Raw genomic sequence first — 45,113 nt, 5'->3', positions numbered from 1 at the left:
TCGAACGAATCGCCAACCGATGGCCCAACAAGAACATCGAGGCGCTCATGCCCTGGAATTTCAAGCCCACCGAGTGAACGGCGCCGGGTGTGCGCTTACGATACGCGCTCCTATTGGCTCGGCGGCGGCAGCGGCTCGCTGACGCTGCGGGGCGGCGCGGGCATCGGCGACGATGTGTTCAACGCCGCGGGCATGACGATGAACGCTTTCCTCGACGGCGCCGGCGGCAACGACACTTTGATCGGCGGGATCGCGGCGGGCGCGAGACGCCGCGGCGTAACGCGGATGCGAGTGGATTGGCAGTCCGTGTGCGGATGAGCTATTGAATGGAATTGCGTCTCGGGGCCCGTCAGGCGGAATTTTTTTTTGGAATCTTTTGCGGGTTATGCCGTTCTCGATCGTCCTTATAAATATAAGGAGCGATCGGCGCTGGCTCAACGTGGATCAAGATTCGAACGCGCTCATCTGAGGGAGGGTCATTTCATTTTGTTCGCTCATGACGTTGCAGGGGAGCTGGAGGGCGTTTTACGGCACATCCTGTTGCCACTCGCCATCCTATCGATCGCTATCAGGGCGTTCTTACATTGGGCTCAAAAGACAAAGGACTGGAGGCCGTGGATTTCGCCTGGACCATTGGCATTGTTGCTCGCCATGCTGGCAACCCCCGTGTATCTACTCCTCGTTATGAGGTTTCAATCTTTCTATTCTGGTGACTTCAGCATAGAGCATATTGTGGCAGGTGTTGTGATGGCGCTGTTTCTTTCGGCGCCGCTTCTATGTCTTCTTGGCCCGGCATTTTGGCTGTTGCGCTGGAGAGCTGCTCGTGGTCGGTGGGCGCCGAGCGATGGGACGCTCTACACCTTTGGTGTGTTCTGTATTGTTGCCGAATATTTATGGCTCTCATACGTATTGAGTCATTAGCCTAAACAAGCCTGAAGGGGAGCCGTTATGGCATCTACTCTGAGAGTTACTCCCATTACGCCGTTCATCCGCGATTACCTCGCCAAACACGGGGCCGCCATAAAGTCGTACGCCCAATTGCTCGGCGTTCCGTCGACTGCTCTTGCGGGCGCAGTCAGCGAAGAAATGCGGAACGTATATGTTGAAGGCCTCGATATCGGGGCCGCGGCCCAAACGCTTTTGGATTGGAACGCATCAACTTTCAGCCATCTTCAGATTTTGAACGACTTTTCTGCGCGCCGGCCAGACATTGTTTCGGGTGTAAAGCCCAGCAATCCTCAAAAGATAATAAGCCCTACTGCTAACGATCTTGGCCCGGGAAACATCAACCTCGGGCAGGCCATTCTCCAACTACAGCGCTATTTGGCTGACCCGACCTATGCCAACGACCCTCTCAACCTGAGACAATATGAGAATGACTACCAACTGTTGGCCAGGGATCTCACCAGCCTCTCCAGCAACGCGACGTTCGCGTTCGCAGTCTTGGTCCTGAAGGACGGCGTCGCCGATTACACCCGAATCTTCGGCTCTGAGTTTACAGCTGCCCCCCTCGACGTTCGATCGGCGTTGCTGACGACCTATTTCAAACAAGGCGCCGGGGAATTCGCCAAGAAGCATCCGGAGTCTTCCGCCGGACAGCAGCCTTTGCCCAATCCCAGCGGAGGGGACGGTGGTCCTTTCGTGCTCGATCCATCCAATTTTCAAATATTGCAGGACGTCATAAACAACCCGACGATCGGTCCTCTCCCATCCAATCCTTTGGACGGCGTTCAATATGGCTCGACCGATGGCACGGGCCTCACTCTGGCCGGCGCTTCGGATGCGTCGGGGAATAATTGGTTCGTGCATTTCGATGTCGTGTCCGACATCACCACTGTGGGAACTAGCGCATTTGGCGTGCTGGGAACGATTAGCGCTGAAGCCGAATTTGGAATCAGTACAGCCGCAGCGGGAAGGCTGGCTGTTATCCTTAGTGGTCGCAGCATTTTAGGTCTGAACCCGGCCGGTGAATACGATTTGAATGTTGGCGGGACATCGGTGTTCAGTGCCGCAGCGGGCAGCAGCGCGGAACTGGATTCATCTGGACTCAATATCAGCGGTTCGTGGCTCCAGAATTCGAGGGCTCTGGCGGAGTTCACAACGGATGAGGCCCTGTCGCTCATCTTCGAGCAGCGCTCGGGCGACGGTACAATCGTCACCAAGCCGAATACATTGTCGCTCGGCTCACTTTCCGGGCTCGGTCAAGGCGCATTGCGTCTCAACGCAGGCGGCAGCTACAGTTTTGCTGTCGGAACGAGTGATGTGTTGCGAATCAACCCCGACAGCTCAGCCACGCTGACGAATGCGTCGAATCAGGTGCTACGGACATGGAGCGCTGGCGTGCTCGGCTCGGTGCGGCAAGCGCCGACCGGATCAATAATCATCGGTGAGGTCGTGACAGCAACGAGCGCTGGCAGTGTGCTCGCGCAATATGTTCTCGATCCGATGACTGGCGCGCTAACTTCGCTCGGACGGAGCACTTTTGTCCCATCGCCAATAGCCTCGCATGGGACGACGGCAACGCCAGCCGATGTGGCAGCGGCAGCGACGGCTCTACAAACCTCCGTCAACACACAAGTGGGCGTTTCCATCCCTTCCGGCGCGGCCGACAACTCCCATCTCGACGTCGGCGGCGGCAATTGGTCCACCGGCGCGCCGGCGCAGCAGAACCCGGCGGTCGTCGAACCGCGGCCCGATGCGCCCGGCGGGCTCGGCTTCGCCTCCGGCGCCTTCCATGCGGCGACGCCCAATATCAACGCCAATGGCTATCTTCCCGTCGCGCAGAACTATCTCGTGACCGGCAATGTCAATTGGGCCCGCCAGACCGTGCAAGCGGCTTTCGATGATTTCGCGCAGCGAATCGACAACAACGGCGACGCCTATGTCAGCACGCCGGAAATCGTCGGCACGCCGAATTACTATCTCACAGCATTCCGCTACAGCGCGCTCGAGGCGCAAGCCACAACGCTGCAAAACATCGATCCTCTCGTGCTCGATCTCGACGGCGACGGAATCGAGCTGACCAGCTGGATCGAGACCAACATCTTCTTCGACACGCTCGGCGACGGCAAGCTGCATCAGACCGGATGGGTCGCCGATCACGACGGAATTCTCGCGCTCGATCTCGACGGCAACGGCAAGATCGACAGCATCAAGGAAACCATCTCCGTCCATTACAACGGCGGAAGTTTCGCCGATGGCATAGCCGCCCTCGCCAGCCTCGCGCAGCCGGGCGCGACCAGCTTCTCACGCGCGACGTCGCTCACCAATGCGGCGACCGGCCGTCTCTATTTCGACGATCTGCGCGTGTGGGTCGACGCGAATCACGACGCTAAAACCGACGCCGGCGAGTTGAAGACGCTCGGCGAGCTCGGCGTCGCCTCGATCAGCCTCGCCGGGGCCGGAAACAAGGGCGAGAACATCGCCGGCAACGACATATTGAACCGCACCACATTCGCCAAGACCGACGGGACGACCGGACAGGTGGCGAGCGTCGATTTTCAGGTCGAAGGCGCGGCGATCACCACCAGCAATCTCGGCGGCGCGACTGTGATCAAATCCGAAGGCTCGGCGAGCGTCACCTCCTATGTGGTGACGGACGGCGCCGGCCATTCGCTCGACGCCTCGAGCTTCACGCTCGCCGACGGAACCCATCCCAACGCCTTTTATTCGACGACGGGCAATGACAGCTTCCTGGTCGACGCGACGGATACGCGCTCCTATTGGCTGGGCGGCGGCAGCGGCTCGCTGACGCTGAGGGGCGGCGCGGGCAATGACGTGCTGATCATCAACGCCGCCACGGCGCAGGCCAATATAGACGGCGGCGGCGGCTTCGACATCGTCAAGGTGAACGACACGCGCGGCGTGACGCTCGATCTCGCCGCGGCGCATGTGGAGGAGGCGATCGGCGATATCGGCGACGATGTGCTCAACGCCTCGGGCATGACCGCCAACGCCTTTCTCGACGGCGCCGGAGGAAATGACATTCTCATCGGCGGGATCGCCAATGACGCGATCGGCGGCGGGGCTGGTGACGACTATATCGACGGCGGACGCGGCAATGACATTCTGCGCGGCGGCGACGGCCGCGATCTGATCTTCGGCGGGGATGGCGACGATCTCGTGTTCGGCGAAGGCGGCGACGACACGCTGGTCGGCGGCGCCGTCTCGGGGACGAGCGGCGCCAATATGCTCGAGGGCGACGAGGGCAATGACCTCTTGATCGGAACCGGCGGCTATACGGTGGCGCGCTATCGCGGCTCTTTCTCCGAATACAGCTTCACGCGCAACGCCGACGGGACCTTCACCATCGCGGACAGCCAGGCGGGGCGCGACGGAACCGACACTCTGAAGGATATTTCGGCGCTCGAATTCGCCGACATCAGCCAGATTCCGGTGAACGCCAGCCTGCCCAATTACGGCTATGGCATGCCGGTGAACGATCGGGTCGAGGTGTCCGGCCCCGGCCCTTATGTGATCGCCGCCGCGAACCTTCTCGGCAATGACAAGAATTACGCCGGCCTGTCGCTGTCGATTCGCGAGCTTCTCGATGTGAACGGCAATGCGATCGCGCGGGGCGCGAGCGGCGCTGTGGTGGGCGGCGTGGCGGCGCTCAGCGCCGACGGCGGCGCGATCACCTTCACGCCCACGGCCGGCTTCACCGGCGTGATGAAATTCAAGTATCATATTTCGGACAGCGCCGGAAAGACCGGCGCGCTCGTGCAGCAGGTCGGCACGACCAATACGGCCGAAGTGACCGGCACGGTCTATCTCAACACGCCCGACCAGCCGACCGAGGAGCTGTTCGATCAGCAATGGTATTTGCCCGAGACGAATATCCTGCCTGTGTGGAAGGACTACACGGGCGCGGGCGTCCGCGTTGCGGTCTTCGATCCATCCGGCAATGCCGACCTGACGCATCAAGACCTTGCCGCCAACGCCGGGGATTCGACCAAGGTCAACGGCAATACTGGCGTCGAAAAATATGGCTCCCATGCGACTCTGGTCGCCGGCGTCATCGGCGCCGCGCGCGACGGCAGGGGGGTCGTGGGCGTGGCCTATAATGCGAACATCAGTTCTATCGCCATTCCCACCGACAGCAGCGCCAATCTGAACAATCTGCGTCTGTGGAAGAACTACGATGTCGTTAATAACAGTTGGAATATCGCTCCCGCCTTCGCGGACAGCTTCCTCAAATATCCAGATTATGAAGGCGCCTATCTCGACGCGGTCAACCTGGGACGCGGCGGCAAGGGGACGATATTGGTCTTCGCCGCCGGCAATGACCGGACGACCCGCAACACAAACGATCTGAACGAGACCAATTCGCTTTATGGAATCACGGTCGCCGGGATCAACGCCAAAACCGATCTTGCATCTCTGACGATCGGTCCCAACCCATTCAGCACGCGAGGAGAGACAATTCTCGTATCGGCGCCAGGCTCGAACATCACTTCGACCGGCGAACTCGTGACGAGCTCGACAGGCACGGTGTTCGGCAGCGATTACGCCACTGCCGAAGGCACGTCCTTCGCGACGCCGATCGTCTCGGGTATCGCGGCCCTGATGCTGGAGGCGAATCCAAACCTCGGCTATCGCGACGTGCAGGACATCCTCGCCTATTCCGCCCGCAAGGTGAATGATCCGACGACATCTTGGCAGACCAATCTCGCCAAGAACTGGAACGGCGGCGGGCTCCACTACAGCCGCGACTACGGATTTGGCGAGGTCGACGCACGCGCCGCCGTGCGCTTGGCCGAGACCTGGCAGGGCCAGAAGACCATCAGCAATTTGATGACGACTAGTTGGGCCGGCAGCCAAACGGCGACCGTAGGGAACGGCGCGCATGTCGTCATTAATTCCAGCGGCGCGTCTTTCACCTACACCAATATTTTCCCTATTTCATACGCTCCCTCAGTGTCCGGCATGCATGTCGAACATGTCGAGGCCTACGTCGATCTTGACGTCGACGCCTATCCGCTGAACGATATCAAGGTCATCCTCGAACCCATCCATCCGACTGTTTCGACGCTGAACTGGTATGGAACGGTCTACAGCCTCACCAATTACAATTACGTCGATAGCCAAGCGTCAGTCTTGCTGGACGGCGAGCAATCAGTCCCGACGAATGCGGCCTATGTCACCAGCGCAGACGGGCACCGACATCTCCAGTTCGTGTACGGCTCGGTGAAGTATCGCGGCGAGGACCCGGGCAGCGATCCTTGGGTGCTTCGGATCGTTCGCAATTCGACAGGTCAGGAGGTGGCGCCTGCGGCCAATTGGAGCATCCGCTTCGTCGGATCGAGCGCTTCTGATCCACAGCAGTGGATTTTCACTGACGAATATGGGGGCGGCGCCAGCATTACGCCGGTGACCGGCACAGACAGCTTCAATGCCGCTGCGGCGACCGGCGACAACGTCATCGATCTGCGCGCCGGCACGTCTGACTCGTTGATTGACGGCAAGACGGTGACGGTAAACGGAAACCTCGGCAAGGGCTTTGGCGGCGACGGCAATGACGTTCTGATCGCCAATGCGTTTGGAGACGAGCTCGATGGAGGCCGGGGGAACGATCAGTTCTTCGGCGGCGCAGGCAATGACGCACTGGACGGCGGCCAAGGCAATGACATCCTGACTGGCGGCGGCGGCTACGACACTTATGAATTCGACGCGAAGGGCGGCCAGGACGTCATCGTCAACGGCGTCGCCACGAATGCCGGGCCGAGCGGCGAGCTCGCTATGGGCGGTGGCGTTTCTCTATTCGACCTCCGGTTCATGCGGTCCGGCAATGATCTCGTCATCACCGTGATCGGCGCCGAGAGTCGAGTCGCTGTCCGCGACTGGTTCGCCGGTGCATATGCGCAGCTTACGAAACTCACCTTCTCCGACGGGTCGCAAATTGGAGCATCCGCGATCGCCGCCCTCGCCACGCTCGCCGATGCGCCGAGCGGCGTGATCGAGAACGCCGGCAACATCGCTCTCGTGGCGGCAGGCAATAATTACGGGCTCTACGGCAAGGACGGCTCGGGAAATCCGACGACGGGGCCGCTTCTGCGATATCAGGGCGGCGCCGTGACTGCGGGCCAGTTCTCGGGGTGGTCGCCGGTAGCCGCGGCGCAAACGGCGAGCGGTTATGTGGCGGCGCTCCGGAGTGCGGACGCCGCGTCGTATTCGATCTGGAGCGTCGACGCCGGCGGCAATTACGTCACCAGTGTGGACATCGAGAAGAACGACCCTCGTCTGTGGTCGTATGAGACGCAGTTCAATTTCGATCTCGGCGGCGACGGCAAGATCGGCGCGCCGCTTTCGCCGAGCGGCGTGATCGAGAACGCCGGCAATGTCGCTCTCGTGGCGGCAGGCGGTTATTACGGGCTCTACGGCATGGACGGCGGGGGGAATCCGACGCGGGGGCCGCTCCTGCGATATCAGGGCGCCGCCGTGACTGCGGGCCAGTTCTCCGGGTGGTCTCCGGCAGCCGCGGAAAAAACGGCGAGCGGTTATGTGGCGGCGTTCCGAAGTGCGGACCACACGTCGTTTTCGATCTGGAGCGTCGACGCCGACGGCAATTATATTTCCAATGTGGGCGTCGAGGATAACGACCCGGGTCTGTGGTCGTACGAGACGCAGTTCGATTTCGACCTCGACGGCGACGGCAGGATCGGCGCGCCGATTTCGCCGAGCGGGGTGATCGAAAATACCGGCAATGTCGCCCTCGTGACGGTGAGCGGTTATTACTGGCTCTACGGCAGGGACGGCGCCGGGAATCCGACGACAGGGCCGGTCCTGCGATATCAGGGCGCCGGCGTGACGCCGGGCCAGTTCCCCGGATGGTCGCTGGTCGCCGCGGAGCAAACCGCGAGCGGCTATGTGACAGCGTTCTGGAGCGCGGATCTCACGTCGTTTTCGATCTGGAGCGTCGCCGCCGACGGCAATTATCTTTCCCATGTGGGCGTCGCGGAGAACGACCCCGGCCTGTGGTCGTATGAGACGCAGCTCAGTTTCGACCTCGACGGCGACGGCAAGATCGGCGCGCCGATTTCGCCGAGCGGGGTGATCGAAAACACCGGCAATGTCGCTCTCGTAATGGTGAGCGGCTATTACTGGCTCTACGGCAGGGATGGCGCCGGAAATCCGACGACGGGGCCGGTCCTGCGATATCAGGGCGCGGGCGTGACGCCGGGTCAGTTCTCCGGGTGGTCGCTAGTCGCCGCGGAACAAACCGCGAGCGGCTATTTGGCGGCGTTCCGGAATGCGGCTCTCACGTCGTTTTCGATCTGGAGCGTCGACGCCGACGGCAATTATGTTTCCAATGTGGGCGTCGAGGCGAACGACCCAGGTCTGTGGTCGTATGAGACGCAGTTCAGTTTCGACCTCGACGGCGACGGCAATATCGGCGCGCCGATTTCGCCGAGCGATGTGATCGAAAACGCCGGCAATGTCGCCCTCGTGACGGTCGGCGGCTATTACTGGCTCTACGGCAGGGACGGCGCCGGGAATCCGACGACGGGGCCGGTCCTGCGGCATCAGGGCGCGGGCGTGACGCCGGGCCAGTTCTCCGGGTGGTCGCTGGTCGGCGCGGAGGCGACGGCGAACGGCTATGAAGTCGCCCTGCAGTCGACTGAAAAACAGTTCCTGATATGGAACGTCGACAAGCGCGGCAATTACCAATCCAGCGTGGAATTGGGCGGCGCGCGCGATAATGCGGACGGGAGCGGCGGCCTGTTCCTGCAAGGCGATGACCTGACCATAACGCTTTCTCAGACACGATCGACCGTGACTACGGCGGCCGGAAACGCATTTACAGTCGGCGGGCATGGGTCCGAATCGATCACGGCCTTCGGTCTGACCGACGAGACATTCATTTTTACGCCCGGAGCGGGCCAGGACATTCTCTACGGCTTTGTGGCCGGCGGCGGGACAGGACACGACACCTTGCAGTTCGACGCCTCGGCTTTCGGCGCGGGCCTGACCGCGGCCGATCAAAACGCCGATTGGCAGGCATTGTTGGCGCATACGGCGGACAACGCCGCCGGCTCCGCGGTGATCACAGATGTGTTCGGCGACAGCATCATCCTCAGCGGCCTTTCAAAGGCGTCGCTGACCGCGAGCGATGTACGATTCGTTTGAATACGGCTTCGACGATTTCCGGCGCGGATCGGGGCGAGACATCCATGGGAATTTGACTGAACCGCTCGGCGGCGCGCAACGCGCTCGCGTCGTTCCATCCTATGCTTTCCTCGCAGCGCTCGGCCGCCTCTCCGCCGCACGCCGGCTTCCATGCGCCGAGCTCTACGAGCCCGCCGCGCATCTGGAGGCGGCGAGAGACGAACGGTTCGGCTGGACTGACCGATCCAGGAGGAGCGGCGCGATAGGCACCGGATACTCGGGGCCTGGGTCGAGCGAGCTCAGCCTACAGTTTTATAGCTTGATTTCAATCGTATAAGCGTTCGCATCTCTGTCCCGACCGGCGCGCCAATGAAAATCGAGCATTACAGCCGCCATCGGATTTTGCCGTCCGACTCGGCCGGAGTAGGCAGGTGAATCTCGGCGTGGCGGCCGGCGTCCCAAATCGGGGTTTGCGCCGGGTCGGTTTTTAGAAATGCCAGAGCTGATCGCCGAGCTTTATCAGCTCCGGTAGGCTCAGCAGGCGTCCGAAAGTCAGGCAAAATTCGGCTATAGGGCGCGTCCAGGGCCGGGGAGCGCGTCTTTTCGAAGCGATCTGGCCTTTGCGGGCGCGTCTTATGCGTCTCGACAATTCCTCGAATCCATCCGCGCCGAGACATAGGCGCATCGCCTCCGCGCGCGCCGCCAATCGCGTCTCTATATAGCGCGCGAGGCTCTCATATTGCTGAAAGTCGGGGTGTACCGCATAGGATTTCTGCAGGCAGAGCAGGGCGCTGACATAGCGATCCGAGCCGAGGCGCGCGGCCAGCGCGTCGCCTTCGTCGATCAGCCGATCCACGACGGCGCGCCACGCCGCATATTCGGCCTTGAACGCCTTCATGGGGTCGGCGCTGTGGACGCCGCAAAGCTCGGCATGGCCCGCATATCCATTGCCGCCGTGAATTCGATAAATGGTGAGGGGGGCGTCGATGAGCGCGACGCCGCTCACGAGCCTCACGCCCTTATTCAGATAAGTGTCGCCGTGGAACCGCATATCCATGGACGTGCGGCCGCCGAGGAACAATGTCAGCGCGTCGCGCCGGAAACAATTGCCCGAGGTCGGCGCGGAGACCCAGTTTTCCCAATCATGCGCGTCGATGAAGTGAATGCGCGACTCGATATCGTTCAGCGGCGCTTCTTCGAACGGCCAGAGGCCGGAGGATAGGCCGAAGGGGCGCAGCCGCTCCTTTCGCAAGCCGCGTCCTGAAGCGATGAAGTCGCCAAAGGCGATCCACGACGTTCTGACCACGCCGCCCTTGGTGGATTGCAACATATCGGAAGAGGTGAAGCCGACCGCCGTCCGTAGTGAGAAATGCACGAAGATATGCGTTTCCACGAAGGTCGGGAGGAGGATGTCGTCGGCGTCGAGAAAGACGACATATTCGCCGGAGCTGGCGGCGAAGCCGGTGCCGAAAGCGGCCGTCTGCCCCTGATTGGCTCTATGCGAAATGATCTCGACTTGCGGATTTCGCCGTCGAATCGTCGCGAGAATGACCTCGCTTTCATCGGTCGACGCGTCGTCGACGATGATGCATTCGATGCGAGGATAGGTCTGAGCGAGCGCCGAATCGACCGCTTCGATCAAGAAGCGTCCATAATTATAGTTCGTGATGATTATGCTCACGAGCGGCAAGTCGAAGCCGAGCTTCCTGCCGGATGCGCGCCCTTCGCTCCGCCGATCGTCCTCGTCGACGAGTTTTATCTTATGGTCGGCGTCGTGAAATTGTGTAAAATCTTCAAGCATGGCCGACTCGACGCTTTATACTATTTGCGGCGATTTCGACGCCAATTCGGCGACGTCCCGTCGCGGCGGAAAATCGATTGTCGAGGATAATATACGTAATATACCGAATTGTAAAACGCGCGGCTCTGGACGTGGCGGATGCTCTCTTTGGAAGCGAGCGAGCCGAGTCCGCGCGACCGAAAAGCGCCCTAAACTCGCTCGAACAGCCAATAGGCGCCGAGACAGGCGATGACGCCCGAGCCGAGGCGCACGAGGCGCGGATCGCGCACTCCATGGGTGAACAGCCTGTCGAAGGCCGAGAGCAGGGGCAGCGCGATGAGCACGACGCCGATCTGGCCGGCCTCGACGCCGAGATTGAAGCTCGCCAGCGCCGGCGCGATGGCGCGCTGCGGCACGCCGATTTCGATGAGCCCGCTCGCAAAACCGAAGCCGTGGATGAGGCCGAAGACGAAAGTGTCGCGCCAGCGGCCTTCCACCTTGCAGGTGAAGAAATTCTCGATCGCGACATAGACGATCGACGCCGCGATCGCGATCTCCACCCAGCGGCTCGGCAGATCGACGAGGCCGAGCGCCGCCAGCGACAGCGTGATCGAATGCGAGACGGTGAAGGCGGTCACCAGCTTCACCACCGGCCAGACGCGCGTCGCCCACAGCATCACGGCGATGAGGAAGCACAAATGATCGTAGCCGGTCATAATGTGCTCGATCCCGGCGGCGAAGAATTTCGGCGCGAGCTCCCAGGGCGTCAGCAGCGGCTTGGAGAGATCGACCAGAGCGTCGCCGGGGAAGATCATGACCTCGCCCGGCGCCGGCTCCGCGCCGAGGCTCTGCGCCTCGGTGAGGCGCTCGTCGGCGTTGCGCTCGCCGACGCCGACGAGATGTTTCGCGCGCGATCCCTGCGCCTCGAGCAGTTTGTAGGGGTTGTAGAGGATTTGGCCCGGAACCGCGCTGCAATCCATGCGCAGCACGACTTTCGAGTCGCGCGGATTGGCGGGGTCCGCGCCCACCGAGACGATCTCGCTCGGGCAGGCGGCGCCGGCCTCGTTCTGCAGCGCGACGCGGCTTTGAATGAATTTGCCGATCATCGCCTCGATGACGCCCGGCTCGGTGAGATCGACATCGGCCCGGCTCGGCCCGCTCTCGGCGAACATGCGCTCTATGTCGGCGCCGAGAAAGCCGACATCGACGCGATAGCGGCCGTCTCCCTCGGGAACGATGCGGCTGCTGGAGATATCGGCCGTATGCGCCTTCGCCGTTCCCGCGCCGCCGACGACCGACAGGGCGACGATGAGCAGCAGAGCGATGCGCGAAAGCGCCATTCCTTCGACTCCCTTGACGCCTCGCGACATGGCGGCGTATGCACGAAATATCGATAGTGCATATCACGCCGATCTTGACAAGGCCGGCGTCCGGGCCGGCGTCCAGGCTCGTGTCGAGGAGCCGATCGGGCGCCGCGGCGCACAATCACAAGTCGAGCGTGCGCCTTGCTCGCATTCGACGACCGGCTTAGCATCGATGGATGTACGACAGACGGAAACCATGATCCTTCCCGCCGCCGCTCCCCGATGCGAGCGACGCCGAGCCGGCGCCGGCCCCTGGTCGGCGGCCCGCAGCGTTCTTCTGGCGATCGGTTTTTCGATCGGCGTCGCGCCGAGCGCATTGGCGCGCGCGAGCGGCGCAGAGACGCTCCCCAACGACCGCCTGCCGCATTTCGAGAGGCTTCCCGGCCCTGCGCAGGAGCCGTCGCAGAAAGCGGAGCGGCCCATTCTGCTCGCCCATGCGATCGTCGTGCGCACCTCTCCGGCGCAGGACGGCGTCGCCGCCGGAAGCATCGGCAAAGTCGACGTCTGGTATGACGCCGGCATAAGGGACGCCTTCGCCGCGCTGGCGGTGATCAGCGCCTCCGGCGAGCGCGTCGACAAGCGCGATGCTGCGATCGACCGAGCCGACCCCGCTCATGTCTCGGTGAGCGTCAATCCGCTCGGTCCCGGCAAATATACGGTTCGCTATCGCGCTCTGTCCGCCGACGGCCATCTCGTCAGCGGCGCCTGGGATTTCGAGGTGCGCCCCTGAAAGGCGCGAAGGCCGGCGGCGAGCGGCCGTCTTCGCGCGACCATAAGCCGCTCCGCAAAGGGAAGGAAGCCGTCGCGATGAGCCCGAACGGCCGGATGAATCTGATTTTGTTCCTCGCCGTCGTGGTGATCGCCGCCGGCAATGTCGCCGCCTTCTCCTATTCTCTCTGGGGCCCTTCTTTCAGCCTGTATTGGAATGATTTTCTCGACGCGCATCTCTATCGGCCAGCGGTCAAGGCCGGCGACCGGACCATGGCGAACTGCCTCAAGGTGAGTGATTTCTATTCGGCGCGGCTGACCACCTATTTCCTCGCCGACTCGGACAAGAGCGCCGGCGGGCGGACCGACGATCTCAGCAAATACGACGAATATTGCGATCGGGTGCCGGGGACCGGAAAGGTGATCTTCTCCGTCACTCTGATGGAGAAAGACGTGCGGAGCCAGGCGGTCGCGCTGTCCTTCTACAAGACGGACGCCAAAGGCGGGCTCGAGCTCTTGACCGCCTTGCCCTCCAAGACGCATCCGGCTGGTTTCGTGACCTTGGAATCCTCTGTCGATCACAAGGGGAAATATATGCTGAAGCTCGCTTTCGGCGACGGCAAGAGCGATGAGGACATGATCGAAATGCCGATTTCGGTCGGCCAGTGACGTCTTCGCGTCATATCGTCCGGCGGCGCGCGCGGCGCTTGTGGCGCCATCGCAGGACGCCGGTCACGTAGAGGAGCAGGGGCGCGAGCCCCGTCAGCAGAACCATCGTGCGGCCGAGCGCGCCGAAGGCCTCGCCGCAATGCAGCGGGAACAGCCATTCGAGCAGCGTCTCGCCGGCGGTGAACTCGCCGCGGTCCTGCGTCTGCAGCACGCGTCCGCTGTAGCGGTCGACGCCGACATTGCGGAATGTCTTGGTCCGATTGGGCTCGTCCGCCGATTGCTCGCCGACGACATAGACGCCGTCTTCGCCGCTCGGCAGCAAAATCCAATGCAGCCGACCCGTCGGAAAAATCTGCTCCGCGCTGGCGACCGCCGCGTCGATGCCGATCGGCGCTCGGCCGGGGATAGGCGTCGATTTTCCAAAATCGGGTTCGGGGCGTACGGGGGAGATGAGAGTCGCCAGCGAATGCGTCGCCGGCTTGAAAATCATCGCGACTCCGGTGGCGAGCGTCGCGAGCAGAAGAATGGCGAAATAGGCCCCGACGCATCTGTGCGCGTCATAGGCGACCCGCTCGAAGCTCGCGCCCCATTTGATCGTCAAGCCCTGCCGCCATCGGCCATTGCGCGGGCGCCAGAGATAAAGTCCGAAGAGAACGGAGAAGAACAAAAGAATTCCGACGGCGCCGACGAGATAGGCGTTGTTCGCGCCGAGCAGCAGCGTCCAGTGAAAGGCCATGACGATCTGGACGAAAGGCTGCGAGAACACATCGTCGCCATGCGAATATAAGCGGCTGCCGATGACTTTGGCCGTATAGGGATCGACGAACAGCTGGTGGAAGTAGCTGTCGAGATCGTCGCTTTCGACCATGTAGCTCACGATCGCGGCCGCGCGCGAATGACGCGGGAGCGTGATGCGTTCAGGCCGTCCGTCCGCCGGAATGGCGGCGGTCGCCGCCGCGAAAATCTCGTCGAGCGGACGCATGGCGGGTCGCGTCGGCGATTCGACGCGCATGAGCGGGGCGTTCAGCCACTCGTCAATGTCCTCGCGAAAGGCGAGCAGCGCGCCGCTGAGCCCGATGAGCACGAAGATCGCGCCGGCGAAGAGGCCGATGATGCGATGCGTCGCCAGAAAAATCTCGCGGCCCGAGCCGGTTCGACTCATGACAGACGCCTCCGCCGTCTCGACTGCGGGCGCGGCGGGATCGAGACAGTTTTCGTTTCGGCTTCGCCCGCGCTCCGCGGCCGCGAGGGGAGCGTCTTCCGCGGCCTGTGTCAATGGCGCCGAAGCGCCGGGTTTTCGCGGCGCGACCGCGCCGGTCGTGGCGCCGCATTCCGACAAATTTCGATCGCGCGCCTCGGGATGTTTTGGTTGCGGGCCGCAAATGTGTAATATCGAATGATCGAGGCGCCGGCTGCGATGTCGCGCGCCCGAAGGGCGATGCTCACTGCGCTGTTCCGTCGCATTTCGGCATATTGTATCTCTCTTGAACAGGCCTAGGCTCGCCAAAATTGAAAAAAGCACGGCGGAGGACCGTATGGGGAGCGCCCAGGAAAGCAAAGAGACAGTGAGGCTGGTGGCGGTCATCGCGATCGTCGCGGTCGTTTCCCTCGTCGTCGCTGTCGGCCTCAGAATGTGGAAATAGCGTGTCGCTTTCGCCCGTCTCAGGCGATGATGTCGGGCGTCAGCTGATCTTCCAGAAAAGCGATGCGGTCGCGCAGCAGCAATTTTCGCTTTTTCAGCCGCTGAATTTGCAGCTGGTCCACGGCGCCGACGGTGAGAAGGGCGTCGATCGCATCCTCGAGATCCCGGTGCTCGAGCCTCAAACGCTCTACTTCGACCCGGATCGAGCTGCGTTCTGTTTCGTTGAGTTCATCGATCATTAGGAGAGCCTGCCCGAGCGGCGCGGCGAGTCGTGACATGTGATTATCGCCTCGCATCGCCTTCATCTTCAAGTCCCGATACGGCGGCGGCTCCGCATAAATTCCAAAGGATCAGTCGACCGCGACCGCTTTGTCCAGCTCCACGCAAGCCGAAGCGTCGACGCGCTCCAGCTCGAAGACCCGATTGTGGCGCGTGAGCTCCAGACGGATCGCTTTCTTGTTCTGATCCGGGCCGCGCCAGCCGCTCACGCTTTCGTCCAGATAGAGCGTGAGCGAAGCGCCGTCCTCCGCGAGATCGATGGGGAAGTCGCCGCCTTCCGCAGCCGCGCCGCCGAGGCCGTCGCGCGCCATGCAGCGGGCGGCGGCGTCCTCGCGGAACGATCGCGCGAGGCGGGGGCCGCCGACGTCGCGATTGGCCTCCTCGCTCCAGGCGCAGCCACCGACGACATAGAAGGGCTTGCCATGGCCTTTGTGACGGAATTCGACGCGCAGCTCGCGCTCATTCTCGGCGGCGGGGAACTCGCGCCGAAGCGAGAGCCGCACCGAGACGACCGTCTGGCCGGGATGCGCGCGCAGATAGGCTTCGTCGAAGCGGTTGAAGAAGCAGGCCCCGCTCGGCGGGATTTTCTCGATCAGCAGATTTTTGGCCGCGGCGGCGCTCGAGAGAGCGCAGAGCAGACAGATGCAGATCGAGCGGTTCATCTTCCGAACGTCATCCCCCGGCGGGCGCCGGCGCATAGGCTTCGCGCATCGACGCGATCTGGGCGATCTTGTCGTCGAGCGCGCTCCAATCGTCGCGCTCGGCGATCTGCGCCCAAATCGATTCGACCTCTTCTATCAGCATAGTGCAGGGCGTGGCGCGACGGAAATAGGGGTGGTCGAGATTGGCGCCCGGCGCCGTCTCATGCGCGGCGAGCGCCTCGCGCATGCCTGCGAATTCCGGCGCGTCATAGGCCGCCGCCTGCGGGCTCGCGGCGGCGCGCTCGCGGCTCGCCATGCCGCCGCGCCAATCGAAGAAGGTCTGTTCGAAAGACGTCTGCGTCTTGCCGAGAAATTCCAGCAGAGTTTTCGCGAGGGCGGCGTCCTGCTCGGGATCTCGCGCCGGCAGCAGGCCGAAGCGATCGAGCAGGGCGAGTCGGAACTCGCGCTGAAGATGGTTCTGATAGCCGCCGAGTATCTGTTCCGTCCGCTGCAGCCCGACCTGCTGCAGAATGGTTTCGGCGAGCCGCGTCAGGTTCCAGCCGAGGGCGCCGGGCTGGCGGCCGAAAGAATAGAGCCCGCTGTCGTCGAAATAGGCCGCCGTGAATTGCGGATCATAGCGCGGCGCGAAACGCCACGGTCCATAATCGAAGCTCTCGCCCGTTATGTTGATATTGTCCGAATTGAGCACGCCATGGACGAAGCCCGCCGCCATATAGCGGGCGGCGAGCCGCGCCACGCGCGCCGCCACGCGCTCCAGAAAGGCGCCGGCGCGGCTTTCCGCCGGCTCGCCCGCGAGCTCGGGGAAATAATGGGCGACGCAATGCGTGACGAGCCGGCCGAGCGCCTCTTCGTCGCCGATATGGGCGAGGCGCTGGAATGTGCCGATGCGGATATGGGAATGAGACAGCCGCACCAGCACGCTGGAGCGGGTCGGCGAGGGCTCGTCGCCGCGATAGAGCGGCTCGCCGGTCTCGATCAGGCTGAAGCTCTTGGAGGTGTCGACGCCGAGCGCCTCCAGCATTTCCGTGGCGAGAATCTCGCGCACGCCGCCCTTGAGCGTGAGCTTGCCGTCGCCCTGGCGCGACCAGGGCGTGCGGCCGGACCCCTTCGTGCCGAGATCGAGCAGGCGCCCGTCCTCAATGTCGCGCAATTGCGCGAACAAAAAGCCGCGGCCGTCGCCGATGTCGGGATTGTAGGCGCGGAATTGATGGCCGTGGTAGCGCAGCGCCAGCGGCTTGGGGAAACCGCCGGGCAGCGGCTCGAAACGGCCGAGATGGGCGATCCATTCCTCCTCGGTCAGCGTATCGAGGCCGACGCGCGCCGCCCAGCGCTGATTGCGATAGCGCAAAATATGCTGCGGGAAGCGGGCGGCGTCGACGGGATCGAAAAAACCGTCGCCGAGCGCGGCGTGGAGCGTTTCGGCGCGATAGCGCGGGGCAGGGGGCATGGGTCTCGGCTCTCGCTTTGGCAGGAGATTCTGCGGCTCTGAGCCCCGCGAAGCAAGCCGGGCGCCCGCGCGGCGCGGGCGGAGCGAGAGAGGACCGCCAAAAAAAAAAGGCGGAGAAAGCTCTCCGCCTCGACGCTGGACCTCGGGTTCCGGCTGTCAGTGGAGGCTGGCGCCTTGCCGCAGCTTGTTGATCTCGTCCTTGAGCTGAAGCTTTTTTCGCTTCAATTCGTGGAGCTTCGAATCGTCGTATCGGGGATGATGCTGCACCTGCGCGATCTCTTTCTTGAGCGCCTGATGGCGGCGTTCGAGCTCGACGAGATGGGTCTGTAGCGACATACGGCGCCTCCTTTGGTTGATGACAGAAGGACGACGCCAGTGTGACAGGAATTATATGGCCCGCAAGGGGCGGCGACGTCGCGGGGGCGCGAATTATTTCGTTCAAAAGCCCTGGCCGCGGAACGAATTCTTAAAGTTTTCAGGCGTCGGGTCGATGTTCGGCCGCGCGCGGGGAAACCGTTCCAGGGCGCTTGCGCCTCGGCCCGACTGCCGCTATACGGGCGTCACTCGCGTCGAACGAACCCGGTCGGCGCAGGGGGCGCGTAGCTCAGCGGGAGAGCACTACGTTGACATCGTAGGGGTCACAGGTTCAATCCCTGTCGCGCCCACCATCTATGTCACATCGAGTTTCATGTCGCTTCGAGCGGGCTTCGACCTCTCGCTTCGCGCATTATCGTGCGTCCGATTCGTCCAAATGGCCATCACGCAGCGAAAGCGTCCGCCGAAGAAACGCTCGGGTCGCCGGGGATGCTCCGATTGCCGAGAGGCGGCTTTGGCGCCGTGCGACGGTTGCGATCGCTCTGCAATATTTCGGCGTGATGAGCCGCTGCAAAAAAGCGAGTTTCTTGTTCGATGCGCGTGTCTTTGCGAGTAAGTCGATGATTGCAATCGACAGCGATATCGGCTCCAATATAAAAGATTTGAACGCCGAGGAAAGCACCATGTCCGAAGCCGAAGACAAAGCGCTCGTCGCACAGATACTCTCTTCCTATCTTTCGAATAATACTGTTGCTCCTGTCGATCTCCCTTCTGTCATTGCGGCGGTGAAAAAAGCTTTCGGCAACGGCGATGCGGCGATAGCGGCCGCTGCGGAGGGAGAAGCCAAGCAATGGCGGCCGTCCGTTCCCGTGAAGAAATCGGTTAGCCCCGAAGCGATTACTTGTCTTTGCTGCGGAGAGCCGTTCAAATCCTTGAAGCGTCATCTTCAGGCCGAACATAAGCTGACCCCGGACGAATATCGCGCCGCTTTCGATCTGAAGAGCGACTATCCGATCGTCGCGCCCGATTACGCCGCCCGGCGCTCGGCGCTGGCGAAATCGCTCGGCCTCGGCCGCAAGCCCGCCGCGAAGCTCGTCCCGCCGCCGAAAAAGCGCGGCGCGCCGGCGCGCAAGGCGGTCGCCGAGGCGTGACGCGCATCGGTCGCGCCGCTTTCGCCGGCGGCGCGAGAGCGGCGCGTCGGTTTCACGAGCTTGTCAGACATGGCCCGCGAACAGCATTCGGCGACTGTCCGTCTCGAGAACGAGAGCGGTGAGGATAGAGGTCGCGAATGCGCCCGTATCGACATTGATGCGGTTGGGCAGGATGTCGGGCTCGGAGACGGGCGTGTGACCATGCACGATCATCTTTTCCCAGGCGCCTCGGAAGCTCAAAAACTCCTCCCGAATCCACAACAGATCCTCGGCTCTCTGAGCGTCGAGCGGCACGCCGGGCTTTGCGCCCGCATGACAGAAGAAATAATCGCCATAGCTCGCGGTCAGCGGCGTCTCCTGAATGAATCGCCTGTGCGCGTCCGGGAGCCGCGCCGACAAAGCGCGGCGCGCCTCCTCATAGCCCTTGCCGCGCATGATGGAAGAGACCTCCACCCCATAGGAATGAAGGGTCTCGATGCCGCCGAACCTGCGCCAGCTCTCGAGGACGGACGCGTCCTCGAGGAAGCGCATGAATATTTCCTCGTGATTGCCGCGGAGCGCGAGAAAGGGCGTCGGAAAATCGCCACGGCTCAGCCAATCGACGACGGTGGAGGACTGCAGGCCGCGGTCGATGTAGTCGCCGAGAAAAATCGTCAGCATAGCCGACGGCGCCGATGCGCGCTCCTCCTCGATGCGCCGCGCGAGCTTGTCGAGGAGGTCGGCGCGTCCATGGATGTCGCCGACGGCGTAAATTCGCAGATCGGGTGGGAGGCGCGTCGGAAGCCCGGTCTGCAATGTCTGAAATTGCGTCAATCGAGAATTGGTCATTTCATCGGTCCGAGACCAGTCGCGCCCGGAGGCCCGCCGCGACATTCTGTCCAGACACTAGAGCAGATCGTCGGCCGATGAAATCGCGCGGGACCGCGATCGTCGCCTTTATCCTGTTCGCGCCCCGCGAATAGCTCGGCTCTGGTAACGGTTTTTTTGCCGGCTTCGCTCATGCTGGGGGCGGAGAGAAAATATGCGCAGGGACGACGAAAAAGCCGGCGATCGAGCGGCGCGCGAGGCCGATGTCGACGTAAGGGCGTTTCGCGCGGGCGCGGCGCTTTTGGCGTGCCGCCGCGGCGCGGCGATCGTCGAATTCGCCTTCGTCGCGGCGCCGCTCTTTGCGATTTTGATCGCGATCTGCCAAGTCGGCGTCGTGTTTCTCGCGCAGCAGGAGCTCGAATCCGCCGTCGAGAAATCGGCGCGCACTCTGCTGACCGGCGAGGTCCAGAAGAATGGTCTCGACCGGTCGCAATTCACGACCAAGGTCTGCGGCGGCCTCACCGCGCTCTTTTCCTGCTCGCAGCTGATGGTCGATGTGCAGACGGCGAGCGCCTTTTCGTCCGTCGATACATCGGCGCCGGTCCTCACCTATGATTCCAGCGGCAAGGTCACCAATAGCTGGAAATTCCAGACCGGCGGCGTCGGCAGCATCCTCGTGCTGCGCGTGATCTATCAATTTCCCGTCGTCGGCGGGCCGCTCGGCTTCAATCTGGCCAATCTCGCCAATGGCAGACGCTTGCTGATGGCGACCGCCGTATTCCAGGTCGAGCCTTATTCTTGAAATAGCATCGGAGCAGGTCCTTTGCGAATGCATTGTCTCAGCCGCTTCTTCTCGCGCGCCGGCCGGCGCGCGCGAGATGGCGCTCGCACGCTGCGGCGCGACGAAGGCGGCATGATCGCGGTGGAATTCGCATTGTTGATTCCGATCGCCGTGCTGATCCTCGTTGCCGAATTCACGCTCGGAGAGGCGATCGGCATCAGCCGCAAGGTGGCGATCACGGGACGCACGCTGACCGATCTCGTCGCGCGGCGCGCAGTCGTGTCTTCCGCCGATCTCACCACTATTTTGAACGCTTCGACGCAAATCATCGCGCCCTTCCCGAGCGCCAATCTGAAGATCGTTCTCGCCCAGCTGTCCACGGATGACAAAGGCAAGACGACGACGGTCGAATGGAACGAGCCCTTCAATACGACGGGTCTCGTCAACAAATCGACCTTCGTGCTGCCGGCCGGCATGGCGCAGGCCGGAACCTGGCTGATCTATGCCGAAGTTCGTTATGACTATACCCCGCCCTTCGGCGCGAAGCTGATCCCCGCCGTGCCGATCCGTTACACATTCTATATCAATCCACGCATCACCTCGTCGGTGCAGCGGGTGAACTGAACGAAAAGGCGGCGCGACGCATGACGATCTTCCCGGCACTCGCGAGATTCTTCGCCCATCGCAAGGGCAATGTCGCAATCATATTCGCGCTCACCGCGATCCCTCTGATGATCGCCGCCGGCGGCGCCGTCGATTATGCGAGCGCGGGGCGCGTCAAGACGCAGCTCTACGCGGCCGCCGACGCCGCAGCGCTCGCCGCGACGACTCCGCCGATGATGCTGAAATCGGAGGCCGTCGCCAAAGCCGCTGCAACGACCATGTTCGCCGCGCAGGCGGCGCAGATCACGCGTCAGACCTACAACGCCGTCAATCTCGCCATAGACGTCCACGACAAAGTCGAACCGGGCTCCATGACGCGCAGCGTGTCGGTCACCTATACGACGCAGGTGCCGAATTCTTTCGGCGCTTTCTACGGCCTGCGCACGTCGAACATAATGGTGAACGCCGTGGCGAGCGCGACGACGGCGCGCAATATCGATTTCTATCTGCTGCTCGACAACTCCCCCTCGATGGAGCTGCCGGCGACGCAAGCGGGCGTCGATGCGATGAACGCGACCGGATGCGCTTTCGCGTGTCACGAGAAAAACCTCAGCGACGGCGAATACACGAACAAATATGCGGGCTGGGGAACCATCGACAGCTACGCCTACGCCAAGAACAATGGCATAAAGCTGCGCATCGACAATGTGCGCGAGGCCGCCAAGAGCCTCGCCTCGACGGCGCAATCGCTGATGTCCTCCAATGGCGCGACCTATCGTCTGGCGGCCTATAATTTCAATTATGCGGTCTCGATGATGCAGAGCCTCGTTCCGACGACGAGCGCCAATGTGAGCCTCATCCAGGCCAATATCGAAACCATGACTCCGCCCTTGATGGATTCGAACAATTATCTCGCGTCCAATTCGTCCTACACCTATCCGACCGGCGTCTCGACCTACAATACGGTCACGACCGGCGGCGCGCTGCGCAACAATGATGCGATGACCGATCTCAATCAGGCGTTCACCAAGCTGAACGCAACCATGCCGGCGCCGGGTAGTGGCACGACCGCCGCCGGCGACACGCCGCAAGAGGTCTTGATGCTGGTGACCGACGGCGTGATCGACGCGAGCAATTATTCCAGCACGAGCTGCACGACCTCGATCAATTCGAGCTATTCGAATTCCTATGGTTCTTTCTATCGCTGTCTTCAGCCGGTCGATGTCTCGTATTGCACGGCGATCAAAAATCGCGGCATTCGCATCGCTGTGCTCTACACGACCTATTATCCCGTGCCGAGCAACGGCTTCTACAACGCCACCGTCGCGACTTTCGCTTCGCAGATTTCCGACAATCTGAAGAGCTGCGCCTCGTCCTCGGATCTCTACTTCGAGGTCAACACGGGCGGCGACATCACCACCGCTCTGGCGACCTTGTTCCAAAAGGCCGTCTCCACCGCCTCGCATCTCACGCAATGATCGGGCGCGAGCCTGCGCCATTCGCCGATCGCCCGCGCAGGCTCGATCGCTCGCGTCCGCGTCAGACCGAGACCTTGCGGCATTCGTCCGCGCAGGCTTTGCATTCGGAATATTGCGGGAAGCGGTCGCATTCTTTCTTGCACGCCATGCAGACGTCGCCGACCGCCTTGGCCAGGGTCGGCGTGAAGGGCGAATTGACCGCCGCCAGCGATTCGAGCGCGGCGCAGGCGGAGACGAGATCATAGGCGGCCTTGGTGCAGCCGGCCATGCTCGTATCGTTCATCGACAGCATTCCGAAGCAGTGACGCAGGCATTCATTGCCGGTCGAGACACATTCGGCGCTGGTCTTCATCAGCGGCTGAAACTTCGGACCGTGCATCATGTGCTCGGAGTGCGGATTGGCGAATTGCTCCTCGGCCAGAGCGCGCGTGGCGGAGAGGGCGGCGGCCGCGCCGACGGCGGCGGCGACGAATTCGCGACGTTCCATGGAGAGCCTTCCTTTCTCGATCGAGGAAAGTTTTGCTCCAAATGGCGCAGGCCGCAGAAAATTCAATCTTTTTTCTCGGTCTAGCAGCGCGTCATTTTTATTGCGCACGCGAGCGGAAAGGCCATTTAGGAAGAAAAAGGGGAGGAAGACGCAAGGAGGAGGAGATGGAGCCGAAAATCGCGCTCACGCTCGCGCGCGGAGATGCGGAAGCGCTCATGGGTTGCCTGCGACGTCGCTTCGAGCGGCTGTGCGACATTCGCAAAGAACTCTGTGAGCCGGACGAATTCGACGAGCTGGAGCGCGAGGAGCGCGCCTATTTCGACGCCGAGAATGCGCTTGTCGAGCGCGTCATCGGCGAATTGGCGCGCGCCCTCGAAGAGGAGCCGCGCCACTGAGGCGCGAGCGTCTGCGCGTCACGCATCGCAGGGCGAAGGGGCTGTAGCGTCCCAGGCCAGCGGCCGCGGCGCGCGGCGGCGCGTCTCCGGCCATCTCGCCAGCAGCATTCGCAAGACGACCATGAGATCGGCGGCGGCGCGCGCCTGGCCGAGATCGACGAAGCCGCGAATATCGGCGACGAGAATGTCGCGCACGGCGGCGGCGCCGCGGTGGCTGTTGAGGAGATAGCTGGCGAGCGTTCGCTCATGCGCCTTCGAGGGGGCGGCGTCTCCGAACGGCAGGAGATCGAGGCCGCTCGGCGCCAGTATTTCGGCGATCTGCATCATCGGTCGGCTCCACGACTCGTTTCTGACGCAGAGCGCTAAACCGACGAAAATGACGTTTTGTGACAGCGGCTATCGGGGGAACTACCTATCGAGCGCAGGCGCGGCGGAGGCTTTCTCGCGCAGCAGCCGCTCCGCGCATTCGGCGACGCGCAGCCACACGACGCAGCCCTCGCTGTCGCCCGTTTTTTGGAAATCAGTGGCCCTTTCCCGCGCATTGGACGGCGCTTCACCCAGCAGCCGGTGGGTCAGCGCGCGTGCATGAATCTCGACGGCCTGTTCCAGGGAAATCTCCATAGGATCCGCTCCTCGTCGCAGCCGTTGCAGCCGCGTTCGTTCACGCGACATATCTGTGGCACATGACGTAGAGCGCCGGCCGTGCGGCGCAGTGTCGCGTTTTCCGGCCGAGCTGCAGGCCGCGCGTTCCGGCCGAAGCTCTCGAAAGATCGGGGACAAGTCGATATATGCCCGCTCTTTCAAGCTGATCGGCAGAAGCTACGGGATGCGGCGCATCGGCTCAGGAGGCGATGCGCGTCGTCCCTGAGGTGGATCGCCGCAGCTCGACAGCGGTCGCGACACGACGCAGCGCGGCGAGCGAGGTCGCCCAGTCGATGCAGCCGTCGGTGACGCTCTGGCCATGGACGAGCCGCTTGCCGGGAACGATATCCTGTCGCCCTGCAACGAGATTGCTCTCGATCATCAGACCGATGATGCGCTGCTCGCCGCCCTCGATCCGCCGGGCCACATCCTCGACGACGAGAGGCTGGTTCTCGGGCTTCTTGCTGCTGTTGGCGTGCGAGGCGTCGATCATCAGATATGGCGAGACGCGCGATTTCTCCGCTTCTTTGGCTGCGGCGTCGACGCTGGCGGCGTCGTAATTGGGCGTCTTTCCGCCGCGCAGAATAATGTGGCAGTCCTCATTGCCGCTGGTCGAGGCGATGGCCGAGCGGCCGTCCTTGGTGACGGCGAGGAAATGATGCGGCTGCGAGGCGGACAGCACGGCGTCGAGCGCGATGCGCACATTGCCGTCGGTGCCGTTCTTGAAGCCGACCGGGCAGGAGAGGCCGGAGGCGAGCTCGCGATGCACCTGGCTCTCCGTGGTGCGCGCGCCGATCGCGCCCCAGCCGACGAGATCGGCGATATATTGCGGCGTCGTCATATCGAGGAATTCGCAGCCTGCCGGCAGGCCGAGCTCATTGACCTCGAGCAGCAGCCGCCGCGCGAGTCGCAGCCCCGCCTCTATGTCGAAGCTGCCGTCGAGGCGCGGGTCGTTGATGAGGCCTTTCCAGCCCACAGTGGTGCGCGGCTTCTCGAAATAGACGCGCATGATGATCAGGAGCCGGTCGCCGAGCTCACGCTCGGCCTCGGCCAGCAGGCGGGCATATTCCATCGCGGCGTCCGGATCATGGACCGAGCAGGGGCCAATGACGACAGCGAGGCGATCGTCGCGCCCGCGCAAAATTTCGCGCAGGGCGGCGCGCGCGCCGAGCACGGTGGCGCTCGCCGTCTCGCTACGCGGAAGCTCGCGCATGATCTCGGCGGGCGGGCTCAATTCGGTGATTTTGACGATGCGAAGGTCGTCGGTTTCGGTCGGCACGGCGGGCTCCTTGTTTTCGAGCGTCACGCCGGCGGCATAAAAAAGCCGCCAGCGGGACTGGCGGCTCTCGGGGTTTTCAGGCTTCGCGTTACTTCAAGTCACACGCGTTCGCCTCCCGTCGCCGCCGGCGCAGGATAGCTAAAGTACCAGTAGTAGCGCGTAGAGCGGGCGAGGGTCATGACGGCAGAGTTAAAGCGGAGAGGGGGAGAGAGTCAAGGCGCCGGCACGCAGAGCCCCGAATATCCGGTCATGCGCGTATTCAACGGCGAGCCGTTCTCCCTGCCTTCGGCCGCTATTCCGAAGGAGGCGCGCGGCTGCAGCTTGCGCGCGGCCTCGACGCATTTTTCTTCCGTCGCATAGCCGGGAATGGCGTTGGTCGCCACGGCGCCGGCGGCCTGGGAGGTGGTGACGACGAAGGTCGCGACGATGAGAGTGTAGGACATTGAAAATCTCCTCGCGAGCAATGAAAGCGAATGAAAAATGGCGAAGACGCCGTTACGCTTCGAGACCCTATCGCGAAACGATTGCGAGAACGTCGCCGCTCAGCGATAGATTTCGGCGATTTCCAGAAATTCCTTCGCGGTCAGAGAGGCGCCGCCGACGAGCGCGCCATCGACATTTTTCACGCGCAGCAGCTCGGCGGCGTTGGCGGCCTTCACCGAGCCGCCATAGAGAATGCGCGTCGCCGCGGCGCCGGTGCCGAAGTGTATGACGAGCCGGGCGCGGATGGCGGCGTGCATTTCGGCAACGTCGAGAGGCGTCGGCGTGAGGCCGCTGCCGATCGCCCATACGGGCTCATAGGCGACAACCAATTTGTCTGGCGCGGCGCGGCGCGGCAGCGAGCCGTCGAGCTGCGCCTCGACGATCGCGGATGCGCGGCCGGCGTCGCGCTCGGCGCGAGTCTCGCCGACGCAGACGATGGGCGAGAGCCCGGCGCGCAGGCCCGCCAGCGCCTTGGCGCGGATCAGCGCGTCGCTCTCGCCATGATCCGCGCGACGCTCGCTATGGCCGACGATCACATAGGAAGCGCCGGCGTCGGCCAGCATTTCAGCCGATATATCCCCCGTATGGGCGCCGCTCGGCCTTTCGTGGCAATCCTGGCCGCCGAGCGCGATTTCGGCCCCGGCGAGGAGTCGCGACGCGCGCTCCAGCAGAGTGGCCGGCGGACAGATCGCCAGCTCCACTTTTTCGCGCAGAGCCGCGTCATAGCCGCCCGCTACCGCCTCGATCTCGCCGAGCGACGCCGAAAGCCCGTGCATTTTCCAATTTCCGGCGACGAGCGGGCGCGGCGTGGAAGACATGTCCGGGCGTTCCTCTCAAGTCGAAGCGTGAAGCGAGCAATCTGGCCATATCAGCGCTCGCCGCCACGAGCAATTCGCCGCGACGCCGCGCGGTTGCGGTCAAAAGGAAAATTGTCGCCGCTCCGGCCGGGTTGCCGGGCGTTCGGCCGACAGCTATAAGCGCCGCGATCTTTCCCATCCTCGAACTCGACGAGAAGACGCGCCCATGGCGACCGAACGCACATTCTCCATCATCAAGCCGGACGCCACCAAGCGTAATCTGACCGGCAAGATCAACGCCCTCATCGAGGACGCCGGGCTCCGCATCGTGGCGCAGAAGCGCATTCAGATGACGCGCGAGCAAGCCGAGACCTTCTACGGCGTCCACAAGGAGCGCCCCTTCTTCGGCGAGCTGATCGACTCGATCATCTCCGGCCCGGTCGTCGTCCAGGTTCTGGAAGGCGAGGGCGCCATCGCCAAATATCGCGCCGTGATGGGCGCGACCAATCCGGCCAGCGCCGATCCGGGCACGATCCGCAAGGAATTCGCCGTCTCCATCGGCGAGAATTCCGTGCATGGCTCCGATGCGCCGGAGACGGCGGCGATCGAGATCCCGCAGTTCTTCTCGGGCAATGAGATCGTCGGCTGATTTTTCAGGCCGCGACATAATTCGGAAAATAGGCGGCGAGCAGCCTGTCTCGGTAAGCCACGAGATTGGGCTTGCTCGCCACCGCGTCGCGGAGCGGCGATTCGAGTTCGGGAACGAGCGATTCCGCCACCATGGCGAAGGCCGTGGCGTCGGCTGCACTCGGCGCCGCGCCGAAGAGATAGGGCTTGTCGCCGAGCAGAATTGAGAGCGCGTCCACGTCGCGACGCGCCAATTCGGCGAGCTCCTCATTCGAATGCCGCCCGAGGCCCTGCGCCGTGAGGCAGCGGGCGATCTTCTTTCGGATCAGCGCCTTTATGAGCGGGCGAACGAGCGCCGGAACGCGCGCGAAAAATTTCGCCGGACCACGCTCGAAATTGCCATCGTCGATCCAGCGGGCCTGCACCATCAGCCAATAATAATGTTCTTCCAGCATTTTCTCGACGGCCCAGCCGGCGGCGCGCTGCTCCGGCGTGAGGCCTGCGTCGAAATCCATGCCATAGGTCTTTTCGAGATAGAGGCGGATAAAGGTGGAATCGGCGACGATTTTTCCCTCGTCATCGATATAAGGCAGCTTGCCCTTGGGTGCGCGGCCGTAGCCGGAGTGATCTTCGCTGTATCGAAGACCGGCGAATTTCAGCAGCGCCATGGTCTTGAGCACAAAGGGGCTTGCATCCGGAAGGCCGAAATAAGGGCCGAACGAGTATAATTTTATCATTGTCGAAACCTCTTTGCGGAAGCCACTTCGAGAATATGATCGAGAAGCTGCAAAGACCCTATTCTCGACGGGCAAAGGCAAGTAAGTCTCGTATCTTTGCGTTAACATTGGGGCTGATCCGCGCGCGATGGCGGCGAGGGCGATATGATGACGAAACGCTGGGTCGACTGGGGGGCTAGGGCGACAGGCTTGCTGGCGCTCGCGATTCTGCTCGTAGCGACGCCCTTCGATGGCGCGCTCGGCCTCGCCAAGCTTTTGGCTTTCGGCGTCTATCTCTGCTGGTTCGCGCTTCCGAGCCCCTGCAAGGGCGGCGCGTCCTATCCCTTCGGCCATGGTTTTGGCCCGGGCGCCGCGTGCCCGCGCAGGGATCAGCCGGAGAAGGGGACAGTGAGCGCCGGCTGCGGCGACGCGCTCGCGCCGAGCACGCGATTGCCCTCCGCCCTGACGGCGCCGGAGGCGACGAGCCGCAACGCCCGCGAATAGAGCAGATGCTCCTGCTCGAGCACGCGCGTCCCGAGACTCTCCGGCGTATCGGAATCGAGCACGGCGACTGCCGCCTGGGCAACGATCGGCCCCTCATCCATTTCCGGGACGACGAAATGGACCGTGCAGCCGTGAATTTTCACGCCAGCGGCGAGCGCCCGCTCATGTGTGTGCAGGCCGCGAAAGGCCGGAAGCAGGGCCGGGTGGATATTGAGCATACGCCCGCGCCATTGGCCGATGAACCAGGGCGTCAGCAGACGCATGAAGCCGGCGAGACAGAGAAACTCGATTCGATGCGTCTCCAGCACGATCTGTAGCGAGCGCTCGAACTCCTCCCGGCCGGCGTAGATCTTATGATCGACGGCGGCGACGGCGACGCCCGCCGCTTTGGCTTTGGCGAGTCCGACGGCTTCCGGGCGATTGGAGACGACGAGCGCGATCTCGGCCGGAAAATCCGGCGCGCGGGCCGCCTCGATCAGAGCGTCCATATTGGAGCCGCGCCCGGAAATGAGGATCGCAGTGCGCAGCCGCCGGCTCACAGCGGTAGATTCCCGCGCGTGACGACGCGCGGCCCGTCGCCGGTCGCCGCAATTTCGCCTATGGCGATCGGCGTCTCGCCCGCTTCGCGCAGCGCCGCGACGGCTTCGTCCGCGCCGTCTTTGGCGACGACCACGACCATGCCGATTCCGCAGTTGAATGTGCGTAGCATTTCGGCTTCCGCGACGCCGCCCGTCAGCGCGAGCCAGGAGAAGACCGGCGGCGGGCGAAATGCGCCGAGATCGAGGGAGGCGCCCAGCCCCTTCGGCAGTACGCGCGGCAGATTGTCGGGAAAGCCGCCGCCGGTAATATGGGCGAGGGCGAGAATTTTCTCGCTGCGCTTCAACGCCGCGAGCAGCGGCTTCACATAGATGCGCGTCGGCGTGAGCAGCGCCTCGGCCAGCGTCCTCCCGGCGGCGAAGGGCGCGGGCGCGTCCCAGGCGAGGCCCGACTCGGCGACGATGCGGCGAATGAGCGAGAAGCCGTTGGAATGGGCGCCGGAGGAGGGCAGGCCGAACAGAAGATCGCCTTCCCTCACCTCGGCGCGCGGCAGCAGGCGGGAGCGCTCGGCCGCGCCGACGGCGAAGCCCGCGAGATCATAATCGCCCTTGGAATAGAGGCCCGGCATTTCCGCCGTCTCGCCGCCGAGCAGCGCGCAGCCGGCCTCGACGCAGCCGGCGGCGATCCCCGAGACGACGGCCGCCGCGGCGCCCGGCTCGAGCTTGCCACTCGCGTAATAGTCGAGGAAAAACAGAGGCTCGGCGCCCTGCACGACGAGATCGTTGACGCACATTGCGACGAGATCGACGCCGATCGTGTCATGAAGGCCGGACTCGATCGCGATCTTGATCTTGGTGCCGACGCCGTCGTTGGCGGCGACCAGAACGGGATCGGAAAAACCCGCCGCCTTGAGGTCGAAGAGGCCGCCGAAGCCGCCGATCTCGCCATCCGCGCCTGGCCGGCGCGTCGAGCGCACGGCGGGGCGGATGAGGTCCACCAGCCGATTTCCGGCGTCTATGTCGACGCCGGCCTGGGCGTAAGTGAGACCTTTTTGTCCTGCCGCCATTGCGATATCCCGCGCTCGATTTCGAGCCTGCGGCCTAGCGCCTTACGCGGCTGGGCGCAATCCGTTTTGCGGGTGTCGCGGGGCAGAGCGAAGGACGATTTTTCCGACCGCCTCGTCGCCTCCGCTCCGCGCGAGACGGACTCAGCCGCTCACATGCTTCTCGACCGCGCTCGGATCGACCGGGTTGAGCTCCACGCTCTCGCCGCAGCCGCAGGCCGAGGTCTGGTTCGGGTTCTGGAACACGAAGCTCGACGAGAATTGCTGCACATCGAGATCCATGCGCGTGCCGAGCAGATAGATGACCGCCTGGCCGGCGACGATGACGCGCGCGCCTTTTTCCTCGATCACCTCGTCGCCCGGCGAGGGCTCGGCCAACTCCATCTTATAGGCCATGCCGGCGCAACCGCTCTTCTCCACGGAGATGCGCAGGCCGATATTGGCGTTCTCGGCGCCGGCGAGCAGGCCGCGCACGCGCTCCGCCGCGGAATCGCTGAGGCTCATGACGTTCATCTGTTCGCTCCCTACATCCCTTCGTCTGCCGCGTGAATGCGCGGCCCGACGTCGCGATCAATAATTCTTCCATATGCCCGGCGTCGCCAGCTCGACGAGATTGTCGTCGGGATCGCGGAAATAGAGGCTCCGCCCGCCGCGCGGCCACTCCATCCGCGCTTCGATCGGCACATTCCTCTCTGCGAGCCGCCGCTCCCACAGGCCGAGATCGTCGGGCCGGATCGCGAGCGCGAAATGCAGGCGCCCGCGACCTTCGTGCGGCGGTATCTCGCCCCCCGGCAGAACCACCGCCTCGCTCATTGTTTCCCGCGCGAACAACAAAAGCACGCTGCGCGGGCCGCAATCATAGGCTATGAGCCGCTGATCGGCGAACATTGGCTCGAGGCCGAGCGCGTCCTCATAGAAATGCGAGGCGCGCGCCAAATCCTCGACATAGAGAGCCGTCTCGAGACACCCGTCGATCTTCGGCGCGGGCGCGTCCATCGGCTCTCCTCACTCTCACCACATATCGAGCGTCATGCGCGCTTCGTCCGACATGCGGCTCTGGTCCCATGGCGGCTCGAAGACGAGCTTGACGATGACGGCCATCACGCCCGGCACGAGGCTCACCGAGCTCTGCACCTGCTCGACGATCTGGCCGGCGACGGGACAGCCCGGCGCAGTCAAGGTCATGTCGATATAGACGACGTCCTCGGGCGTGATGTCGATATTGTAAATCAGGCCGAGCTCGAAAATATCGGCGGGGATCTCGGGATCCTGCACGGTCTTCAGCGCGGCGACAATGCCTTGCGTCAGCCGTTCGACCTCTTCCTTCGATCGGCCCGCGGGCAGGGACTGCTGCTCATCCCGTGTCAGCTCCCGACCGGTCACGACTTCCTGCGGCTCCACCGCGTCATCGGTCTTGGTCACGATTCTGTCTCCTCATCAAGAAAACAGCGCCTTTGCTTTCAGCAGCGCTTCCGCCAGGCGGTCGACCTCGTCGCGCGTATTATACATTGCGAAAGAAGCGCGGCAGGTGGAGGTGACGTTGAAGCGCTGCAACAGCGGCATGGCGCAATGGGTTCCGGCGCGAACGGCGACGCCGGAGCGGTCGATGACGGTCGCTATGTCGTGAGCATGGGCCTCAGGCATGTCGAAAGCGACGATCGGTCCCTTGTCCTTGGCGTGACCGAAGATTCGAAGCCCCGGTATATCGGAGAGGCGCTCATGCGCATAGGCGGTGAGGTCGGCCTCATGGGCGCGGATCGCCGGGCGGCCGATCTTCTGCATATATTCGAGCGCCGCGCCGAGCCCCGCCGCCTGCACGATGGGCGGCGTGCCGGCCTCGAAGCGATGCGGCGGCGTGTTGTAGGTCACATAGTCGCGCGTGACCGTCTCGATCATCTCGCCGCCACCGGCGAAGGGCGGCAGCTTCTCGAGCCATTCGCGCTTGCCATAGAGAGCGCCGATGCCAGTCGGTCCGTAGAGCTTATGGCCGGTGACGATGTAGAAATCGACGTCCAGCGCGCGCACGTCGACATCGAGATGCACCGCGCCCTGCGAGCCGTCGACGAGCACCGGCACGCCATGAGAATGGGCGATGCGCACGATATCGGCGATCGGCGTCGGCGCCGCCAGCACATTGGACATATGCGTCAGCGCGACAATCTTGGTCTTCGGCGTGATGAGCTTCTCGAAATCCTCGAGCGAGAAGACGCCGTCATCGTCGGTCTCGATCCATTTCAGCACCGCGCCCTTGCGCTCGCGCAGGAAATGCCAGGGCACGATATTGGAGTGGTGTTCCATGATCGAGAGGATGATCTCATCGCCCTCGCCGATATGGGCGAGGCCATAAGAGGAGGCGACGAGATTGATCGCCTCCGTCGCGCCGCGCGTGAAGATGATCTCCTCGCGATTCTCCGCGTTGAGGAAGCGGCGCAAAGTCTCGCGCGCGCCCTCATAGGCGTCGGTCGCCGCATTGGCGAGATAATGCAGGCCGCGATGCACATTGGCGTATTCGTGCTCGTAGACCTGGGAGATGCGCTCGATCACTTGCCGCGGCTTCTGCGCCGAGGCGGCGTTGTCGAGATAGACGAGATCCTTGCCATAGGGCTTCTCGGCGAGGATCGGAAAGTCGCGGCGGATCGCCTCGACATCATAGGCGGGCGTGGCCTCGGCCAAGAGCGGCTGGTTCACTTCGCTCCCCCTCGCTTGCCGAGCCAGCTGCGGATGCGCTCGAAATAGATGTCGCGCACCGCTTCCTCGCCGAGCGCCTCGACGATCTCGCCGGCGAAGCCTTCGATCAGCAGCGCCTCGGCCTCATGCTTGGGCAGGCCGCGCGCTACCAGATAGAAGAGCTGGTCGGCGTCGAGGCGTCCGCAAGTGGCGCCATGGCCGCAAACGACGTCGTCGGCGAAAATCTCCAGCTCCGGCTTATTGTTCATCGTGGCGTTCTCGCTGAGCAGCAGAGCCCGCGACTGCATGGAGCCGTCGGTCTTCTGCGCGCCCGGGCGCACCACCACCTTGCCTTGGAACACGCCGGTCGACTGACCGTCGAGCACGCTGCGGAAACGCTCGCGGCTCTGGCAATGAGCCGCGGCATGTTCGACGACGAGCGTCGTATCCGCGTGATCCTTGCCGCCGAGCAGGGAGATTCCGTCGAGCGAGACGCTCGCCTCCTCGCCGGCGAGCCGCGCGAAGATCTGCCGGCGCACCAAGCCGCCGCCTTCGACGAAGCCGAGCGATTTGAACGCGGCTTTCGCCTGCGCCGTGATCAGCAGGCTGAACAGGCGGATGGCGGATTCCGATTGCGGGCCGATGTCGGCGATATGCTCGACCTCGGCGCCCGCGCCGATCGCGAAAGCGAGAACGTGGTTCTCCTGCGCGCCGGAGGGCGAGAGGGCGAGCGAGGTCTCGACGATCTTCGCCTTGGCGCCGTCGCCGACGATGACGAGCGAGCGCGTGAAGGAGGAGCAGGCCTCGCCGCCGGAGGAGAGCAACAATATCTCGATCGTCTCGGCGACTTCTGTCGCCGGAGCGATGCGCAGCACCACGCCGTCCTGCATCAGCGCCGCATTGAGAGCGATGACGGCGTCGGCCCCGGCGTTCTCCGGCAGGCCCAGCGCCGTGAGGACGGAAGCGTCCTCCTTGGCGAGGACATCGGCGAGAGAGGAGAGCTCGACGCCGGCCGGCAGAGACGCGACATCGGACAGATCGGGACGGAAGGCGCCGTCGGCGACGACGAGACGCACACGGCCGAGGGTCGTCGGCGGCAGCGTGATCGCTCCGGGCGCGCCGAGCGGCGCGACTGTCCGCAGAGAGGCGCGCAGATCGGTGTAGTGCCACGCCTCGACGCGACGCGTCGGCAGCCCTTTGCGCGTGAAGAACTCCCACGAGGCCTGGCGCAACGCGGGCGCGCCCTTGCCCTTCATCGCCTCGAAGGCGCCGGCGAAGGCCGTCTCGGCCTCGCTCTTCTTGTCGATCGCCTGCACGGTCATGATCTCACCCTCACGCCGCTTCGCCGACATAATCGCGATAGCCGCTCTTCTCAAGCTCGAGCGCGAGTTCCGGCCCGCCGGTCTTCTGGATCTTGCCCTTGGCCATCACATGCACAGTGTCCGGCTTGATGTAGTCGAGCAGGCGCTGATAATGGGTGATGACGAGGAAGCCGCGGTTCGGCGAGCGCAGCGCGTTCACGCCTTCGGAGACGATGCGCAGAGCGTCGATGTCGAGGCCGGAGTCGGTCTCGTCGAGAATGCCGAATTTGGGCTGCAGCAGGCTCATCTGCAGAATGTCCATGCGCTTCTTCTCGCCGCCGGAGAAGCCGACGTTGAGCGCGCGCTTCAGCATGTCCATGTTGATGCCGAGCTTGGTGGAGGCCTCGCGGATCAGCTTCATGAAGTCCGGCGTCTGCAGCTCTTCCTCGCCGCGCGAGCGGCGCTGCGCGTTCACGGCGGCCTTGAGGAAGGTCATCGTCGCGACGCCCGGAATCTCGACTGGATATTGGAAGGCGAGGAACACGCCCTTGGCGGCGCGCTCATGCGGCTCGAGGCCCAGAATATTCTCGCCGTCGAGCAGCACCTCGCCCTCGGTGACGTCATAGCCCTCGCGGCCGGAGATGACATAGGAGAGCGTGGATTTGCCGGTGCCGTTCGGCCCCATGATGGCCGCCACTTCGCCGTCCTTCACCGTGAGGTTCAGCCCGTCGAGAATTTTACGCTCGCCGATGGAGACGTGGAGATTCTTGATTTCGATCATGGTGTCGTCCTGTTGGCTGTTCGCTGTCGTGCGAGGGACGTTGCAAATCGGAGGCCGCTCAATCGGGGCCGTTTCGTCGCCCGCCTGCCTCGTAAAGAGGCGCTCAATAAACGCAGAGCGCCTCTTTGCTCATCGATACGTCAACCGACGCTGCCTTCGAGGCTCACTGCAATCAGTTTCTGCGCTTCCACTGCGAATTCCATCGGCAGCTTCTGCAGAACGTCGCGCACGAAACCATTGACGATGAGCGCCGTCGCCTCTTCTTCGGAGAGGCCGCGCTGCATGCAATAGAACAGCTGGTCCTCGGAGATTTTCGACGTCGTCGCCTCATGCTCGAACACGGCGGAGGCGTTCTTCGACTCGAGATAGGGCACAGTATGCGCGCCGCATTTGTCGCCGATGAGCAGGCTGTCGCAATTTGTGAAATTGCGCGCGCCTTCCGCCTTGCGATGCGCCGACACCTGTCCACGATAGGTGTTCTGCGAATTGCCGGCCGAAATGCCCTTGGAGATGATGCGGCTCTTGGTGTTCTTGCCGAGATGGATCATCTTCGTGCCGCTGTCGACCTGCTGATAGCCGTTCGACACTGCGATCGAATAGAACTCGCCTTGCGAATTATCGCCGCGCAGAATGCACGACGGATATTTCCACGTCACCGCGGAGCCCGTCTCCACCTGCGTCCAGGAGATATGCGAGTTCTTGCCGCGGCAATCGCCGCGCTTCGTCACGAAGTTGTAGATGCCGCCCTTGCCCTCGCTGTCGCCGGGATACCAGTTCTGCACCGTCGAATATTTGATCTCGGCGTCGTCGAGAGCGACGAGCTCGACCACGGCGGCGTGCAGCTGGTTCTCGTCGCGCTTCGGGGCCGTGCAGCCTTCGAGATAGCTGACATAGGAGCCGGCGTCGGCGATGATCAGCGTGCGCTCGAACTGTCCCGTGTTCTTCTCGTTGATGCGGAAATAGGTCGACAGCTCCATCGGGCAGCGTACGCCCGGCGGGATGTAGACGAAAGACCCGTCCGAGAAGACGGCGGAGTTCAGCGTGGCGTAGAAATTATCCGTCACCGGAACGACTGAGCCGAGATATTTGCGCACCAGCTCGGGATGCTCGCGCACCGCTTCCGAGATCGGGCAGAAGATCACGCCGGCCTTGGAGAGCTCCTCGCGGAAGGTCGTCGCCACCGAGACCGAGTCGAACACCGCGTCCACAGCGACCTTGCGCTGCTCGACGCCGGCGAGCGCCTCCTGCTCGCGCAGCGGAATGCCGAGCTTCTCATAGGTGCGCAGCAGCTCCGGATCGACCTCGTCCAGCGACTTGGGGCCGGGCGTCGATTTCGGCGCGGAATAGTAATAGAGGTCCTGATAGTCGATCGCGGGATAATCGACGCGAGCCCATTTGGGCTCCTCCATCGTCAGCCAGCGCCGATAGGCCTCGAGCCGCCACTCGGTCAGCCATTCGGGCTCGTTCTTCTTTGCCGAAATGAAGCGGACGATATCCTCGCTGAGGCCCTTCGGGGCCTTTTCGGATTCGATATCGGTGGTGAAGCCGTATTTATATGCGTCGACGTCGATCTCTTCGACGCGCGCCACCGTCTCCTGGCGAGCCGCCATTTGTCCTCTCCTCGTCTCGACGGGTTCAAGGCCCGCCGGCCGAAATTAGAGCCGCCTAAGCCGCCCTTCAGGCGGCCGTCCGCCGCGCCCTGATCCTCTTTGCGACCCCTGCAAAAGCGATACCAAACAAATCTACATGCTCCTCCGTCGAACTCCAGCCCAAACTCGCCCTGAGCGCGGCTTTGTCCTCGAGGCCCATAGCGGCGAGCACATGGGAGGCTTTCACCTTGCCCGAGGAGCAGGCCGAGCCGGAGGAGAGCGCGATCCCTTCGACGTCCAGCGCCATCAGCAAGGTCTGCGCTTTCTGGCCCGGGGTCAGAAAGGCGGAGGTATTGGCGAGCCTCGGGCCTTTCGCGCTGAGAAACATGGCTTCCGGCCAGATTTCCGCGACTTTCGCCTCCAGTCGGTCGCGCAGCGCGCCGAGCCTTTCGGCCTCCGCTTCCATGCTGTCTTTCGCGACTGCGAAAGCCGCGGCGAAGCCGGCGATGGCGGCCACATTCTCGGTTCCGGCGCGGCGTCCGCCCTCCTGGCCGCCGCCGCGCAAAAGCGCCTCTCTGATATGGAGCCGGTCCTCCGCGAACGCCAGTGCTCCGGCGCCCATAGGTCCCCCGATCTTATGTGAGGAAAAGAACAAAGCATCGGCCGGCCGGGCCGCGAATGTGGTCTCCAGCCGTCCGACCGCCTGGGTGGCGTCGCAGACCAGAAGCCCGCCTGCCGCATGGACGAGATCGGCCGCCGCGGCGACCGGCTGTATGGCTCCGGTCTCATTGTTGGCGGCCTGCAGGGCGAGCAGAATTCGTCTGCCTTTGTTGCGCTGCAGCGTATCGGCCAGCGCATCGAGCGACAGGGCGCCTTCCGCGTCGAGCCCGATGGTCTCGGCGCGCGCGGCGGGGAAACGATGGCCGGCCAGAACGGCCGGATGCTCGCCGGCGCCGAGGAGCAGCAGATCGATCTCCGCCGTAGTTTGGTCTCGTTGTAAGAAAGGCGTCAAAATCAGATTGGCGGCCTCGGTCGAGCCGGACGTGAAGACGACATTGCGCGATTTCGTCCCAAGTCCCGCGGCGATTTCACTGCGCGCCTCCTCGATCAGCGCGCGGGCGGCTCGGCCTTCGGCATGGACGGAGGACGGATTGCCGAGCGTCTCCAGCGCCGCGAGCATGGCGTCGCGCGCCTGCGGCCGCAGCGGCGTGGTGGCGTTGTGATCGAGATAGGCGCGCGGTGCGGACATGAGGCGAAGCTAATCGTTCCGCAACGAGAATGGGAGAGGCCTGCGGCCGGCGAATTGCGATCTCGGCCGAGCTCGCGATCGGTCGGACAGAAAGCGCCGCGACCTTCAAAACTCTTGCATCTAGCGAGGTCACACATGCTAGAAGGCCCGCTCGGCCGTCAAAGGGCCGCGGGTTCGGAGCGCGCCGGACGCGCGGACGCCCGAAAGGGGCGCTCCGGCCGGAGCATAACGCATTTTCGGCCCTGGCGAAAACCGCTCGGCCGCATAGGGCGTTTTTCGCGCGGGGGAGACGAGGAACTCAATGCCCGAGGTCATTTTCACCGGCCCTGCCGGCCGGCTCGAAGGCCGCTTTCATCAATCGGCGCAGCGCGGCGCGCCGATCGCCATCGTGCTGCATCCGCATCCGCAATTCGGCGGCACGATGAATAATCAGATCGTCTATCATCTCTATTACGCTTTCGCCGAGCGCGGCTTTTCCGTGCTGCGCTTCAATTTCCGGGGCGTCGGCCGCAGCCAGGGTGCTTTCGATCACGGAGCCGGCGAGCTCTCGGACGCCGCGGCCGCGCTGGATTGGGCGCAGGCCGTCAATCCGGAGGCGCGCGCCTGCTGGATCGCCGGCGTCTCCTTCGGCTCCTGGATCGGGATGCAATTGCTGATGCGCCGGCCGGAGATAGAGGGCTTCGTCTCGGTCGCGCCGCCGGCCAATCGATTCGATTTCTCGTTTCTGGCGCCGTGCCCGTCATCGGGCCTGTTCATCCATGGCGACATAGATCGCGTGGCGCCGCTCAAGGAAGTGACCGGCCTCATCGAGAAGCTCAAGACGCAGAAGGGCATCGTCATCGAGCACGCCGTCGTGCAGGGGGCGAACCATTTCTTCGAGAACCGCATCGAGCCGCTGATCGCTCATGTCGATTCCTATCTCGACAAGCGTCTCGGCAATCCGCCGCGCATCGCCATTCCCGCGCGTGGCGACTGACGACGGTCGAAGAGCCGAAAGGGGAGCGCGACGCTATGCGGGCGTCGTGCATTTTCATGTCTGCGGCAGGGAGCGCTCCCGCCGTCCCCACGATCCGCTGAGACGGGGCCGGGGCGGGCCGGATGGCGGGGCGCGGTCTCGAGAAAGAGAGCCGCGAACCGGCGGGAGCGGGAGAAGACTCTTCTCTACGCGCTCCGAGCTCAAGTTAAATTTTGTCAATATTGGAAGAGGCGCGGAATAAACGCCGCCGCCTGACGCTCAATTCTTTATTACGAAAATTTAATGTGCGCATTCGACGCTCTCACGCGCCCTTGGCCAGCGCCGGCAGCACGCGGGTCGCGATCGCGTCTTCGTCGATCGGTCCGAGAATCGCGATATCGATCTTCGGACCCGGCGCCACGACGAAGCTCGCCGGAACGCCGCGCGCGCCGAGCGCCCGCTGGAGCAAGGCGCGCTCGTCCCGTCCGACCGCGACAAACGGATTGCCATGCTCAGCCAAAAATCTGCGGGCGTGGTCGGGATCGTCCTTCACATTGGCGCCGTAGATGGCGACGCCTTTTTGCGCCAGCGCCATCACCAGATGATGCTCGGCCCGGCAACTCGGGCAATAGGAGGCCCAAAGATAGAGCAGGGCGTGCTTGTCAGCGAGATCGGCGGATGCAAATCCGGGCGTCGGACGCCCATCGGCGAAAGTCAGCCCCGGCGTCGGCGGCAGGTCGAAAGCCTCGATCGACAGAGTGTTGAAGAAGCGGACAGAGAGATCTTTTCTCGACCAGACTTCCGCGCCGACAGCCGCCAGCCCGAAAGCAGCCAATAGCAGGCCGCGCCGGCTTGTGGTCATGCGTCTGTCGTCATTGGTGGCCGCGCGCATCTTCGCTCCTGCATTCGCCTCGCCGCAGCTTGGATTGGAAACCTTCAATATGGAATGAACAGGGCGGCGCGTGCGAGGCGGCTGGTTCTTGACAATTGCGATTGTCCTGCTTCATCGTTTCTGAACGATTGCTTCTCCCTACGCGCGGAGAGTGGGGCGGCGCCGAATTGTTCCGCGGAAAATCTTCGATATGCGGCCGATTTCAGGAGGCTCTTCATGAAAATTTCGAGACGATGGCGTTGCGTCGCAATCCTATTCGCTCTGGCGCTGGCGGGTTGCAACGTCGGACCACAGGTCAGTTTCGCCAATGGCGGCAGCGAGATTCTCATCCGACGGGAGGCGACGGTCGCGTCGGGCGCGCTCGTGCGCCTCCACACTCTGAGCAATAATATCGATCCGGACTGCTCCAGCATTCGCCGCGCCGACGTTCGCGTCGCGCGGGAACCGCAGCACGGGCGTCTGACGATCGTGAGGTCGGTGGTTTATCCGGGCTTTTCACCCGGCAATCCGCGCGCGCATTGCAATGGCAAAGGGACGCAGGGCGCCAAGGTCGAATATCGCTCCACGCCCGGTTTTCAGGGCGAAGACCTCGTCGAATATGAGATTTGGACATTCAACGGCGGGCGCCTGCGGTACACGGCCGTGATTCACGTCCTTTAGAGTGTCCGTTCCAGCCGAAGTGGACACCGGTTCGGCGTTGGAAACGCGTCAAAACAAAGGCCGAGAGTCATTCCGTGTTTCAATGAAACACGGAATGACTCTAGCGCATCGTCCGATCGGATCGGACAATCCGGCCGCCCTTGGTCGGCGCGCTCACCCCGGTCGTTCCGGGGAAGGTCAGCGGCAGGCCGTTCAGCACACGCACCGCGAGAAAGGCGAAGGCCTGCGCCTCGATCGCATCGCCCATCCAGCCGACCTCGGCCGCGGTGGCGACCGGGCAGGGGAGGCGGCGGGCGAGCTCGCCCATCAGCGTCGGATTATGCACGCCGCCGCCGCAGATGATCGCGCGCGCCGGAGCAGAAGGCCTCTGCCCGAAGGCGAGAGCGAGCGAGGCCGCAGTGAAGGCGGTCAGCGTCGCGGCCGCGTCCTCGACCGAGAGCTTATTTGTTAAGTGAAATGAAAAATCATTTCTATCCAATGATTTCGGATAGGTTTTTTGAAAATATGGATGAAGAAGGAGCGATTGCAGAACGGCCTCGTCGACGCGCCCTTTGGCGGCGGTCGCGCCGTCGCGATCGACCGGCTGGCCGGTTCGCGCGAGCATGACATCGTCGATGAGCGCATTGCCAGGACCGGTGTCGAAGGCGACGGGCTCGGCCGCGCCATCGACGAAAGTGACATTGGCGACGCCGCCTATGTTGATCACGGCGGCCGGCCCTGCGATCCCGCTCGCTGCAACCAGAGCGCGATGATAGGCCGGAACCAATGGCGCGCCTTCGCCACCGGCGGCCACATCGTCGGCGCGAAAATCAAAGGTGACATCGACGCCGAGCCGCTCGGCCAGCGTCTTCGCGTCGCCGATCTGGACGGTCAGCCGGCGCTCGGGCCGGTGCAGGACCGTCTGCCCGTGAAAACCGATGATATCGACGGCGGCCGGATCGAGCTTCTCGTCGCGCAGGAACGATTCGACCGCCTGCGCATGGCGCTCGGTGATCAGACGCTCGGCCGCGCCGACCGCGCCCGGCCGCGCCTCGCGGTCGGCGAGCCGCGTCGCATCGGCGAGGGCGGCGCGAAGCAGATCGCGATCGGCTTCGGAATAAGGGAAAAAGCCGGTCGGTCCGAAGACCAGCCGCGCTTCGCCGTCCGTGTCGAGCAAGGCCACGTCCACCCCGTCCATGGAGGTGCCGGACATGAGGCCTATGGCGCGGAGTGTCATTCGCGTCTCCTGTTGGCGTCCATATCCGCTCGCATCGATTATAGAGCGCCCGGGCGCCGATCTGGCTTTCAAATCCAGATTTCCTTGCCAGATCGGCGCAAATCGCTCAACTGTGGCGCTTCTCGTTCACCTTGGGCGGAGCGCGGCATGAAACATCATTCGCACCATGCGGAACCTTCGACGCTGCGCCGTTTTCTCGCCAGCGAAGCGGCCGGCGGCGTGGTGCTGATGGTGAGCGCGGCCGTCGCGCTGGCGCTCGCCAATTCGCCTTGGGCGTCAGCCTATCACGATCTGCTCGAGGCGCCGATCGCCGGTCATTCGACGCTGCATTGGATCAATGACGGGCTGATGGCGATATTTTTTCTGCTCGTCGGCCTCGAGATCAAGCGCGAGCTCGTCGATGGGCATTTGCGCCATTGGTCGGCGCGCGTTCTGCCGGGCGTCGGAGCCCTCGGCGGCATGGTCGCGCCGGCGCTGGTTTTCGCCTATTTCAACGCCCAATCGCCGCAAACGGCGCGCGGCTGGGCGATTCCTTCGGCGACCGACATCGCCTTCGCGCTCGGCGTGCTGGCGCTGCTCGGCGATCGCGTTCCCGGCGCATTGAAAGTGTTTCTCACCGCTCTCGCCATTCTCGACGATCTCGGCGCGATCGTCATCATTGCGGTCTTTTATGCGGGCGAGCCGTCGGCGGCGCCCCTGCTCGGCGCCGGGGTGACCTTGTTTCTGCTGCTCGGCCTCAATCTCTTCGAGGTGAAATTCCTCACGCCCTATCTGCTGCTCGGCGTGGCGCTGTGGCATTTCGTGCAGCTCAGCGGCGTCCATGCGACGCTCGCCGGCGTTCTGCTCGCCGCGATGATTCCGCTGCGCCTCTCCGGGCCGGATCCGGAGGAGCATACGCCGCTGCACCGGCTCGAGAATGCGCTCGGGCCTTTCGTCGCCTTCATCGTGCTGCCGCTCTTTGGTTTCGCCAATGCGGGCGTGGCGTTCGGCGGCGGCGATCTCGCGGCGGGCGGGGGGCCGGTTCTGCTCGGCGTGGCGCTCGGACTCTTCCTCGGCAAGCAGGCCGGGGTTTTCGCGGCGATCGCGCTGGCCATAGGGACGCGCATCGCGTCCCGGCCTCCCAAGAGCGGCTGGGGCCAGCTCTACGGCGTGTCCGTCCTCTGCGGCGTCGGCTTCACCATGAGCCTGTTCATCGGCCAGATCGCCTTCGACGCCGACGAGGGGGCGATGCGCGCGACCAAGATCGGCGTGCTCGCCGGCTCGGGCGCGTCCATTTTGCTCGGCTCACTGGCGCTGTGGATCATGTCGAAGCGCGCGTCAGCAGGACGCGCGCCGATCGATTCGTGAAAAAATAGGGTAAGCTCGATCGGCTCCATTTCAGCGAGGTCGGCTCATGGCCAATTTCAAGCTTCCTCTGTCCGGCGACGTCGCCCAGACGATCAATCCCTGGACCGCCGTCTTCAGCCCCTATGGCGGACAATTCGGGCTCATCAACATAAATCTCGGCCGCTCGAGCGCCCCTCGGGTCGAGGAGGATGTGCTCGCGGACGTCGGCAGCTACGGCAAGCAGCTCGGCCGCATCGGCGACGCTATGGCCGTGCTATTGAAGCATTTTCATCCGCAATGCGAGCTCACGGCGGAGGAGCGCGCCGCGCTCGACGCGCTGACGGCGATGCTAAACGAGATCGACGCGATCAAGCGCCGCCATGACCGGCAGGTCGCGGCGCCCTGACACAGAGCCCTGACGCGCGTGCGACGCGCCCACCACAACCTTGACAAGCGTTGCGAACCGGGTTGAACTCGAAATTATTGAATTCGAGAAAGTAGGATTTCCGATGGATCAAGTTTTCAGAGCGTCTAACAGCCCCGAGGTCATCGAGCTCTATCGGCTGATGCGCGCGCTTCTCGCGCTGCGGGACATGTTCGATGGGGCCTATGAGCGTGCGGTTTTGTCGATGCTGCCGGAGGCGACGCGTAAGCGATTCGATCGCATCGCGAATTGCGCGGACGACCATGCCGGCGTCGCCGTGGCGCGGCCGATCCTCGACGACTCTTATGACGCGCTCGAATCCGTGTTCGACGAATATAAGCATGAGGTGGCCGAGAGCCTGCTCGCCGCCGCCCTCGCGGACACGGTCGCCGATCTTCCCGAGAAATTGGGCGCTCTGGAGAAGTCTCTGCTGAGCGAGCGACTCTAGCCGGTCCAGCCGAAGTGGGCGCCGCTCGGCGTCGGAAACGCGTTGAAACAATAGCTTAGAATCTCATTCGCAAAGTATCGAGAGCGAGTCCGAAGGTTCGCGGTCCAAGGGCGCATCCCGGACAGCGAGCCTTCCTGCTCGCTCTTTCGCTTTGTTCGATCTGGTTGTCGAGAGAAGGGGCGCGGCTGGAGGCCGCGGCGGGACTTCCAAAAATGAACAAATTCATGATGTCAAACACATGGTGAGGGGTTTTTTCAGACGTCGCCCCCTCAGATTGTGCGCCCGCAGAAGCGGCCTAGAAAGAAAAGCTCGACGAGTTAAAGGGTGCCCGCGGGCAGCAAAAGGATCGCATCGAAGCTGCGGAGGCACCGACCATTCATCGAGCTGCGCGGCAAATTGCAGCGGCAGCAACGAGTAGCGAGGCGAGCGAATGAAGGTGCGTCAATATGCGAAGCATATCGTCAATTGCACAGTCGCCACACTCGGCGCGCGCGTCGTCAATGCCGAATGGGGGCCGCGCGGATTTCAAGCCGCATTTCGCCAGATCGCTAGAACAGGATGGGCGCCGGCCACAGTTCTCGACATCGGCGCATCGACCGGGAGTTGGTCACAAGAGTGCATGTCGATCTTTCCATTGGCGCGGTATTTTTTGGCAGAGCCATTGGAATACAAGCGCGAGGCGCTCAAATCTTTAGCTTCCGCCGACAATCGCGTTCGCTATTTTCTCGGAGGAATCGGCTCCAGGAACGGTCAACTCGAACTCAACGACAACGACGCACAATCGAGCTTTTTCCCCAGCCATGATTTCCATGGAGTCAAGCGGAGCGTGCCTGTGCGAACGTTGGACTCGTTCCGGGACGAGTTCGGATTCCAGGCGCCGATGCTGCTCAAGGCCGACGTTCAAGGATTCGAACTCGAAGTTTTAGAGGGCGCGAGGCAATGCTTGCCATCTGTCGATGTGATGCTGCTGGAGGTGTCATTCCGGCGCATTTACGATAATGGCCCGCTCGCGCATGAGGTGATCGCATACGCCGGGATGAACGGGTTCCGCATGTATGATTTTGTCTCGTACATGCAGCGGGGCTGCGATGGCGCGCTCTTGCAAACAGAGATCGTTTTTGTGCGGGATGGAAGCAAATTGTTCAATGACGAGCGCGCGTTTTGAGTGCGCCAAGCAAAAGAACAAGGTGCCGTCGCGGGATTGGTTGGAATTGGGTTGGCGTAGTCTCCGGGGTGCTGAACCCGGCTGATTCCAGCGTTGGAGCGCTGGAAGGAGACCACGCC

General features: G+C 63.3%; 43 protein-coding genes, 1 tRNA gene and 1 pseudogene. 18 read left to right on the top strand and 27 right to left on the bottom strand.

What is annotated here, in order from left to right; translation table 11 throughout:
• Positions 1–87: 87 nt before the first annotated feature.
• The 3 genes from C5689_RS15745 (at position 88) to C5689_RS18980 (ending at position 9,126) form a co-directional block, all read left to right on the top strand.
• Entirely contained in the window at positions 88–318 is a 231-nt protein-coding gene (locus tag C5689_RS15745) for a hypothetical protein (protein ID WP_108918200.1), read from the top strand.
• A 48-nt stretch (positions 319–366) separates the two neighbouring features.
• Positions 367–921 (top strand): hypothetical protein, encoded by a 555-nt coding sequence (locus tag C5689_RS15740; protein WP_146188402.1) that lies wholly within the window; start codon positions 367–369, stop codon positions 919–921.
• A 1,611-nt stretch (positions 922–2,532) separates the two neighbouring features.
• Positions 2,533–9,126: a S8 family serine peptidase gene (locus C5689_RS18980; RefSeq protein WP_158271819.1), complete on the top strand. Its 6,594-nt coding sequence runs from the start codon at positions 2,533–2,535 to the stop codon at positions 9,124–9,126.
• A 1,360-nt stretch (positions 9,127–10,486) separates the two neighbouring features.
• Here C5689_RS18980 and C5689_RS19135 read toward each other — a convergent pair.
• Together C5689_RS19135 and C5689_RS15715 are read right to left on the bottom strand one after the other, a co-directional pair.
• Positions 10,487–10,906, bottom strand: a pseudogene (locus C5689_RS19135) (glycosyltransferase family 2 protein); the annotation flags it as partial.
• Positions 10,907–11,094: 188 nt separating this feature from the next.
• On the bottom strand, positions 11,095–12,225 hold the full coding sequence (locus tag C5689_RS15715) for a HupE/UreJ family protein (RefSeq protein ID WP_108918209.1): 1,131 nt from the start codon (positions 12,223–12,225) through the stop codon (positions 11,095–11,097).
• A gap of 220 nt (positions 12,226–12,445) precedes the next feature.
• Here C5689_RS15715 and C5689_RS15710 point away from each other — a divergent pair, with 220 nt between their 5' ends.
• Complete coding sequence (locus C5689_RS15710; protein ID WP_244594744.1) at positions 12,446–12,979, top strand: copper resistance CopC family protein; 534 nt, start codon at positions 12,446–12,448, stop codon at positions 12,977–12,979.
• 77 nt (positions 12,980–13,056) lie between these two features.
• On the top strand, positions 13,057–13,626 hold the full coding sequence (locus C5689_RS15705) for a hypothetical protein (RefSeq protein WP_166141610.1): 570 nt from the start codon (positions 13,057–13,059) through the stop codon (positions 13,624–13,626).
• A 10-nt stretch (positions 13,627–13,636) separates the two neighbouring features.
• Here the strand turns inward: C5689_RS15705 and C5689_RS15700 are convergent, their stop codons facing one another.
• From C5689_RS15700 to C5689_RS15680, 5 genes are all read right to left on the bottom strand, one after another.
• Complete coding sequence (locus C5689_RS15700) at positions 13,637–14,788, bottom strand: PepSY-associated TM helix domain-containing protein (RefSeq protein ID WP_108918207.1); 1,152 nt, start codon at positions 14,786–14,788, stop codon at positions 13,637–13,639.
• Between the two features lie 500 nt (positions 14,789–15,288).
• Entirely contained in the window at positions 15,289–15,507 is a 219-nt protein-coding gene (locus C5689_RS15695; protein ID WP_108918206.1) for a YdcH family protein, read from the bottom strand.
• A 111-nt stretch (positions 15,508–15,618) separates the two neighbouring features.
• Positions 15,619–16,209, bottom strand: coding sequence for a hypothetical protein (locus C5689_RS15690; RefSeq protein ID WP_146188400.1), 591 nt, complete (start codon positions 16,207–16,209; stop codon positions 15,619–15,621).
• A gap of 10 nt (positions 16,210–16,219) precedes the next feature.
• Positions 16,220–17,656, bottom strand: coding sequence for a protein adenylyltransferase SelO family protein (locus tag C5689_RS15685; protein WP_108918192.1), 1,437 nt, complete (start codon positions 17,654–17,656; stop codon positions 16,220–16,222).
• A 156-nt stretch (positions 17,657–17,812) separates the two neighbouring features.
• The gene (locus C5689_RS15680) at positions 17,813–17,992 is read right to left on the bottom strand and encodes a YdcH family protein (RefSeq protein WP_108918191.1); all 180 of its coding nucleotides are present in this window, start codon (positions 17,990–17,992) and stop codon (positions 17,813–17,815) included.
• Positions 17,993–18,249: 257 nt separating this feature from the next.
• Here C5689_RS15680 and C5689_RS15675 point away from each other — a divergent pair.
• Together C5689_RS15675 and C5689_RS19015 are read left to right on the top strand one after the other, a co-directional pair.
• Positions 18,250–18,324: transfer RNA gene (locus C5689_RS15675), tRNA-Val, on the top strand.
• A gap of 3 nt (positions 18,325–18,327) precedes the next feature.
• Positions 18,328–19,122: a Ros/MucR family transcriptional regulator gene (locus tag C5689_RS19015; RefSeq protein WP_306432201.1), complete on the top strand. Its 795-nt coding sequence runs from the start codon at positions 18,328–18,330 to the stop codon at positions 19,120–19,122.
• Positions 19,123–19,185: 63 nt separating this feature from the next.
• Here the strand turns inward: C5689_RS19015 and C5689_RS15665 are convergent, their stop codons facing one another.
• The gene (locus tag C5689_RS15665; protein ID WP_108918190.1) at positions 19,186–19,950 is read right to left on the bottom strand and encodes a metallophosphoesterase family protein; all 765 of its coding nucleotides are present in this window, start codon (positions 19,948–19,950) and stop codon (positions 19,186–19,188) included.
• A gap of 193 nt (positions 19,951–20,143) precedes the next feature.
• On the opposite strand from C5689_RS15665, the gene C5689_RS15660 reads away from it, so the two are divergent.
• From C5689_RS15660 to C5689_RS15650, 3 genes are read left to right on the top strand one after another with little or no spacing between them, the layout of a single operon-like run.
• Positions 20,144–20,731: a TadE/TadG family type IV pilus assembly protein gene (locus C5689_RS15660; RefSeq protein WP_108918189.1), complete on the top strand. Its 588-nt coding sequence runs from the start codon at positions 20,144–20,146 to the stop codon at positions 20,729–20,731.
• Positions 20,732–20,758: 27 nt separating this feature from the next.
• Positions 20,759–21,334, top strand: coding sequence for a TadE/TadG family type IV pilus assembly protein (locus C5689_RS15655; protein ID WP_108918188.1), 576 nt, complete (start codon positions 20,759–20,761; stop codon positions 21,332–21,334).
• A gap of 20 nt (positions 21,335–21,354) precedes the next feature.
• Positions 21,355–22,791: a TadE/TadG family type IV pilus assembly protein gene (locus C5689_RS15650; protein WP_108918187.1), complete on the top strand. Its 1,437-nt coding sequence runs from the start codon at positions 21,355–21,357 to the stop codon at positions 22,789–22,791.
• A 61-nt stretch (positions 22,792–22,852) separates the two neighbouring features.
• Here the strand turns inward: C5689_RS15650 and C5689_RS15645 are convergent, their stop codons facing one another.
• Entirely contained in the window at positions 22,853–23,278 is a 426-nt protein-coding gene (locus C5689_RS15645; protein ID WP_108918186.1) for a four-helix bundle copper-binding protein, read from the bottom strand.
• A gap of 164 nt (positions 23,279–23,442) precedes the next feature.
• On the opposite strand from C5689_RS15645, the gene C5689_RS15640 reads away from it, so the two are divergent.
• Entirely contained in the window at positions 23,443–23,673 is a 231-nt protein-coding gene (locus C5689_RS15640; RefSeq protein WP_108918204.1) for a hypothetical protein, read from the top strand.
• A gap of 18 nt (positions 23,674–23,691) precedes the next feature.
• On the opposite strand, the gene C5689_RS15635 is transcribed toward C5689_RS15640, so the two are convergent.
• The 5 genes from C5689_RS15635 to tpiA all read right to left on the bottom strand — a co-directional run bounded on the left by C5689_RS15635 (position 23,692) and on the right by tpiA (position 26,895).
• On the bottom strand, positions 23,692–24,000 hold the full coding sequence (locus C5689_RS15635) for a hypothetical protein (RefSeq protein WP_174800280.1): 309 nt from the start codon (positions 23,998–24,000) through the stop codon (positions 23,692–23,694).
• 81 nt (positions 24,001–24,081) lie between these two features.
• Complete coding sequence (locus C5689_RS15630; protein ID WP_108918185.1) at positions 24,082–24,294, bottom strand: hypothetical protein; 213 nt, start codon at positions 24,292–24,294, stop codon at positions 24,082–24,084.
• Between the two features lie 220 nt (positions 24,295–24,514).
• Positions 24,515–25,594 carry a 3-deoxy-7-phosphoheptulonate synthase gene (locus C5689_RS15625; RefSeq protein ID WP_108918203.1) on the bottom strand — a complete coding sequence of 360 codons (1,080 nt, stop codon included), beginning with the start codon at positions 25,592–25,594 and terminating at the stop codon, positions 24,515–24,517.
• Between the two features lie 212 nt (positions 25,595–25,806).
• Positions 25,807–26,037, bottom strand: a complete 231-nt coding sequence (locus C5689_RS15620) for a hypothetical protein (RefSeq protein WP_108918184.1) — start codon at positions 26,035–26,037, stop codon at positions 25,807–25,809.
• Between the two features lie 99 nt (positions 26,038–26,136).
• Positions 26,137–26,895 (bottom strand): triose-phosphate isomerase, encoded by a 759-nt coding sequence (gene tpiA, locus C5689_RS15615; protein WP_108918183.1) that lies wholly within the window; start codon positions 26,893–26,895, stop codon positions 26,137–26,139.
• Positions 26,896–27,100: 205 nt separating this feature from the next.
• Between tpiA and ndk the strand changes: the two genes are divergently transcribed.
• Complete coding sequence (ndk, locus tag C5689_RS15610; protein WP_108918182.1) at positions 27,101–27,523, top strand: nucleoside-diphosphate kinase; 423 nt, start codon at positions 27,101–27,103, stop codon at positions 27,521–27,523.
• Positions 27,524–27,527: 4 nt separating this feature from the next.
• Here ndk and C5689_RS15605 read toward each other — a convergent pair whose 3' ends face one another.
• The 11 genes from C5689_RS15605 to C5689_RS15555 all read right to left on the bottom strand — a co-directional run bounded on the left by C5689_RS15605 (position 27,528) and on the right by C5689_RS15555 (position 37,908).
• Entirely contained in the window at positions 27,528–28,238 is a 711-nt protein-coding gene (locus C5689_RS15605; RefSeq protein ID WP_108918181.1) for a glutathione S-transferase family protein, read from the bottom strand.
• A gap of 368 nt (positions 28,239–28,606) precedes the next feature.
• Positions 28,607–29,260: a phosphoribosylglycinamide formyltransferase gene (gene purN, locus C5689_RS15600; protein ID WP_108918180.1), complete on the bottom strand. Its 654-nt coding sequence runs from the start codon at positions 29,258–29,260 to the stop codon at positions 28,607–28,609.
• A complete protein-coding gene (gene purM / locus C5689_RS15595) occupies positions 29,257–30,324 on the bottom strand; it encodes a phosphoribosylformylglycinamidine cyclo-ligase (protein ID WP_108918179.1) in 1,068 nt (355 codons plus the stop codon). Before purM ends, purN begins: the two co-directional genes overlap by 4 nt.
• Positions 30,325–30,465: 141 nt before the next feature.
• On the bottom strand, positions 30,466–30,834 hold the full coding sequence (locus C5689_RS15590) for a HesB/IscA family protein (RefSeq protein WP_024880062.1): 369 nt from the start codon (positions 30,832–30,834) through the stop codon (positions 30,466–30,468).
• Positions 30,835–30,891: 57 nt separating this feature from the next.
• Positions 30,892–31,317: a VOC family protein gene (locus C5689_RS15585; RefSeq protein WP_108918178.1), complete on the bottom strand. Its 426-nt coding sequence runs from the start codon at positions 31,315–31,317 to the stop codon at positions 30,892–30,894.
• Between the two features lie 15 nt (positions 31,318–31,332).
• Entirely contained in the window at positions 31,333–31,689 is a 357-nt protein-coding gene (locus C5689_RS15580) for an iron-sulfur cluster assembly protein (RefSeq protein WP_026598750.1), read from the bottom strand.
• A gap of 69 nt (positions 31,690–31,758) precedes the next feature.
• Entirely contained in the window at positions 31,759–33,009 is a 1,251-nt protein-coding gene (locus C5689_RS15575) for a cysteine desulfurase (protein ID WP_108918177.1), read from the bottom strand.
• Positions 33,006–34,340: a Fe-S cluster assembly protein SufD gene (sufD, locus tag C5689_RS15570; RefSeq protein ID WP_108918176.1), complete on the bottom strand. Its 1,335-nt coding sequence runs from the start codon at positions 34,338–34,340 to the stop codon at positions 33,006–33,008. The genes C5689_RS15575 and sufD overlap by 4 nt, the downstream gene beginning before the upstream one ends.
• Complete coding sequence (sufC, locus tag C5689_RS15565) at positions 34,321–35,070, bottom strand: Fe-S cluster assembly ATPase SufC (RefSeq protein WP_018265276.1); 750 nt, start codon at positions 35,068–35,070, stop codon at positions 34,321–34,323. Before sufC ends, sufD begins: the two co-directional genes overlap by 20 nt.
• 140 nt (positions 35,071–35,210) lie before the next feature.
• Positions 35,211–36,680 carry a Fe-S cluster assembly protein SufB gene (gene sufB, locus C5689_RS15560; protein ID WP_108918175.1) on the bottom strand — a complete coding sequence of 490 codons (1,470 nt, stop codon included), beginning with the start codon at positions 36,678–36,680 and terminating at the stop codon, positions 35,211–35,213.
• 67 nt (positions 36,681–36,747) lie between these two features.
• Entirely contained in the window at positions 36,748–37,908 is a 1,161-nt protein-coding gene (locus C5689_RS15555; protein WP_108918174.1) for a cysteine desulfurase family protein, read from the bottom strand.
• A 301-nt stretch (positions 37,909–38,209) separates the two neighbouring features.
• Here C5689_RS15555 and C5689_RS15550 point away from each other — a divergent pair, with 301 nt between their 5' ends.
• A complete protein-coding gene (locus C5689_RS15550) occupies positions 38,210–38,884 on the top strand; it encodes an alpha/beta hydrolase (protein WP_108918173.1) in 675 nt (224 codons plus the stop codon).
• A 301-nt stretch (positions 38,885–39,185) separates the two neighbouring features.
• Here the strand turns inward: C5689_RS15550 and C5689_RS15545 are convergent, their stop codons facing one another.
• The gene (locus C5689_RS15545) at positions 39,186–39,725 is read right to left on the bottom strand and encodes a redoxin family protein (protein ID WP_244594743.1); all 540 of its coding nucleotides are present in this window, start codon (positions 39,723–39,725) and stop codon (positions 39,186–39,188) included.
• 246 nt (positions 39,726–39,971) lie between these two features.
• Here C5689_RS15545 and C5689_RS15540 point away from each other — a divergent pair, with 246 nt between their 5' ends.
• On the top strand, positions 39,972–40,415 hold the full coding sequence (locus C5689_RS15540; protein ID WP_108918172.1) for a hypothetical protein: 444 nt from the start codon (positions 39,972–39,974) through the stop codon (positions 40,413–40,415).
• 100 nt (positions 40,416–40,515) lie between these two features.
• Here C5689_RS15540 and C5689_RS15535 read toward each other — a convergent pair whose 3' ends face one another.
• Positions 40,516–41,631, bottom strand: coding sequence for an anhydro-N-acetylmuramic acid kinase (locus C5689_RS15535; protein WP_108918171.1), 1,116 nt, complete (start codon positions 41,629–41,631; stop codon positions 40,516–40,518).
• 147 nt (positions 41,632–41,778) lie between these two features.
• Between C5689_RS15535 and nhaA the strand changes: the two genes are divergently transcribed.
• The 4 genes from nhaA (at position 41,779) to C5689_RS15515 (ending at position 44,994) form a co-directional block, all read left to right on the top strand.
• On the top strand, positions 41,779–42,978 hold the full coding sequence (gene nhaA, locus C5689_RS15530; protein WP_167398732.1) for a Na+/H+ antiporter NhaA: 1,200 nt from the start codon (positions 41,779–41,781) through the stop codon (positions 42,976–42,978).
• Positions 42,979–43,024: 46 nt separating this feature from the next.
• On the top strand, positions 43,025–43,363 hold the full coding sequence (locus C5689_RS15525; protein ID WP_108918170.1) for a hypothetical protein: 339 nt from the start codon (positions 43,025–43,027) through the stop codon (positions 43,361–43,363).
• A 103-nt stretch (positions 43,364–43,466) separates the two neighbouring features.
• Positions 43,467–43,829 (top strand): magnesium transporter CorA family protein, encoded by a 363-nt coding sequence (locus tag C5689_RS15520; protein WP_108918169.1) that lies wholly within the window; start codon positions 43,467–43,469, stop codon positions 43,827–43,829.
• A 430-nt stretch (positions 43,830–44,259) separates the two neighbouring features.
• Positions 44,260–44,994, top strand: coding sequence for an FkbM family methyltransferase (locus tag C5689_RS15515; protein WP_108918168.1), 735 nt, complete (start codon positions 44,260–44,262; stop codon positions 44,992–44,994).
• Positions 44,995–45,113: the final 119 nt, after the last annotated feature.

It is taken from the genome of Methylosinus sporium, from assembly GCF_003113265.1.
GTDB lineage: Bacteria > Pseudomonadota > Alphaproteobacteria > Rhizobiales > Beijerinckiaceae > Methylosinus > Methylosinus sporium.
Note: the sequence above shows the minus strand (reverse complement) of the source record. Positions and strands in the feature narration are given on the sequence as shown.

Excerpts from the sequence above, each read along its gene's own strand:
- C5689_RS15715 (WP_108918209.1), bottom strand. The coding sequence starts at position 12,225 with ATGGCGCTTTCGCGCATCGCTCTGCTGCTCATCGTCGCCCTGTCGGTC.
- C5689_RS15710 (WP_244594744.1), top strand. The coding sequence starts at position 12,446 with ATGATCCTTCCCGCCGCCGCTCCCCGATGCGAGCGACGCCGAGCCGGC.
- C5689_RS15705 (WP_166141610.1), top strand. The coding sequence starts at position 13,057 with ATGAGCCCGAACGGCCGGATGAATCTGATTTTGTTCCTCGCCGTCGTG.
- C5689_RS15700 (WP_108918207.1), bottom strand. The coding sequence starts at position 14,788 with ATGAGTCGAACCGGCTCGGGCCGCGAGATTTTTCTGGCGACGCATCGC.
- C5689_RS15695 (WP_108918206.1), bottom strand. The coding sequence starts at position 15,507 with ATGATCGATGAACTCAACGAAACAGAACGCAGCTCGATCCGGGTCGAA.
- C5689_RS15690 (WP_146188400.1), bottom strand. The coding sequence starts at position 16,209 with ATGAACCGCTCGATCTGCATCTGTCTGCTCTGCGCTCTCTCGAGCGCC.
- C5689_RS15685 (WP_108918192.1), bottom strand. The coding sequence starts at position 17,656 with ATGCCCCCTGCCCCGCGCTATCGCGCCGAAACGCTCCACGCCGCGCTC.
- C5689_RS15680 (WP_108918191.1), bottom strand. The coding sequence starts at position 17,992 with ATGTCGCTACAGACCCATCTCGTCGAGCTCGAACGCCGCCATCAGGCG.
- C5689_RS19015 (WP_306432201.1), top strand. The coding sequence starts at position 18,328 with ATGTCACATCGAGTTTCATGTCGCTTCGAGCGGGCTTCGACCTCTCGC.
- C5689_RS15665 (WP_108918190.1), bottom strand. The coding sequence starts at position 19,950 with ATGACCAATTCTCGATTGACGCAATTTCAGACATTGCAGACCGGGCTT.
- C5689_RS15660 (WP_108918189.1), top strand. The coding sequence starts at position 20,144 with ATGCGCAGGGACGACGAAAAAGCCGGCGATCGAGCGGCGCGCGAGGCC.
- C5689_RS15655 (WP_108918188.1), top strand. The coding sequence starts at position 20,759 with ATGCATTGTCTCAGCCGCTTCTTCTCGCGCGCCGGCCGGCGCGCGCGA.
- C5689_RS15650 (WP_108918187.1), top strand. The coding sequence starts at position 21,355 with ATGACGATCTTCCCGGCACTCGCGAGATTCTTCGCCCATCGCAAGGGC.
- C5689_RS15645 (WP_108918186.1), bottom strand. The coding sequence starts at position 23,278 with ATGGAACGTCGCGAATTCGTCGCCGCCGCCGTCGGCGCGGCCGCCGCC.
- C5689_RS15640 (WP_108918204.1), top strand. The coding sequence starts at position 23,443 with ATGGAGCCGAAAATCGCGCTCACGCTCGCGCGCGGAGATGCGGAAGCG.
- C5689_RS15635 (WP_174800280.1), bottom strand. The coding sequence starts at position 24,000 with ATGATGCAGATCGCCGAAATACTGGCGCCGAGCGGCCTCGATCTCCTG.
- C5689_RS15630 (WP_108918185.1), bottom strand. The coding sequence starts at position 24,294 with ATGGAGATTTCCCTGGAACAGGCCGTCGAGATTCATGCACGCGCGCTG.
- C5689_RS15620 (WP_108918184.1), bottom strand. The coding sequence starts at position 26,037 with ATGTCCTACACTCTCATCGTCGCGACCTTCGTCGTCACCACCTCCCAG.
- tpiA (WP_108918183.1), bottom strand. The coding sequence starts at position 26,895 with ATGTCTTCCACGCCGCGCCCGCTCGTCGCCGGAAATTGGAAAATGCAC.
- ndk (WP_108918182.1), top strand. The coding sequence starts at position 27,101 with ATGGCGACCGAACGCACATTCTCCATCATCAAGCCGGACGCCACCAAG.
- C5689_RS15605 (WP_108918181.1), bottom strand. The coding sequence starts at position 28,238 with ATGATAAAATTATACTCGTTCGGCCCTTATTTCGGCCTTCCGGATGCA.
- purM (WP_108918179.1), bottom strand. The coding sequence starts at position 30,324 with ATGGCGGCAGGACAAAAAGGTCTCACTTACGCCCAGGCCGGCGTCGAC.
- C5689_RS15590 (WP_024880062.1), bottom strand. The coding sequence starts at position 30,834 with ATGAACGTCATGAGCCTCAGCGATTCCGCGGCGGAGCGCGTGCGCGGC.
- C5689_RS15585 (WP_108918178.1), bottom strand. The coding sequence starts at position 31,317 with ATGGACGCGCCCGCGCCGAAGATCGACGGGTGTCTCGAGACGGCTCTC.
- sufD (WP_108918176.1), bottom strand. The coding sequence starts at position 34,340 with ATGTCGGCGAAGCGGCGTGAGGGTGAGATCATGACCGTGCAGGCGATC.
- sufC (WP_018265276.1), bottom strand. The coding sequence starts at position 35,070 with ATGATCGAAATCAAGAATCTCCACGTCTCCATCGGCGAGCGTAAAATT.
- sufB (WP_108918175.1), bottom strand. The coding sequence starts at position 36,680 with ATGGCGGCTCGCCAGGAGACGGTGGCGCGCGTCGAAGAGATCGACGTC.
- C5689_RS15555 (WP_108918174.1), bottom strand. The coding sequence starts at position 37,908 with ATGTCCGCACCGCGCGCCTATCTCGATCACAACGCCACCACGCCGCTG.
- C5689_RS15550 (WP_108918173.1), top strand. The coding sequence starts at position 38,210 with ATGCCCGAGGTCATTTTCACCGGCCCTGCCGGCCGGCTCGAAGGCCGC.
- C5689_RS15545 (WP_244594743.1), bottom strand. The coding sequence starts at position 39,725 with ATGACCACAAGCCGGCGCGGCCTGCTATTGGCTGCTTTCGGGCTGGCG.
- C5689_RS15540 (WP_108918172.1), top strand. The coding sequence starts at position 39,972 with ATGAAAATTTCGAGACGATGGCGTTGCGTCGCAATCCTATTCGCTCTG.
- C5689_RS15535 (WP_108918171.1), bottom strand. The coding sequence starts at position 41,631 with ATGACACTCCGCGCCATAGGCCTCATGTCCGGCACCTCCATGGACGGG.
- nhaA (WP_167398732.1), top strand. The coding sequence starts at position 41,779 with ATGAAACATCATTCGCACCATGCGGAACCTTCGACGCTGCGCCGTTTT.
- C5689_RS15525 (WP_108918170.1), top strand. The coding sequence starts at position 43,025 with ATGGCCAATTTCAAGCTTCCTCTGTCCGGCGACGTCGCCCAGACGATC.
- C5689_RS15520 (WP_108918169.1), top strand. The coding sequence starts at position 43,467 with ATGGATCAAGTTTTCAGAGCGTCTAACAGCCCCGAGGTCATCGAGCTC.
- C5689_RS15515 (WP_108918168.1), top strand. The coding sequence starts at position 44,260 with ATGAAGGTGCGTCAATATGCGAAGCATATCGTCAATTGCACAGTCGCC.